The following is a 57,671-nucleotide window of genomic DNA, read 5'->3' as shown; positions in this document are numbered from 1 at the left end:
GCTCGGGCGTGATCCGCTCGGCATCGCCGATCTCGTCGCGGCCGAACTCGAAGAACTGCGCCTCGGTGGCGTACTGGAACGGGATGTCGAGGCCGTCGATCCAGGCCATCGGGCGATCGGTCGCGTTGTGGTGCGCGTGCCAGTTCCAGCCGGCCTGGGGCAGGAAGTCGCCGCGGTTCATGGGCACCGCGTCGCCGCCGACGACGGTCCACACCCCGGAGCCCTCGACCACGAAGCGGAAGGCGTGCTGGGTGTGCCGGTGCTCCGGCGCGTCCTCGCCGGGCATGAGGTACTGGATCGCGGCCCACAGGGTCGGTGTGGCGAAGGGCCGCCCGCCGAGCCCCGGGTTGGCCAGCGCGATCGCGCGGCGCTCGCCCCCTCGGCCGACCGGCACCAGCTCGCCGGCCTGCGCCGCGAGCCGGACCAGGTGGTCCCACTCCCAGCGATGCGGCGTCGCCCCCGAGCGGGGGTGCGCCGGCATCAGGTCGCCGATCTCGGTCCAGAGGGGGACCAGGAGCTCCCTCTCGAAGCCGCGGTAGAGCCGGTCGAGGTCAGGGCTGACAGCGGGTTGGTCCGGGGCTGCCACCGCGGTCAGCCGGACGGGATGGTCGGTTCGGGTCATGCGAGGACCGTGCACCCTTGACCGCACAACAGAACACATGATTCTGTGATGCAGAACGGGAGAACGAGGATCGGCGATGGACAAGACGCCCAAGGACCGGCCCGTCTACGCGGTGGCGAGCGTGGATCACGCCCTGCTGCTGGCCACCGTCCTTCAGCTGGAGGGCCGATTGACGGTCGCCGAGGCAGCGGCCCGGCTCGGCGTAGCGCGCTCGACCGCCCATCGCCTGCTCCAGATGCTGGTGTACCGCGACTTCGCCGCGCAGGCCGCCGACAAGTCCTACCGGGCCGGCCCGGTCCTCGAGCTGGCCGCGCACTCACGCTCCGACACCGCCCGCCTGCGCGCCGCGGCGCTACCAGCGCTCGAGCGCCTTGCCGAGGTCGTGCAGGAGTCGGCCAACGTCGCGATCCGGGTCGGGGCCACAGCGCGGTTCATCGCCTCGGTCGAGTCACCGCAGTCCTTGCGGGTCGGCACCCGCGAGGGCATGGTCTTCCCGGCGCACCGCACGACGGCCGGCCTCCTCCTGCTGTCCGAGCTGGACGCCGGCGAGCTCGCGGCGGTCATCGAGACCGCGGGGACAGGGCAGAGCGACGTCCCGGACCTCCCCCGACTCGTCCGCGAGCTCGAGCTGATCCGCCGGCAGGGCTTCGCCGTCAATCGTGAGGAGTCGGAGCGCGGGGTGACCGCGATCGGCGTACCCGTCCGCAACGCCGACCGCAGGACGGTCGCGGGCATCTCCCTCTCCATGCCCTCGGTGCGCTACGACCCGCAGCAACTGCTCCGGCTCGTGGACGTCCTCCAACGAGCCGGCCGGTCGATCGAGGCCGACCTGCGGCAAGCAGTGCCATGACACCGAGTTCCACCACTACTCGCTCACGATCGGGTAGCCGCCGGCCGGGATGGTGCCCAGATCGGCGAACGGGCACGAGATGTGCGTCGGCGGCCGTCGAACTCGACGGGTCGCTCGTCGGGCCGCGGGAGCCGGTTGCGGCGGCCTGTAGAAACTTCTTGGAAGATCTCTCCGTCGAAGGTGTCGAAACTCGCCGAGCGTCCCGACGTCAGGGTGAGATGCAGGTTCCGCACCACCCGATGCCCAGGAGGCTCCGATGAAGTACATGCTGCTGCTCCGCCACGAACCCACCGCCGGTCCCGCAGAGGGTACGCCCGAGTTCGACGCCGAGATGACCAGCTGGGGCGAGGTGATGGGCGAACTCGGCCGATCCGGATCGATGATCGCCGCCCACGGCCTCGACACGGAGGCGACCGCCACGACGGTGCGCATCCGCAACGGCGAGTCCCTGGTCTCCGATGGGCCTTTCGCGGAGACGAAGGAGGCGTTCTTCAGCTACATCATCATCGACGTCGCCGACCTCGACGCCGCCCTGGTCTGGGCGAGGAAGATGCCCAACGTGACGTACGGCTCCGTCGAGGTCCGGCCGCTGTCCAGCCACGAGCAGGACGGGTGACCGAGGCCGTCGAGGCTGCCGAGGCGATCGAGCGGGCGTACCGCGAGGAGTGGACCCCGCTCCTCGCGACGCTCGCCGGCCAGCTCGGCGGCGACGTCGGGCTGGCCGAGGACGCGGCGGCCGAGGCGTTCGCCGCCGCGGTGGCCGAGTGGCCCGGCCGGGGCGTTCCGTCGCGGCCGGGCGCGTGGCTCACCACGGTCGCCCGCCGCCGGGCGATCGACCGGTTGCGACGGGAGGCCACCCGGTCGGCGGCGCTCGACCGCATGGAGACGCTGATGAGGGACGACGACACGACCGAGCCCGAGCCGGCCGACCGCAGCGGGGTGGCCGACGACCGGCTGCGGCTGATGTTCACCTGCTGCCACCCCGCGCTCGCGCTGGAGGCCCGGGTCGCGCTGACCCTCCGGGCCCTCGGCGGGCTCGAGGTCTCCGAGGTCGCCCGCGCGTTCTTGACAACCGAGACCACGATGTACCAACGCCTGGTCCGGGCGAAACGGAAGATCAAGGCTGCCGGGATCCCCTACCGGGTTCCTGACGCCGACGAGCTCCCCGAGCGGGTGCACGGCATCCTGCACGTGATCCACCTCGTCTACACCGAGGGCCACGTCGCCAGCACGGGCGACGACCTCGTACGGGTCGACCTGTGCCAGGAGGCGATCCGCCTCTGCCGGCTGGTCGTCGAGTTGCTGCCGACGGACACCGAGGCGCTCGGACTGCTCGCGTTCCTGCTGCTGACCGACGCCCGGCGTACGGCCCGGACCGATGGCCGCGGCCTGCCGGTCGCGCTGGAGGATCAGGACCGCGGCCACTGGGACCAGGCCCTGATCGCCGAAGGTACGGCGATCCTCGGGCGCGCGCTCGGACTCGGGGCGCCGGGACCGTTCCAGGTGCAGGCGGCGATCGCGGCGCTGCACGCCGAAGCGCCCCATTGGGACGCGACCGACTGGACCCAGATCGCCGCCCTGTACGGCGAGCTGTCCGCCATGGCGCCATCGCCCGTGGTCACCATCAACCGGGCAGCTGCGCTGGCGATGGCCGACGGACCGCATGTCGGCCTCGCCCTGCTCGCCGGCATCGACGTTGACGGCCGGGTCGACCGCTACCAGCCGTGGCATGCCACCCGGGCCGAGCTGCTGGCCCGGGCCGGTGATGCCGAGGGTGCGGAGATCGCCTACCGCAGGGCGGTCGAGCTCACCGCGAGCGCCGCCGAGCGCGAGGCGCTCGAGGCTCGGCGCCGGCGCATCCTCGGCTCCTGACGAGGACACTCGCGACGTCCGCCAGGGCGCGTCAGCGGAACTCGACGAGCGTCAGGCCGTCACGCTCCGCGGTGGCCGCCGCCTCGGCCCGCGCCGCGACGCCCAGCTTGGCGAAGATGCGCTCGACGCAGTGCGCGACCGTCCGCTCGCTGAGGTCCAGGCGGCGGGCGATCGAGAAGTTCGGCAGCCCGGCGCCGAGCAGGGTCAGCACCTCCAGCTCGCGCCAGGTCAGCCGGTGGGGCAGCGGCTCGTCGCGCACGGTGACCACCGTCCCACCGGGCACGACCTCGATCCACACACTGCGGGCGGCACCCTCACGGTCCCGCCATCGCTGCATCCGCCGCAGCGACCGGCCGACCTGCTCAGCCCGGCCGGCGAGCAGCCGGGCCAGCCCGACGATCTCGGAGTCCGGGTCACCGGACAGCGGCTCGATCGAGTCGTCGTACCGGACCAGGACGGAGGGTCCGTCCACGCGCCCCGGAGGAGAGGACGTCGACCGCCGCGCGCACAGGGCGGCGACGATCGACCGCGAGCGGCGCATCAGGTCCATCGCGGCGTCGGTCGGGAACGAGCGCGCCTCCGTGCTCATGTGCAGGTCGCCGGCGTGCTCGCCCGCGTCCGTCTCCAGGCGCACCGACACCCCACCGCGGAAGCCCGCCGGGACCAGCAGGTCGCGCGCGAGCTCGGTGGCCGCGTAGTCGAACTCGAGGTCGCGCCAGCACCGCAGCGGACGCACCGGATCCCGCAGGATCGCCTGGTAGGCCAGGTCCTGGATCGCGAACTCGCTGCTGGCGACCGCGTCGACGAGCTCCGCGGCGTAGCCGGACGAGGCCAGCACCTCGGCGTCCTGACCCGGCCCCGCGGGCCGGGTCAGGACGGCAGCGGACGCGTTGCCGACCTGGAGCAACAGGTCGAGCACCTGCTCGTGCCGCCTCGTCGGGTCCGCGACGGAGATCTCCGCCAGCCGGAACCCGACCTCCTCCGGGAGCAGCATCCGCTCGGTCATGTCCTGCCGCCTTCGCTGTAGGGCGCCTAGTATCGCCGCTCAGCCCCGGCCCGTCACCAGGTCGTCACCGGCTCGCATGGATCTCCGGCAGCCGGTCCGCCCACGGCAGCGCGACCTCCAGCTGGGCGGCCAGGCCGATCAGCGTCGACTCCCGGCACAGGCCCGCGGCGAGCTGGACCCCGATCGGGAGGCCCTCGCGGGTCGTGGCCAGCGGCAGGCTGATCGCCGGCGACCCGGTGAGGTTGTGCAGCGGCGTGAAGGAGGCGACGTCGAAGATCCGCCGGGTCCACTCCTCGTGACCGAGCTCCGGGTCGTCGGCATCCAGGTAGCCCAGCGGCAGCGGCGGGGTGTTGGTGGTCGGCGTGAGCAGCACGTCGTACGAACCGAAGAACTCTCCGGCGGTGCGACTGATCGAGGTCACGATGGCCGACGCCTCGGCCATGTCGAGGACCGTCAGGACCCGGCCGTACTCGTAGCCGGCCAGCACCGAGGCCTCCAGGGTGTCGGGCCCCGGCTTGACGCCGGAGACCTGGCTCACCGCGTGCACGGACTCGGCGACGAAGCCCGCCCAGTAGCGGTAGTGAGCCAGCATGAACTCGTCCCAGCTGAACCGTGGCGCGGCCTGCTCGACCCGGTGGCCCAGGCCCTCGAGCGTCCGCGCGACGTGGTGGACGGCATCCGCCACCTCCGGGTCGACGTGCGTCCCCGCCCAGGACTCCGTGTGCACGGCGATCCGCAGCGGGCGGGACTCGCCGGCCAGCTCCTCCCGGAAGGGGCGCGGCGGGTCGGGCAGGCGGTACTTGTCGCCGGGCGCCCACCCGGCGACCTCGTCCAGCACCAGTGCGGCGTCCCGGACGGAGCGGGTCACGACGAACTCCGCCAGGAAGCCGTAGAGGCCCTCCTGCATGTCCGGAGCCAGCGAGACACGACCGGTGGTCGGCTTGAGGCCGACCAGACCGTTGAACGCCGCCGGGATCCGGATCGACCCGCCGCCGTCGTTGGCATGGGCGATCGGTACCGCACCAGCGGCGACCAGCGCCCCGGAGCCGCCGCTGGAGCCGCCCGCCGACCGACTCGGGTCCCACGGGTTGCGGGTCGACCCGTGAACGACCGGCTCGGTGTTGGCGTTGTAGCCCATCTCGGGGCTCGTCGTCAGTGCGACGGTCGCCAGCCCGGCCTTGCGGAACCTGCTCATCAGCTCGGTGTCGTGTCCGTGCGTCACGCCGCGGTCGCCGGTGATGCGGCTGCCCATCCGGGTCGGCACCCCGGCGGCATGACAGACCAGGTCCTTGAGCCCGAAGGGCACCCCGCCGAACAGGCCGTCGGCGGCGTACGACAGCGGCTCGGCGAAGGGCGGGGCAGCCGTGGCGTTGATCCGCGGGTTCACCCGCTCGATCGCCTCCCCCGCCGCCGCCTGCACCTCGGCAGCGGTGACCTGGCCGGACCTGATCAGCTGCGCGAGCTCGTATCCGTCCAGCACTGCGTACTCGTCGACGTTCATCTGCGCTCCTCGTGGTCGGTGACGTTCCTGGACCGTAGGCGCCGACCCGGGCCCGGCGGCAGAGGGCAGAACTGCCCCCTTGCCGGGCCGATCTCACGTTCGGGTCGCCGCGAGCGTCTACAGCCTGTGAGAAGGAGACAGCGATGACAGGCCGCCGCCGCGGGCAGACTGTTCCGGTGACGAGGGAGGTGTGGTGAAGGAGCCGTTCGAGCGGGTCGTCGCGCGGCACGGGCCGACCGTGCTGCGGGTATGCCGGGTACTGCTCGGCCCTCATGACGTCGACGACGCGTGGTCGGAGACCTTCCTCGCGGCACTGCGGGCCTATCCCGACCTGCCCGCCGACGCGAACGTCGAGGCCTGGCTGGTCACGATCGCCCACCGCAAGGCCGTCGATCACCTCCGCGCCACCCGGCGGCGGCCGCTCCCCGTCGAAGAGCCGCCCCCGGCCGGTGGCGACATCACGCCAGGACCCGAGGCCGGCATCGACGACGCCGAGTTGTGGGACGCCGTGCGCGGGCTGCCGGACAAGCAGCGCCAGGCCGTCGCCTACCACTACGTCGCCGGCCTGCCGTACGCCGAGGTCGCCGCGATCCTCGGCGGCACCACCGACGCCGCGCGCCGGGCCGCGGCCGACGGCATCAAGAACCTCAGAAGGACCTATCCGGGCACGATCACGGAAGGAGCCCGAACATGAACGACACCGAGCACCTCGACACCGAGCACCTCGACCGACTGCTGTCGGCCCCCGCCGACGCCGACCTCCTCGAGCGCCTGCACGACCGGCTCACCGGGCAGGCCGCGGCGCAGGACCTCCTCGACGTCGCCTACACCACCGTCGACTCCCCCGTGGGCCGGCTGCTCCTGGCCGTCACCCCGCGGGGCCTGGCCCGCGTGGCGTACGCCCGCGAGGACCACGACGCCGTCCTCGACATCCTCGCGCACCGGCTGAGCCCACGGATCCTGCACGCTCCCGCCCGCCTGGACCGGGTGGCCCGCGAGCTCGACGAGTACTTCGCCGGGCGGCGCCGTACCTTCGACCTCGACCTCGACCTGTCCCTGTCCCACGGCTTCCGCCAGGTCGTGCAGCGCCACCTGCCGGAGATCGGCTACGGCCAGACCCGCAGCTATCGCGAGGTCGCCGAGCTCGTCGGCAACGCCAAGGCGGTGCGAGCGGTGGGCACGGCCTGCGCCACCAATCCCCTGCCCGTCGTGGTGCCCTGCCACCGGGTGCTGCGCGCCGACGGCAGCCTGGGCGGCTACGTCGGCGGGGCCGAGGCCAAGTCGGCGCTGCTGCGGCTGGAGGCGGCATGACCGCCACGGCGCAGACCCGGGCACAGCGGGTGGACGGGGCCGACTGGGCCGCGGTCGCCGCCGACCTCGACCGGGACGGCGGCGCCCTGCTGCCGCAGCTCCTCACGCCCGACGAGACCGCGGCGATCCGCGGCCTCTACGACCACGACGAGCTCTTCCGCAGCACCGTCGACATGGGCCGGCACCGGTTCGGCTCCGGCGAGTACCGCTACCTCCACACGCCCTATCCGGCGCCCGTCGAGGAGCTCAAGCAGGCCCTCTACCCCCGTCTGTTGCCGATCGCCCGCGACTGGTGGGCCCGCCTGGGCCGGCCCGCGCCGTGGCCGGACACCCTCGACGCGTGGCTCGACCAGTGTCATGACGCTGGGCAGACCCGGTCGACGTCGATCCTGCTGCGCTACCGCGAGGGCGACTGGAACGCCCTGCACCGCGACCTGTACGGCGACCTGGTGTTCCCGCTGCAGGTCGTGGTCAACCTCAACGAGCCCGGCGCCGACCACACCGGCGGCGAGTTCCTGCTCGTCGAGCAGCGCCCCAGGGCCCAGTCACGGGGGACGGCCACCCTGCTGCCGCACGGCCACGGCTACGTGTTCACCACCCGCGACCGGCCGGTGCGCTCGGCCCGCGGCTGGTCCGCCGCGCCGGTCCGTCACGGTGTGTCCGCGATCCGCAGCGGGGAGCGGCACACGCTGGCCCTGGTCTTCCACGACGCGGCCTGACCCGGCCGGCCTGGGCCGCCACGGATCCGCTGCTGCGCGGACTGCTACGACACCTGGCCAGGCTGAGCCGCCTCTCTTCCCGGCCACGCTGCCCACCTAGAGTGGGCGCATGGACGCCGGGCCGCTCGCAGCGACGGTCGAGACCGACCGCGACGGCCGGATGACCGTGCGGCCGGCCGGCGCCCTCGCCGGGCTCCCCCGCCTGGCCGACCACCTGCGTGCCGCGGCGACGACCCCGGCGATCGGCGAGGTCCGCTTCGTGTGGCTGGAGCCGGGGGCGGCCGGGGCGAGGCGGGGTGCGAGCACCGTGGCGATCGGGCCGAGCCGGGCAGACGGCCGGCGTACCGTGCACATCGACGGCGCCGGCCCCGACACCCTCGCCGGGCTCAACCGCCGCGAGCTCCAGGTCCTGACCCTGATCGCGGCTGGGCTGTCGAACCCCGAGATCGCCGAGCGGCTGGTGGTCGGGCGGCGCACCGTGGCCACCCATGTGGAGCACCTGCTGGCCAAGCTGGAGGTGTCCGGCCGGTCCGCGGCGGCAGCACTCGGCCAGGAGCTCGGGCTGCTCACCCTTCCCATCCCCGGCGGGGACCTGAGCGGGTGCGCTCCTCTCGGCCCCGTCCGGCTGGAGGCCGCGGCGCGCGGCCTCCCACTGCGGTCCGCCACCCCGCCCCACAGGCCGGTACGACGCGTGCGGCCGCTCCGCATCGGCGCCGTCCTCCCGGTCAACGCCGACTGCGCCGACGACGCCCGTCAGATGCGACGGGGAAGCCAGCTGGCCGTCGCGGGCCTCAACGCGGCCGGCGGAGTGCGTGGCCGCCCGGTGGAGGAGGTCGCCGTCCTGGCCGACATCACCTCGACGGCGTCGATGCAGCAGGCGATGGAGCGGCTGATGGGCGAGGACGTCGACGCGGTCTCCTTCCCCTACACCTACCGCCGCTCACCGGCGGACCTCGCCGCCATCTTCGCGGCGGCGGCCGATACCGGCTGTCCGGTGCTGCACCACTCGACCTCGGCCTCCGCGGCGCAGGTGGTGCGGGACGATCCGGGACGGTTCGGCAGCGTCTTCCAGCTGAGCGGGCCGCAGACGATCTACGGCCACGGGTTCCTGCGGACGCTGGACCTGCTGTCCGGCACCGGTCGGTGGCACCCGCGCTCGCGGCGGCTCCTGGTCGTCGACAACGCCGACGCCGACCTGCTGACCTTCCCCGAGAAGGCCGCGGAGGCGGCCCTGCGCGGCGGATGGGACCTCACCGTCGAGGCGATCGACACGATGCGCCCGGACTGGCCCACAGTCGTGGCACGCATCGCCGCCGTCGACCCGGCCGCGGTGATGCTCGCGTGCTTCTCCGGTCCCGAGACCTCGGCCTTCCTGCGGCTGCTGCCCCGACCCCACGACCTCCTGGTCTACGCGCTCTACGCCCCCTCGATCGGCGGTGTGTGCGAGTCCCTCGGCGCGGCCGCCGACGGCGTGGTCTGGGCGACCGTGACCGGCCAGTACGACGACCACCTCGGACGTCGGTTCGCCCACCGCTTCGCCCGCGCGTTCGGCGAGCGGGCCGGTCACTCCAGCGCCGGCGTGCACTTCGACGCGGTCGGCCTGCTGGCCCAGGCGTGGACGCAGAGCGAGTCGCCCGGCAGGTTCTCCGAGGTGGTCGGCCGGCTGCGCACGCTGACCCACCGCGGGGTCAACGGCCCCTACCAGCTCGGCTCCACCGACCAGACCAACCGCGTCTACCCCGACAGCGCGGTCGACCCGTCGCTGGGCGCGGCCCACCTGGTGTTCCAGGTCCAGCACGGGCAGCACCGGATCATCGCGCCGTCGCCGTACGCCACGGCGCGGTTCCAGCCGCCGCCGTCCGGCTGAGCCGCGGCGGCCTCAGTCGGTCCGGGCCTGCCAGGCGCCGACCGCGTCGGTGACCGTGCTGAACACGGCGTCGTGCTCCTTGGCCCGGTGGATCATCCGCTCGAGCACCTTGATCCGGCTGCCGCGCCCGATCGACTGCGGGTGGAAGGTGTGCGTGAACACCCCGTGCGGCACCTCCTCGGCCATGAAGTCGAGGTCCGACAGCCAGCGCCGGGTCAGCCCCTCGACGTCCGTCGACGCGGGCATCACCATCGGCGGCATGAGGGCGAACTCGAGGAACGGGAAGTCGTCGAGCGTCCACGACACCGGGACCTCGACCAGGTCCAGCTCCGGGCCGAAGGTGATGCCGTCGGTACTGATCACGTCACCCGTGCGGCAGCGGTACATCTCGAAGTCCCGGGCCATCATGCTGCTGTCGTACCGGAAGCCGTACTCGGCGAGCAGGCGCGTGGAGTTGGCGGACAGGTCGAAGGCCGGCGAGCGATAGCCGTCGGGACGCACGCCGAGCACCCGGTCGAGGGCGTCGAGCCCACGCTCGAGCACCCGGCGCTCAGCGGTCTCGTCGAGCGTCGTCGGCCCCTCGTGTGCATAGCCGTGGTGGCCGATCTCGTGTCCGGCGTCCCGGATCCGCTTGCAGACGTCGGGATAGGTGTCGACGTCGAGGCCCGGGATGTACCAGGTGCTGGTCACGCCCTCGCGCTCCAGCAGGTCCAGGATCCGGGGCGTCGCGACGTTGGCGGCGAACTCGCCGCGCGAGACGTAGGTGGGCGTGGCCAGGCCCAGGGTCCCCAGCCAGACGGAGATGGCGTCGAAGTCGAAGGTCAGGCAGACGGTCGGTCGCATGGGTGCTCCTCGGGTGTCGAAGGGATCAGGCGTGGAGGTGGGAGGGCCAGGCGCGGTAGCGCTCCACGCGCCGGCGACGGTCCTGGTACGTCGTGGTCGCGCCCGACTCCCGCAGGGTCGCCAGCAGGGCGAGGTCGAGGTCCGCCACGGCGACGCCGTCGACGTCCGCGGGGGTCTCGGCGATGACGCCGTCGTCCGGCAGCGGTGCGTCGCAGGGGCCGAGGATCGCGCTGGTCGCATACGCACCCGGCCACACGCCCCGCGGCGGTCCGGCCACGCCCGAGTGCACCGTGTACACCTGGTTCTCGATCGCACGCGCGGCCAGGGAGTGACGCACCCGCCAGAATCCGGCCCGGGTCAGGGTGAGCGAGGGACAGAGCAGGATCTGGGCTCCCTGCTCGACCAGTGAGCTCGCGCACTCGGGGATCTGCGACTCGTAGCAGATCACGATGCCGACCTTGCCGAACGGGAGGTCGACGACCGCCATCTCGTCCCCCTCGACGACGTCGAGGGTGTGCTCGAGCGGGAACAGATGTGTCTTCGCGTGCTCGTGCACCACCGCCCCGGTGGGGTCGTGGAGGACGGCGACATTGCGGTAGCCGCCCTCGCCGGTGGGGACCAGGTGACTGCCGGCGAGGAGGTACTGCCCACGAGCCGCGGCCTCCTGGGCCATCAGCTCGCGGAAGTCGTCGGCGTACCCGGCCGTCGCCAGCACGGGCGCCAGGTCGGTGGCGCCGGACCACGAGGGCTCCGCCGTCATCAGCTCGAAGGTGACCGCCTCCGGCAGCACGACGAGGTCCGCACCCCGCGCCTCGTCCAGCACCTCGCGGAGGTGGGCGGCGAAGTCGGCGAAGCCGGACACCTCTCGGAACTCGACGTTACAGGTGGCGACGCGGACCATGCGGGGCTCCTTCGGTGGCGGGAAGCCCCGAACCTAGCGAGCCCCACTCGGGCCGGGATCGGTCATCTGACCGATCCCGCGCGGACCGATCCGGCCCGACAGACAACCGATCCGTCCCGGCAGGCAACCGATCCGGCCGCGCGGGCGTCTTCTCCTATGTGCTGTGGATTGCCGGCGGGGTCATGTGGGTCATCGTGCTGCTGCTCGCGGGGGTGGCGATCGCCCGACGCTGAGCGCCCGGCCCGGGCCCGGACGACGCAGGAGCCCGTGCCGGGGACTCCCGGCACGGGCTCCTGCGTTCGGGCGCTCGGCCCCGCGGGCTACGCCAACTGGTTGCGGCGGACGAGGACCAGGCCGGCGCCGGCGAGCACCAGCAGGACGCCGAGCGGCATCAGCCAGCCGTCGGGACCGCCGGTGTTCGGCAGGCCGGTGGCCTGCTCGCTGTCGACCGCGCCGGGCGTGTCGTCGTCGGACTTCTTCGGCGGCGACGTCTCCTCGACTCCACCGACCTCGCACACCACGCCGGAGTCGGCCGGAGCCGTGGCGGGGTAGGTGTAGGTCGGGTGGTCGCCGACGAACATCTTGCCGAGCTTGGCGATCAACTGGATCACGCCGTTGACGACCGAGACCGAGTAGTCGGCGGTCTCCACCGGTGGGATCCAGGCGGCGTTGCCGGGGCCGCACGGGTCACTGGGCGCCAGCGCCGGGGCGACCAGGCACGCCGGGTCGTTGTCGGCCGGGAGGTTGTAGACGTGCAGCGTCACGCCGCCGGGGAACACGTTGTTGCCCGTCGCGGTGAGCGTCAGCGACCCGTCGCCCGGGTCGACGGACGACGTCCACGGCCCCGCCGGCACGGTGCCGAACGCGACGTTGTTCGGACCACAGGGATTGACCGTGGGCACCACCGGCGGCTGCACGACGGTCGGGCAGGCGGCCACGTTGCTCTCCACCGGCGCGCCGTAGACGTAGGTCGGCGACGGTCCGGGGAACGTGAAGCCCGCGTTGGCGGTCAACGTGACCTGACCGGCGGCCGGGGTGTTCATCGCCACCGTGTACGCCGCGGTGTCACCGGGATCGATCCAGGCGGCGTTCCCGGCACCGCAGGGGTCGTCCATCAGGAGGACGGGTGGCGTGATCAGCGTGTCGGTGTTGCCGCAGTTCTGGTTGACCGGGTCCGGGTCCACCGGCGGCGGCGGGCTCGTGTAGCTCGTCAGCCCCGCAGGCGTGTTCGACGGGAAGAGGTAGCCGGGCTGGGCGGTGAAGGTGATCGACCCGTTCGGGTTCCGCACCCACGTGTACGCCGGCGACGCGGCCGGGTCGGCCCAGCTGGTGTTGTTGGCACCGCACGGGTTGAGCAGCGTCAGCGTCGGCGGGTTCACCATCGTCGGGCAGGCGGAGTTCGGTACCTGACCGGGGATCTCGTTGTCGTCGAGATAGCGGATCACGATCGAGTCGTGCGCGTCGGCGAAGGCGAAGGAGGGGAAGCCCATCGCGGGCGTCCAGTCCTTCAGCGAGTTCACCGACGGGACGATGACGTGGTGGGAGTAGCCGCCCGGCGTGCTGACGTACTTGCACACGACGACCTTCTTCGTGTTCACCGCCTGCGGCACGACGGCGGTCGGCGCGTTGCCGGCCTTCGCGGCCGCCTGGACGGCGGTGTACTCCGCGGCCGGGGTGGTCTGCTCGGAGGGCGCGGCGTCGGCCGGCGCCTCGTCGGCCTTCTCCGTGGCGTTCTCGTCGACGGCTGCGCCCGGCTCCTGCTCGGGCGCCTCCTCGGCCTTCGGGTCCGCGTGCTCGTCGGCCTTCTCGTCGGTCCCGTTCCCGGTGTCCGGGGCCTCCGGCTCCGTGGGCGGCTGCTCCGTGTCGGGCTCGGGCTTCGGCTCGGGCTCAGGCGCGGGCTTCGGCTCGGGCTTCGGCTCGGGCTTCGGCTCGGGCGCGGGCTCCGCCTGGGGCTCGGCCGGGGTCTCCGGCGACGAGGCCGTCTGGGTCGGCTCGGCGCCCGGGCCCGGGTCGGCAGCGTCGTCGGCGAGAGCCGGGCCGGCGAAGGCGGCGCTGGCCAGCACGAGGACCGGCAGTGCGAGTGCGATGATGTGCCGCCGCCGGCGGGCCGTGACGGCCTGCTCCGGCTCGGCGTGACGCCGGGAACGGCGCTGAGATCTGGACATGGTCGGGTACCCCCCAATGCGTCGCGCCGAGGGGTGCCGCGACAGCTGCAAAGTGTCGAGTCGGGCGGTCCTGCGACCGAGGGCGTCGGCCCAGCGCTCGCGCCCCACCGCGAACCCCGTCCGACAAGTCCTCCTCCGAGCGCCCACGCCTCCCGAGACGGAGGGGACGAACGAGGCCCACCCCGCAGCGTAGGGAGGACCAAAGTCCCTGGCGCAGGGATTCCGGTTAAATGTCCATCCCGGACGGAAGATTTAACCTTCGGGCCGAGTCTCGCCGCATGATCCGACGATGGATCGCCAGATCTGCGGTCAGCGCAGGACGGCCAGCGCCGCGCCGTACCCCTCCGGGACGACCACGTCGCGCACCGTCCACGACCCCAGGCTGCGGCTCGACGCGTCGTCGGTGCCGAGGTAGTCCAGGTGGGGGTCGCGGCCCAGCCCGATGCCGATGCCCTTGAGGTAGGCCTCGGTCCGCGACCATGCCCGGGTGAACCGGACCGTGGCGCGACCGCCGTCGAGGGTGCCCTGTGCGGCCGCCTCGATCTCCTCGGACTCACGCGGGTGCAGCAGCTTCGCGAGCGCGACCGGGTCGTCGGGATGCCGCTCGACGTCGACGCCGACCGCCACGTCGGCCACCGCCACGAGCACCTGGCCCGGCGTGTGGCTCAGCGAGAACTCCACCCCGGCGCCCTCGGCGCGCGGCCGGCCGTGCGGTTCGCCGCACCCGGGACAGGGGTGCCGGCCCCACACCACCTTCTCCGGCGGGGTGTCGGTCGCCGCACCCACGACCAGCCGGGCCGCGGCGTGGGCGATCTCGTAGGCACGCCGCAGCTCCGCGCGGACGTACGACGACGCCTGCTGCCGCTCGCTCTCATCGAGCCAGTCGCGGGCGACCTCGAGCTCCGCGTCGCCGACGGTGGCCGTCGGGACGCGCCAGATCCCGGGTCCGCCCTCGGGGCGGAGCACCGAGGTGTTGAGGAAGGAGTCGAGGACGGCCGGAGTCACCGGCTCCGCCTCGCGGTCCGGAACCGCCTGCGCCACGTCGCGAGTCATCGCTCCCGAGGCTAACAAGCCGCCCGTCAGGGTGTGTCGCCCCGGTCACGTTCGGCCGCCCGGCGGGCCTTGCCGATCGCGTCCTCGACCACCGAGTTGAGCCGCGACCCGTTCGGCCAGCCGTCGTAGTGGCAGGCCAGGATGACCAGCTCGCGCAGCGCCTCGGCGTCGAGCTCGCCGTTGGCGAGGGCTGCGGGGACCTGGATGCCGAGGACGTCGTTCGCGCGCTGTCCGACGAGCAGGCCGATGAGGAACAGCCGCCGGTCGCGGTCGCTGAGCCCCGGCCGCTGCCAGATGTCGCCGAACAGGTGGTCGGCGGTGTAGCGGAAGAAGTCACCCTCGCCGTCGGCCATGTCGAAGCCGTAGACCTGCTCCATCTTGCGCAGGCCCGTGGCTCGCAACTCCGGCAGGTCGTCGAACTTGTCGGCGGGCGCCGTCACCGCAGGACCTCCCGGAGGTCGACGACGACACCGCCGTGGTCGCCGATGACGATCTCGGCCACCGGCTCGCGATCGTCGAGGTGGGCCTCGGTCTCCCACGCACCGTCGACGTTGAGGAGAGCGTCGATGGTGCGCAGGTCGGGGTCGACGATCCAGTACCGCTCGACACCGCCCTCGGCGTACTCCATCGGCTTGCGGATCGTGTCCTCGGCGCGGGTGCTCGGCGAGAGCACCTCCGCGACGAGCAGCGGCATGACGGTCCGGAAGGTCTCGTCGGTGCGGCTCTCGGCCATCATCACGTCGGGGCCGCGCAGCCGGTTGCGGGGCAGCCAGAGGCCGCCTTCAGTCCCGATGTCCAGGTCCGGGAAGGCGCGGCCGAGCAGCATGATGAGACGCGCGGCCGCCGACGCATGCCGCGCAGCGGTCGGCGGCATCACCAGCACCTCGCCGTCGACCCACTCGGTGCGCGGCCACTCGGGGAGTCGCTCGTACTCCTCCCAGGACATCCGCAGCCGCTGCACGGTGTCGACCGGCACTTCGAGCATGGGCGCTCCTGACAGGCGTGGGGACACATCGACCTTCCTCTCATTGTGACCCCCGTCCAGGGTCGAGGAAAGCGTCACCGATCTCTCCGCTCGCCGCTCGCGTCCTCCACAGGCAGGCCGAGGCCGGGCCCGAGACGCTCGATCGCCAGCTCCGCCAGCGGTACGTCGACCCCGAGCTCGTCCGCGAGGGCGACCGCGAAGCCCAGGTCCTTCTCCCCCAGCGTCCGGACGTGGTCGAAGACTCCGTGCCAGAAGTCGTCCGGTGCGATCGGGTCCGTCGTGGGGCGGTGCATGATCGCGCCCGGGCCGCCGGTGACCGTGTCGGTGTGCCGGACGACGTCGCCGAGCGCGATCAGGTCGAGACCGGCGGCCTCGGCGAGCCGCTGGGCCTCGGTGACGGCGGTGAAGGCGACGAAGTGGATCAGGTTGCGGGCCAGCTTCATCCGGGTGCCGGCTCCGACCGGGCCGGCGTGGACCACCTTGCTGCCCATCGCCTCGAGCGCGGGCCGGGCGGTCGCGAACGCATCCTCGGCACCGCCGACCATGATCGCCAGGCTGCCGTCCGCCGCACCCATCGGTCCTCCGCTGACCGGCGCGTCGAGCACCGGGTGCCCGGCGGCCGCCAGCTCGCCCGGGGTCGTGGGGCCGACCGTCGAGTGGATCACCAGCACCGTCGCCGGCGACAGCTCGGCCGCGACCGAGCGGACCTGGTCGTCGTCGCGCACCATCACACACACGACGTCGGCGTCCAGCTCCCCCACCGAGCCGACGGCACGCGCCCCGGCGGCGGCCAGCTCGGCGACGGGCGCCGGCGCGACGTCGTACACCTGGAGGTCGATCCCCTCCGCCGCCGCCAGCCGGAGTGCCATCGGCTTGCCGATGTTGCCGAGGCCCACGAATCCCACCCTGAGCGCGCGGGTCATAGCCGGAAGGTCTGGCCGCCGTCGACCGCCAGGATCTGGCCGGTCACCCACGACGCGTCGTCGGACAGCAGGTAGAGCAGCGCGCCGACCATGTCGTCGACCGAGCCCATCCGCTTGATGGCGAGGGAGTTGCGCACGATGTCCTTGGCGGCGTCGCCGGCCTGGGTGCGGGTGGCCTCGGTGTCGGTGGGGCCGGGCGCGATGGCATTGACCCGGATCCGCTGGCCGCCGAGCTCGTGGGCGAGCTGCTGGGTGAGGCTGTTGACGCCCGCCTTCGCGAGGCCGTAGAAGCCGGAGTAGAGGTACGCCGCCGTCGAGCTCTGGTTGACGATCGCTCCCCCGCCGCGCTTGGCGATCTCCGGGTAGACCGCGCGCGTCATCACCAGCGCGCCGTCGAGGTTCACCGCCATGAACCTCTTGTAGTAGTCCCACTCGACGCTGATCAGCAGGTTGAACTCCATCGCCCCGTAGATCGCGGCGTTGTTGACGAGGTGGTCGATGCCGCCCAGCTCCTCGACCGTCCTTGCGACGAGCGCGTCGGCCGACTCGGCCGAGGAGACGTCACAGGGCACGAAGATCGCGCGACCGCCGTCGGCCTCGATGGACGCGGCGACCTTCGCACCGGCCTCCTCGTTGAGATCGGCGACGACGACCGCGGCGCCCTCCTTCGCCAGCGCCCGCGCGTAGGCCTCGCCGATGCCCTGCGCCGCGCCGGTCACGACGACGACCTTGTTCTCGAACCGCATCCTCACTCCAGTCACTCTGGTGCGCATGAATCCCCGGCTGACCGGGGATTCATGCACTTGTTGGGGGTTGCAACGGCCGACAAGTACCGGAATCCCCGGTCGACCGGGGATTCATGCAGCGCCCTCACGCCGGCTCCGCGATCGTCTTGGTCTCCAGGTACTCCTCGAACCCGGCGACGCCCATCTCCCGGCCGATGCCGGACTGCTTGTAGCCGCCGAACGGCGCATCCGGGCTGAACCAGACCCCGCCGTTGACGGCGAGGGTGCCGGTCCGGATCCGCGCCGCCACCGCCTTGGCCCGCTCCAGCGAGCCGGAGTCGACGGAACCCGAGAGCCCGTACGCCGAGTCGTTGGCGATCCGCACCGCGTCGTCGTCGCCGTCGTGGGCGATCACCACGAGCACCGGGCCGAAGATCTCCTCCTGCGCCAGCCGCGAGGAGTTGTCCAGGCCGGCCACGACGGTGGGCTGCACCCAGTAGCCGGGCCGGTCGATGACCGAGCCGCCGGTCGCGAAGGTGCCGCCCTCGGCGCGCGCCACGTCGAAGTACGCCGCCACCCGGTCCCGCTGCGTGGCCGAGATGACCGGTCCGCAGATCGCGCCCGGGTCACGCGGATCGCGAGCACCGATCGACTCCATGGTCTGCGCGGCCACGGCGACCGCCTCGTCGTACCGGTCGCGCGGGACGATCAGCCGGGTCGTGATGGCGCAGCCCTGCCCGGCGTGGATGCACGCGGCGAAGGCGGTCGCACCCGCGACGGCGGCGACGTCCGCGTCGTCGAGGGCGATCGCGGCGGACTTGCCGCCGAGCTCGAGGAAGACCTTCTTCAGCGTCGGCGCGGCCGCCGCCATGATCGCCCTGCCGACGGCGGTCGAGCCGGTGAAGGACACCATGTCGACGCGTGGGTCGGTGGACAGCAGGGAGGCGACCTCGTTGGACCGGGGCGTCACGACGTTGAAGACGCCCGGCGGGATGTCGGTGTGCTCGGCGACCAGGCGGCCCAGCTCGGCGGCCACCCACGGGGTGTCGGGCGCGGGCTTGAGGACCACGGTGCAGCCCGCGGCCAGCGCCGGACCGACCTTGGCGAGGTTGATCTGGGTCGGCACGTTCCACGGCGTGATCGCCGCGACCACGCCGACCGGCTCCCGGCGCACGGTACGACGCGAGCGGATCCCCATCGGTGAGGCGATCCCCAGGTCCGTCTCGAACTCGTAGGCCTCGACCAGGTCGGTGACCCAGGCCAGGCCGTCGACGGGGACGTCGAAGCCGGCGGCGCCCATCATGAAGCCGGGCATGCCGACCTCGGCCGTGGTCAGCGCGCGGAAGGCGTCGGCGTTCTCCAGCAGCGCCGCATGCAGCTGGCGCAGGCAGCGGACCCGCAGCTCCCGGTCGGTCGACCAGTCACCCCGGTCGAAGGCGCGCCGGGCGGCGGCGATCGCGGCGTCGACGTCGGCCGGCGTGCCATCCGGAGCGACACCGATCTCCTCGCCGGTCGCGGGATCGAGGATCGGGTACGTCGCCCCGTCGGCCGCGGCGACCAGCTTGCCGTCGATCAGCTGCTGGGCGGCGGGAGGCAGCGCGCTCACGACGTCGGCTCCGGGGCGGATGCCTGGGTGACGTAGCGCCCCGCCTCGACCGGCGGCGGCCACACCGTCGAGGGCAGGTCCTTCAGGCGGTAGTGCCCGGGCACGTCGTGGCCGGTGACGGACATCCGCCTGAGCAGCGTGTCGGGCGCCTTGCCGGCCTCGACGATCGACAGGAAGGTGTGCGCCGTGGACGGCAGGTCGAACCAGTCGCGCTGCCAGGCGATCTTGACCTGGCCGGCGTCGGCGCCGGAGGTCTGCCGCTCGACGCCGAACCACGAGCCGCCGATCCCGAGGATCTCGTACTCCGCGCCGGTGTCGTCGAGGATGCCGGAGCGCTGCTTCCAGAAGCCGACGATCATCGACTTCTGCTCGTCGATCATCGTGCAGACGTAGTCGTAGTGCCAGCCGTCCAGGCCGTCCATCTCGATGCCGATCGCCCAGTCCCGGATCTGGTCGCGGCCGACGGCCATGAAGTGCTCGTCGGGGTGGTACATCCAGCCGTAGGTCGCGTCCTCGGCGAACCACTCGGCCATCACCCGCCAGTCGCCGCTCTCCTCGGCACGGCGGTTGACGTCGAGCCAGGTCTCCCAGAACTCCTCGATCTCGGCCCGGGTCAGCGGTGCGGTCGGGTCAGTCATCAGTCCTCCTCGATGGACAGGGCGAAGGCGGGGCAGTACTTCACGGCGGCGGCGACGTCGGGGCGCCGCTCCTCGGCCGGGTGCTCGTGGAGCACGACGACCACGTCGGCGTCGGCGTCGAACCCGAAGACGTCGGGGGCCTCGCCCTGGCAGAGCTGGTGCCCCTGGCACAGGCCGGTGTCGGCGACGACCCTCATGACGCCTCCCCGGCCCGGCGGCGGTAGCGCACGCGCGCGGGCTGGGCCAGCTGGATGACCATCTTCGTGAAGTCGTCGCGGTACGAGTCAAGCGGCTGCACCGGCTCGAAGGTGAAGTCGCGCAGGATCACCGAGAAGATCGCCTTCAGCTGCATCATGGCGAAGGCGTTGCCGACGCACCGGTGCTTGCCGGCACCGAACGGGATCCAGGTCCAGCGGTTCTGCAGGTCCTCCTGGCGCGGGTCGACATACCGGCCGGGGTCGAACTCGTCGGCCTTCGGGAAGTCCTCCTCGATCCGGTTGGACACCCGCGGCGAGGCGGCGAGCACGGTGCCGGCCGGGATGGTGCGGCCGAGCAGGTCGAAGTCCTCCTGCACGAGCCGCATCAGGATGACCAGCGGCGGGTGCAGCCGGAGGGTCTCCTTGAGCGCCGCCTCCAGCACGGGGATCGACCGCAGCGCCTGGAAGGACACCTCCGGCGCTGCGCCGTGGGAGTCCGGGGCATAGAGCCCGTCGAGCTCGGCGACGACCGACTCCATCACGTCGGGGTGACGGAGCAGCTCGATCATCGCCCAGGAGGCCGTGCCCGACGACGTGTGGTGACCGGCGAACATCATCGAGATGAAGATGCCGGTGACCATCTCGGCGTCGTACCCGACGGCGACGAGGACGTCGAGCAGATCCCTGTCCTGCTTGGGGATCCCACCCTCGATCGACTCGGCCCGGGCGACTCGGGCGGCGATGATCGCCTGCACCTTCGCGACCAGCTCCTCGCGGGCCTGGTCGCGGATCCGGAAGCTCTCGATGTCGGCGTAGGGGTCGACGTACGCGATGGCGTCGGTGCCGTGCTCGAGGCGGTGGTAGATCTCGGCGAACGACCCGTCGAGCTGGTCGCGGAACGGCTTGCCGATCAGGCAGGACGAGGTCGTGTAGATGGTGAGCTCGGCGAAGAAGTCGAGCAGGTCGATCTCGCCCTCGTCGCCCCAGTCGGCCACCATCCGCCGGATCTCGGCCTCGATCGTCCGCGCGTGCCCGCGCATCATCTCGCCCCGCAGCGCCTGGTTCTTCAGCATCTGCTGGCGTTCCTCGGGCGAGGCGTCGAAGACCACGCCCCTGCCGAAGATCGGCGTCATGAACGGGTACGCCGCCGCCTGGTCGAGCACGTCCTCGGGCGCCCGGAAGAACGCCTCGTTGGCCTCGGCGCCGGTGACGAGCACGACCTGTTTGTCGGCGAGGCGGAACCGGCCGACGTCGCCGCACTCCTCGCGGACCCGGTGGAAGAGGGCGATCGGGTCGACCCGCATCTCGGGCAGGTGGCCGGTGCCCTTGATGATCGCGGGCACCTCGGCGCCCTGGTCGTCGATGGCGGTCGAGACCTCGGGGACGTCGGCGAGCGTCACGGCCGGCCCTCCTTCGCGATAGGGGCTTCGGGGTTCACGTCGACCGGGCTGAGGTGCACGCCACGGGGCGCGCTGACGACCGTCGTGATGGCGTCGGCGATGGCAGTCGCCTTGAGGAAGTGGGGGTGCCGGGCGTGGCCCCACTTGACCCACTCGGTGAGGACCTTCGCACCGGCATCGGCGTCCCAGTCGGAGCCCATCTCCGACCAGGTCGGGCCGGGTCGCACGACCGAAGCCCGCACGCCGGAGCCCTCGAGTTCCATCTGCAGCGCCTCGACCAGCCCCTCCAGGCCGGACTTCGTGGCGCTGTAGCCGCGCATGAAAGGGCGTGCCCGCAGGGCGGTGTCGGAGGAGACGAAGACGAGATCGCCGCGCTGCCGCTCCGCCATGCCGGTCCCGAAGGCGCGCACGAGCCGGTGCGCGCCGAGCACGTTGACGTCGAACTCCGCGGCGAGCTGCTCCGTGGTCGCGTCGAGGATCGCGCCGGGCGCGAGCAGGCCGGCGTTGCTGACCACGACCTCGATGTCGCCGAGCGCCGCGGCCGCGGCCGCGGCGAACTTCTCGACCGAATCGGTGGAGGCCACGTCGAGCGGGTGCACGAAGGCCTCACCCCCGGCGTGGCGGATCCCGTCGGCCAGCTCCTCGAGGCGATCGACGCGACGAGCGCCCAGCGCGACCGGGAAGCCCGCTGCGGCAAGGGACTTCGCCGTCTCGGCGCCGATCCCCGACGAGGCTCCGGCGACGACGGCGGGCCGGCGGTCGGGGTGGACGGGCTTGCGCGACGCGGCCATCAGGCCCCCCTCGTCGTGAACGTGACCGGCAGTGACGCGAAGCCCCGCACGCTGGTGGAGTGCACCCGGACCGCGCGGTCGGCGTGGACCTCGAAGCCGGCGACCCGGCGGACCAGCTCCTCGAGCACCACCCGCGCCTCGAGCCGGGCCAGGTTGGCGCCCAGGCAGAAGTGCCGTCCGGTGCCGAAGCTGAGGATCCGCGAGAGCTCGGCCCGGTCTCGGTGGACGTCGAAGACCGTCGGGTCCGTGAACACGCGCTCGTCGCGGTTGGCGCTGCCCAGCAGCACCAGCGCCTTCGCGCCCGCGGGGATGCGGACGCCACCGACCTCGACCTCCTCGACGACATAGCGCGCGAGCATCTGGCTCGACGTGTCGTGGCGCAGCGTCTCCTCGATCCACGCCGGCACCAGGGCGGGATCGGCGAGCACCTGCGCCCGCTGCTCGGGGTGGGCCGAGAGGTGGAAGAGCGCGTTGCCCAGGAGCTTGGTGGTGGTCTCGTTGCCCGCCACGACCATGAGGAACAGGAAGGCCATGATCTCGCCGTCGGTGAGCCGATCGCCGTCCACCTCGGTCGCGACCAGCGCCGAGGTGAGGTCGTCGGTCGACGTCCGTCGGCGCTGCCTCACCATCGCGCCGTAGTAGTCGAAGAGCGCGAAGGACGCCTCCATGCCGGCCTGCGGGACGTCGCGGACGCCGTCCTCGCGGTGCACGACGAGGTCCGCGAGGCGGCGTACCTCGTCGCGGTCGGACTCCGGCACGCCCATCATCTCGGAGATGACGTCCATCGGGAGCAGGCCGGCGAAGTCGGCGATCCAGTCGGCCTCGCCGTGCTCGGCGTTCGCGTGGAAGGTGCGCTCCAGGTAGCGCTCGGTGAGCGCCTGCACCTCGGGCGTCAGCTCGCGGACCCGGCGCGGGGTGAACGCCGCCGACACCAGCTTGCGGATCCGCGACTGCTCCGCACCGTCGAGGCCGAGGAAGCTCATCACCCGGTGGGCCTCGGGGTTCCACGCCGACGCGTCGAGCGAGACACCCATCCGGTTGGAGAAGACGGCGTCGTCGCGCAGCACGTCGAAGACGTCCTGGTGGCGGGAGACGACCCAGATGTCGTCGGCGGGCGCGTGGAAGACCGGCGCCTCGTCGCGCAGCCGCCGGTACGTCGGGTAGGGGTCCTCGTGGAAGGCGTAGTCGTAGGGGTCGAAGACCAGCTCCCCGCCGGTGGTCGAGTCCGTCGAGACCGTCATCAGTTGCCTCGCAGGATCACGTCGACGGCGGCGACCAGCCGCTCGGCGATCTCGTCGTAGGTCATCAGGCCCATGCCGGCCTGGAGCAGGGCACCGGAGAAGGTGAGCACCAGGACCTCCAGCACGCCGGGGTCCGCGGGCCGCCCGGGCTCGGCGAGGGCGGTCTCGAAGCGGGCCAGGAACGCCGCCCCGATCTTGAGCCGCAGCCGGGCGACATCAGGGTCGGTGCCGAGCAGTGCGGGGGTCACCGCCGCGGCCAGCTCGGGCTCCTCGACGATCCGCGCCGTGAGGGCCCGCATGGTCGCCTGCAGCCGCTCGACCGGCGTACCCGCGGCGGTCTGGACGGCCTCGGCCGCGGTGAGGTGGCGCCAGAACAGCTCGGCGAAGAGGTGGTTCTTGGAGGCGAGATAGGTGTACGCCGTCGCCGGCGAGACTCCCGCCCGCTGCGCGACCGTGCGGACCGTCAGCGACTCGTGGCCGACCGCCCGCAGCTCCTCGAGACCCGCGACGAGCAGCCTCTCCACCGTCTCGGCCTGCCGGGGGTTCAACCCCTGGCGCGGCGTCTCGAACACCTGACTGGACACCTGTCCAACATAGGAGACGTTCCTGGTCCGCGCAAGACATTTCTTAGAACTCGTTCTAGTTTTGGCGTATGCGCAACGGGATCGTCCTCTTCACCTCCGACCGCGGCATCACGCCGGCCCGCCTGGCCCAGGCGGCCGAGGAGCGGGGCTTCGACACCATCTACGTGCCGGAGCACACCCACATCCCGGTCCGCCGGGACGCCCTCCACCCCACCGGCGGCGAGGAGCTGCCCGACGACCGCTACCTGCGCACGCTCGACCCCTGGGTCTCGCTCGCCACCTGCGCCGCCGTCACCACCCGGATCGGCCTGTCCACCGCGGTCGCGCTGCCGGTGGAGTCCGACCCGATCACGCTCGCCAAGACCCTGGCCACCCTCGACCACCTCTCCGGCGGGCGGGTCACCGTCGGCGCGGGATTCGGCTGGAACACCGACGAGCTCACCGACCACCACGTCCCGGCCGCGAAGCGCCGCACCGTGCTGGCGGAGTACCTCGGCGCGATGCGGGCGCTGTGGACGCAGGAGGAGGCGTCGTACGACGGCGAGTTCGTCTCGTTCGGCCCGAGCTGGGCCTACCCGAAGCCCCCACAGGGCCGGATCCCCGTGATCATCGGTGCCGGAGCCGGCCCGAAGACGATGAAGTGGATCGCCACCCACGCCGACGGCTGGATGACCACGCCGACCTCGACCGGCGTCGCCGCGAGTGCCGAGCTGCTGCGCAAGGAGTGGGCCGAGGCCGGACGCGAGGGCGAGCCGGACGTGCGGGTGCTGGTCGCGAAGCGCCCCGCCGAGGAGGACTTCGCCGACTGGATGGCCGCCGGCGCCTCCGAGCTGATCTGGGGCGTCCCTGACTCCGACGAGGACAAGGTGCTGGCCTACCTCGACAAGATGGCGGCCCGGCTGGGGCTCTCGTGAACGTCGTACCGGACATTCCTGCTCCGAATTCGGATGAATCGCGACAGAATCGTCCGGTACGACGCAGCCGGTACGCCGACCTGAGCCGCGCCGAGCTCGCGGTGCTGGTCCCCGAGCTGCTGCTCGTGGGCCAGCTGATCGACCGCTCCGGGATGGCCTGGTGCATCTCCGCCTTCGGACGCGAGGAGATGCTGCGGATCGCGATCGAGGAGTGGGCCGCAGCCAGCCCGATCTACACGCGCCGGATGCAGCAGGCGCTGGGCTACGCGCCCGACGTACCCGGCCGGGGCGACGTCGTCACGATCTTCAAGGGGCTGCAGCTCGACATCGGCGCTCCCCCGCAGTTCATGGACTTCCGCTACACCGTGCACGATCCGTGGCACGGCGAGTTCCGGCTCGACCACTGCGGCGCGCTGATGGACGTCGAGCCGATGGGCGAGGACTACGTACGCGGCATGTGCCACGACATCGAGGACCCGACCTTCGACGCGACCGCGCTCGCGACGAACCCGCACGCCCAGGTGCGCCCGATCCACCGGCCGCCGCGGCTCCCCGACCACCAGGGTCCGCACTGCGCCTGGACGGTGCGGATCGACGACTCCCACCCGGCGCCGGAGCCCGTCCCGGCGCTCGCGGTCAACCAGCGGTCCCGGGCCGCGACCCTCGAGCTCGCCCCGGTCGACCCCACCGACGAGGGCCTCGCCGACTACGCCGGGCCGCTCCTGTCCGACCTCGACTTCACCGCCTTCTCCCACTCCGCCCTGGTCCGCATCGCCGACGAGGTCTGCCTCCAGATGCACCTGCTCGACCGCGCGTTCGCGCTCGCCGTCGCCGAGCGCACCGAGACCGACGGCGAGCTGGAGCGGATCCGGCGCAAGCAGCTCGTCGGCGTGGCCGGCATCGGCGCCGAGCGCCTCGCCCGCGCCCTGGGCCTGGATCGCGAGCCCGACCCGGTGGCGGCGGCCACGCGGCTGCTCGCCGTGCACCCGCTGCTCAACCCCGCGGCGTACGTCGACGCGTCGGTCGCCGACGGCACGCTGGTCGTGCACCTCTCCCCCGCCCACGAGGACCGGGCCTGGATCGCCCTGTGCGGGCCCGCCTGGACCGCGGCCCTGCAGGCCGTGGTCCGCGCCCTCGACCCCCACCTCGACGTCGAGGTCGCCCCGCTCCCGGACGAGGACGGGTGGCGGGCGCGCGTCGTACGCAACGACCAGCCGGCCCCCGAGGCCGACGAGGTCGCCGTCACCCGGTTCAGCACCGGCGCGTCCTTCGCCTTCCAACCGCGGCGCTCGATCCCGATCACTCCGATAACCAGCGCCGAGCGCTGAGGGAAGTCTCGGTTCATTCTCGGTGAACGGCCGGTGACGCCCCGCCTGAGCGCGCCAAAAGGGTCACCAAGAGTTAGCTCGGCGCTGCTAGCTTCCGGCCGTCTCGCAGTTCCCCGGACACCCCTGTGCGCCGGGGACTGCGTGCTGTCTCGGGAGTCGTACCGCAGCCCCATGCCCGCACGCCGTCGCCCCGCGACGGCTTCGAGAGGACCTCCATGACCTCCTCAGACCGACAGCCCCGCTCCCGCTGGCGCGCGCCCAAGCGGCCCGCCATCGTGGTCGGCGGCCTCGCCCTCGCGATCGCCGCCGGCGCCGGCATCGTGTACGCCGCCGGGGGACTCGCCCCGCCGGCGGTCGACCCGAAGACCGTGCACGCACCGCTCGTCGTACCCGACCGGATCGTGCTGACCCCCACCCAGGAGCCGAGCACGTCGCAGAGCGTCTCGTGGCGCACCTCCGCCGCGGTCACCGCCCCGCAGGTCGAACTCACCCTCGCCGGTACGGGAGTCGCGAAGAAGACCAGCACCGTCGCCGCCACCTCGACGACCTTCACCGCCGACCTCGGCTACGACGTGGGCCACCACTCGGCGACGCTGACCGGCCTCACTCCCGACACGACCTACCTCTACCGGGTCGGCGACGGCACGACGTGGAGCGAGTGGCTGGAGTTCGAGACCGCCGCCGCCGAGGACGAGCCGTTCTCGTTCATCATGCAGGGCGACGCGCAGAACGACATCAAGTCCTATGTGTCGCGGACCTTCCGCGCGGCCTACGAGGCCCGGCCGTACGCGAAGGCGGTCCTGCACGCGGGCGACCTGATCGACACCGACGACTCAGATGCCGAGTGGGGCGAGTGGTTCGGCGCCGCGGGCTGGTCCAACGGCTCGATGAACGTGATCGCGGCCGCCGGCAACCACGAGTACTACCCGGGTCCCGAGCTCGCCGAGCACTGGGGCGCGCAGTTCGAGTACCCGCGCAACGGGCCGACGGCCACCGACCGGATCACCCAGCTGTACGCCGAGAACGTCTACTACACCGACTACCAGGGCGTGCGCTTCATCGCGCTCAACAGCAACTTCCCCGGGGACCCGGAGGCCTTCGCGGCGCAGACCGCCTGGCTGGAGTCGGTGCTGGCTGACAACCCCAACGAGTGGACGGTCGTGACCTTCCATCACCCCGTGTTCGCGGTCAGCTCGGGTCGCAACAACGCCGCGATCCGGGACGCCTGGCTGCCGCTCTTCGAGCAGTACGACGTCGACCTGGTCGCCCAGGGCCACGACCACGCCTACGGCCGGGGCAACCTGGTCGCCAACGAGTCGGGGCTGCCGGCCGGCGCGAGCGCCGCCGACAGCCACACCGGCCCGGTCTACCTGATCTCCGTCGCCGGCCCGAAGTACTACGTGCTCGACCCGACCGACGACAACAACTGGACCCAGAACGGCGCGCACCTACGCACCTCCCTGGCCAACACCCAGCTCTACCAGCTCGTCGACGTGAGCGACGGCGAGATGCACGTCGAGAGCTGGAACGTCTCCGGCGAGATGGTGGACGCCTTCACCATCGCCAAGGACACGGACGGCACCAAGCTCGTCACGACCGAGGACACCCCGCGCGCCTCCGGTCCCGGCTCGAAGCGCGACGGCATCGGACGCCCGGACCTGCCCGAGGCCGCCGTACCCAGCGCCGACCCGACCGAGAACCCCACCGAGAACCCCACCACGCCGAACCCGTCGCCGCAGCCGGGCACACCTGCCGCGCCCGCGCCGGCCGTCGCGACGGTGAAGCTCAAGAAGCTGCCCAAGCAGGTCCGGCCCGGCGTCCGGGCCAAGGTGCGGGTCGTCGTCGACGTCCCCGGCGTCGCCACCCCCGGCGCCCCCGTCACGCTGGTGATCGACGGTCGCACGGTCAAGGTCAAGCAGCTGCGCGACGCCGCCGACGGGCGGCTCACGTTCCGCCTGCCCCGACTCGCTGCCGGCAGGCACAAGGTCCGGGTGGTCTATGCCGGAACCACCGCGGTGACCTCCGCGAAGGTCACCAAGACGGTGGTGAGCAAGCGATGAGCGTGCCCACCCCCTCCTCCACCGACAGCACCCTCGTTCCGAGAGGACGACGCATGTTCGAGTCCCTGCGCCGGCGTAGCCGCCGGCCGATCGGCGCCCTGGTGGCGTCGGCCGTGCTGGCCGGCGCCGCCCCGACGCTGGCCGCGGTCGCCGTACCCGGCCTGGCGCCGACCGCCGCGGCCGCCGCGGCGGACCCCGCCGTCACCTATCAGCCCAGCGTGGTCCCGGACCGGATCACGCTCACGCCCACCGACGACCCGAAGACCAGCCAGAACGTCGTGTGGCGTACGTCGACCGCCGTCCGGGAGGCGAAGGCCGAGCTCCGGGTGGCCTCCAGCCTGACCTACCAGAACGACCAGCGGGTCTTCGTCTCCGAGCGAGACACCGAGGTGACGACCGACCTCGGCTACACGGAGACCTTCCACAGCGCTCGGATGACCGGCCTGGAGCCAGGTACGACGTACCAGTACCGGGTCGGCGACGGCACGAACTGGAGTGAGTGGCAGCACTTCACGACCGAGTCGGCCACCGACGACCCGTTCGAGTTCATCTACTTCGGCGACATCCAGAACGGCATCAAGTCGCAGGCCTCGCGGGTCGTCCGCAACGCCTTCCGCGACGCGCCGCAGGCGCGGATGGTGCTGCAGGCCGGCGATCTCGTCGACGACCACGACAGCGACGAGCAGTGGGGCGAGGTCTACGAGGCCACCAGCTACGGCCTGGGCACCAAGCAGTTCATGATGGCCCCGGGCAACCACGAGTACGAGGGCGCCGAGCTGTCGGAGCAGTTCTCGGCCCAGTTCACCTACCCCGACAACGGGCCGTCCGGCACCGGCGCGGCGTACGACATGCTCGACGGCACCGTCTACGCGACCGACTACCAGGGCGTGCGCTTCATCGCGCTCAACAGCAACGCCAGCGCGGCCGAGCCGCTGGCCATCCAGACGGCCTGGCTGGAGGAGCAGCTGAAGGACAACCCCAACCAGTGGACGGTGGTCTTCTTCCACCACCCGGTCTTCTCCCTCGACGAGGGCCGCAACAACCGCGCGGTGCGGGAGGCCTGGCTGCCCGTCTTCGAGGAGTACGGCGTCGACCTGGTCCTGCAGGGCCACGACCACGGCTACGGCCGCGGCAACACCGACGCCGCGGAGCAGCACCTGCCGAAGAGCTGGGACGCCGACCTGTCGTACGACGGCCCGGTCTATGTCGTCTCCAATGTCGGCGAGAAGCAGTACACCCCGGGCCCGCGGGTGTGGGACGCGAACGGCGCGCACCTGCGCCGGATGGGCGGCGGCCTGCAGCTCTACCAGCTCGTGACCGTCGAGGACGGCCGGCTGCGCTACGAGTCGCGCACCGCCGACGGCAAGTACTACGACGGCCTGACCATCGTGAAGAACGAGCACGGCAAGGCGGTCACCGACGACGCCGAGCCGCAGGTGATCGACCCGACCGACCCGGGTCCGTGCCTGGGCTGTGAGAACCCCGAGAACCCCGAGAATCCGGAGAACCCCGGCAACCCGGGCGGGACCTTCGAGTACCGCCACGAGAAGGACCTCCGCTCGGTGGATCCGGCGGCGGTGCGGCTGCCCGCCGGCGTGGCGTTCTCCCAGGAACGCGACACCCTCTTCCTCGGCGACCAGAACGGTCGCAACATCTGGGAGATCGACCCCGCGACCGACGAGGTCGTCAACTCGATGACCCTCCCGGAGAACATCCGCGACCTCGGCATCGACGACACCAACCAACTGCTCTACGTCGGCCAGCAGAACAAGAACTGGGTCGTCGTCTCCCTCGCCGAAGCCACCTACGGCCAGGTCGTCCGCGGCCCCTACGCCATCAGCGAGTCCAACCGCTCCCTCGACATCGACCCCACCCTCGGCTACGTCTACGCAGCCATCCCCTCCCGCGGAGTCGAGGTCTTCGACGCCACCACCGGAGCCTCCATCGGCACCGTCAACGGCACCGTCGGCGCCTACTACGTCGCCGCCGACCCCGAAGGCGGCAAACTCGCCGTCGCCTACTTCGAAGACACCGACACCATCAAGAACGTCGAGATCTTCAACGCCGCAGGCGGCTTCGCCAAGGTCTGGGACACCACCACCCGACCCAACGCCCGCCAGGTCGACATCGACTCCGAACACGGCCTCGTCTACGTCGGCTTCACCGGCACCGACAACGCCTCCGGCGGCTTCGCCGTCTACGACCTCACCGACGGCGACCTCCTCGTCGACAAGATCGGCAAGGACTACGGCAAGGACGGCTACGGCATCGCCATCGACGAGGAGCTCCAACGCGTCTTCGTCGCCAACCGCGACCACCGCCTCAACCCACCCGGCGACGAACTCACCCCCGTCGCCGTCACCGTCAGCCGCCGCGTCGTACCGGACACCCCGGACTACGGTGTGCTCGGCCAGCTGGAGTCGGTCGATGACGTGACCGCGCAGCTGCCCGCCGGCGTGGCGTTCTCCCAGGAACGCGACACCCTCTTCCTCGGCGACCAGAACAGTCGCAACATCTGGGAGATCGACCCCGCCACCGACGAGGTCCTCCACACGATGACCCTCCCGGAGAACATCCGCGACCTCGGCATCGACGACACCAACCAACTGCTCTACGTCGGCCAGCAGAACAAGAACTGGGTCGTCGTCTCCCTCGCCGAAGCCACCTACGGCCAGGTCGTCCGCGGCCCCTACGCCATCAGCGAGTCCAACCGCTCCCTCGACATCGACCCCACCCTCGGCTACGTCTACGCAGCCATCCCCTCCCGCGGAGTCGAGGTCTTCGACGCCACCACCGGAGCCTCCATCGGCACCGTCAACGGCACCGTCGGCGCCTACTACGTCGCCGCCGACCCCAAGAACGGCAAACTCGCCGTCGCCTACTTCGAAGACACCGACACGATCAAGAACGTCGAGATCTTCGACGCGGCCAACGGCTTCGCCAAGGTCTGGGACACCACCACCCGACCCAACGCCCGCCAGGTCGACATCGACTCCGAACACGGCCTCGTCTACGTCGGCTTCACCGGCACCGACAACGCCTCCGGCGGCTTCGCCGTCTACGACCTCGCCGACGGCGACCTCCTCGTCGACAAGATCGGCAAGCAGTACGGCAAGGACGGCTACGGCATCGCCATCGACGAAGAGCTCCAACGCGTCTTCGTCGCCAACCGCGACCACCGCCTCAACCCACCCGGCGACGAACTCACCCCCGTCGCCGTCACCGTCAGCCAGCGCCTCGTCGACGGCGAGCTGCCCGGTCCGGTGCCCGGCGACGGGACGGGAGGGCCGGTCGACCCGGTCGATCCCGAGCCGGGCGACGGTGACTACGTCGCCACCCCGCTGGCCGTGCTGCCCGACGGTGCCGACACGGAGGTCGACGACAGGCCGGTCGGCTCGGTCGTCGACCCGGCGACCGGGCACCTGTTCGTCGGCAACGAGATGCGGCCGGCGCGGGTGCGAGTCGTCGACCCGGCCACCGACACCACGGTGCGGGTGCTCGCGCTGAGCATCCCGGGTCCGGTCGACGGCGTCCCGGGCGACATCGCCCTGGACGAGGGCGTCCGCGACGTGGCGCTCGACAGCGAGGCCGGCGAGCTCTACGTCGCCCTCGGCGCCCGGTGGGTCGTGGTCGACAGCACCACCGGCGCGCTGAAGCGCGGACCGTTCGGCTTCGACGCCAACGTCCGCGGCATGGACGTCGACCTCGAGCGTGGCCGGGTGTTCGGCGCGACCCGCAACGCGGGCTTCGTCGTGATGGACGCGACGACCGGTGCGATGCTGCAGACCGTGCCGATCGCCGACGCCGCCTGGCGCAGCCACGGGGTCGCCTACGACGCCGTGGACGACCGGCTCTACGTGTCCAACAGCGACAGCGCGGCCGCCACGGTCGGGCTGCGGGTGTTCGACGGCGCGACGTACGCCGAGGTGGCCCAGGCCGCCCGGACGGCGCCGATGTGGCGCTCGGTCGCGGTCGACCCGGAGCTCGGGCGGGTCTACCTGGGCGAGCAGAACGAGAACTTCGACGCCAGTGGCGTCACCGTCCTCGACGCCGGCCACCTCAGCGAGGTGGCCCGGCTGTCCGCGCACAAGTTCGGCAACAAGGTCTACGGCGTCTCCGTGGACCCGGTCCGGCACCGGGTCTATGTCTCGGCCCGCGACCGGTACCCGGCCGGGCTGATCATGCTGACGCTCGAGTAGTCGAGCACGCTGGCACGAGGCCCCCGGTCGGACGACCGGGGGCCTCGTGCCGTTCCGTCACAGCGACGTCGCTGAGAGGATTGCCGTGCTCACCGAGGACCATCCGGTCCTTGAGCCTCCGAGGAGGGCCCGATGACCGCTGCCGACCGACGCGAGATCCACGAGACCGTGCTCCGCTACTGCCGGGCGGTCGACCGTCTCGACTTCGACGGGGTCCGAGCCGTGTACGCCGAGGACGGGGTCGACCACCACACGGGGTTCAGCGGCCCGGCCGACGACTACGTCGCCTGGCTGCGCGGGCTCCTTCCCGCGCTCGACGGCACCATGCACCTGGTCGCCAACCACCTCGCCGAGGTCGACGGCGACCACGCGGTCGCGGAGACCTACGGGACCGCGGTGCACTGGGGCACGCCAGGTGGCGACCCGCGGAAGAACTTCACGTCGGGCTTCCGCTATGTCGACCACTTCGTCCGCACCGACGCCGGTTGGCGGATCCGGGAGCGCTTCGCGGTGCGGGAGTGGACCCGCGACGACAGCGGCCGGATGCTCGCCCCGGAGGGCGACGGCCCCCGCGGGCGGCGCGACCAGCAGGACCCGTTCGCGGTCCTGCGGCGCTCAGTGCTCGGTCACTGAGTCACCTCCGCGGCGGCGCGGGCGATCGCGGCGTCCTGCTCGGCGGTGCCGCCGCTGACGCCGACCGCACCGATCACGACCTCGGCGGCCCGGACCGGCTCGCCCCCGCCCAGGGGGGTGAACCCGGGCACGGTGCCGACGGCGGCGGCGAACGAAGGCTCGGCGCGGCCGCGCTCCTCCCACAGCAGAGTGGGCATCCCCAGCGCCGCGGCGGTGAGCGCCTTGCCCCGGGCAGCGGCGGCGACGAGCCCGGGTACGCCGTCCATCCGGGCGCTCGCGACCGGCTCCCCGGCAGCATCGGTGACCACGACGGCGGCCGCGACCTGGAGGTGCTCCGCCTCGGCCAGGGCGCGCCGGAGCACCGCCGTCGCCTCGGCGAGGGTGATCACCGCTTGCTGCCGGGGCACGCCGACCGCCTCAGCGGCCGCGCTCGGCGCGCACGGAGCCGGTCCCGCCGGTCACTCGGAGCTCTCCCCTACGTACGCCCACGCCTCGACCTCGAGCAGCATCCGCGGGTCGAGCAGGGCGGAGACGACGACAGTGGTGCTCGCCGGGGCGCCGTCGACGGGGAACACCTCCCCCTTCGCCTTGCTGTACGACGAGAAGTGCGCCGCGTCCGTGAGATAGCAGACGAGCTTGGTGACCTGCGCCAGCGTCGCGCCCGCCTCGGCGAGGGCGAGCCCGATGTTCTCGAAGCACTGCCGGGCCTGCTCGTAGGGATCGTCGGTGCCGATCCGTGCCGAGGCGTCGAGTGCCACCTGGCCGGAGAGGACGACGAAGTCGCCGCTGCGCACGGCCTGCGACATCCCGTCGAAGCGCAGGTGCGGCGGGTTGTAGCCCCTCACGGCATGCCCGCGGACGCGGCGGTGCTGACGTCGATCGTCGTCCCGCTGACGTAACGGGCATCGTCGGAGACCAGGTAGAGCACGGCCTTCGAGATGTCCTCGGGCGCCACCCAGGGCACCCCCATCGGGCTCATCGCGGCGTACGCCGGCTCGACCTGCTCGCGCGTCGGGGCGTCGAGGTCGGGGCAGAAGAGCCCGTAGAGCGCGTCGTTGTGGACCATCGCGGTGTCGACGGTGGCCGGGCAGACGGCATTGACGGTGATGCCCGACGAGGCCGCCTCCAGGGCGAGCGTCTTGACCAGGCCGATCACGCCCCACTTGGCGGCGACGTAGTGGGCGAGGTTGGGATTGCCCATCCGTCCGCCCATCGACGAGGTGGCCACGATCCGGCCGCGTCCCTGGCGGAGCATCGGGCGGACCGCGGCGCGCATCGTCTTGAAGACCCCGGTCAGGTCGACGCCGATCATCTCGTCCCAGGCGGCGTCGTCGAGGTCCCAGAACTTCGCGAAGCCGCAGACACCGGCGTTGGCGACGGCGATGTCGAGCGTCCCGAACCTGTCGACCGCGTCGGTGACGACCGCCTCGATCGCATCGGTGTCGCGGACGTCGCAGCGCACCGTGTGGCAGGCGACGCCGAGCGCCTCGACCTGCGCCTTGGTCGCGGCGAGGTCCTCGGGGGTGGCGAGGGGGTACGGGATGGTCGCGAGGTCCGCGCACAGGTCGACCGCGACCACGTTCGCCCCCTCCGCGGCGAGGGTCAGGGCGTGCGAGCGCCCCTGCCCGCGCGCGGCACCGGTGATCAGTGCGGTCCTGCCGTCGAGCTTGCCCATGTCGTTCTCCTTCTCTGGTGGTCGGTACGACGAGCGGAGGCGATCAGCCGTCCGCACGCACCGAGAGCTTGCGGAGCTTGGTGAGGACGACGGCGAGGATGAGCGCGCCGCCCTGGAAGGTGGAGATCACCCAGAACGGGATCCCCTGCAGCTGCAGGCCGTTGATGCCGATGGCGAGGATCGCCAGGCCGACCAGCAGGCCCGGGACGTTGAACCGGCCCGGCTTGATCATCGTCGAGCCGAGGAAGGCCGCGGCGTACGACGGCAGGAGGTACTGCGCGCCGACGTCGGGCTGCCCCGTCCCGATCCGGGAGGTGTAGACGAGACCGGCGAGCGAGGCGCAGAAGCCCGACACGACGAACGCCAGCACCAGGATCCGGTGGGTCGGCACGCCCGCCAGCCGGGACTGCTCGCGGCCGAAGCCGGTGGCGTAGATCATCCGGCCCAGCGGGGTCATCTCCAGCACATAGAAGACGATCAGCGCGAGGACGACGACCAGCACGATGGGGTTCGGGATGCCGAACAGCTCGCCGCGACCGAGGTCGGTGAAGGCCGTCGGGATGTCGCGTGAGACCACCTGGCCGTTGGCCACCAGCTGCGAGATGCCCAGAAAGATCGAGCCGGAGCCGAGCGTGACGATGAACGGGTCGATGCTCAGCCGCACCACCAGCAGCGCGTTGACCAGGCCGGCGCTCGCGCCGACCGCCAGCGTGATCAGGATGGCGAGCGGCACCGGCATCGAGCCGGCCGTCTGCTGGAAGGTCCAGGCCGACGTGATCACCGACAGCGTGAGCACGCCGCCGATCGAGATGTCGAAGACACCCGCGGCGAGCGGGAAGAGCAGGCCCAGTGCGACTACCGCGGTGATGGTCTGGTTGTTCACGACCGCCAGCAGGTTGCTGCTGGTCAGGAAGACCCCGGGCGAGGCGATCGTGAACGCCACGATCATCGCCACCAGCAGCAGCGGACCGGCCCAGCGGTCGAGCAGGTCGAGGCCGATCCGGCCCGCCCGGCGCTCGGCGTGACGAGCCGGCGCCACCTCCTCAGCCGGCTGCGTAGCAGAGCTCAACGATTCGCTCACGGGTGATCTCCTTGTCGGTCAGTTCGTCGGCGACGACTCCGTCGCGCAGCACCAGGACGCGGTCGCAGGTGGCGGCGAGGTCGTCGGTGTCGGAGGAGCACAGGAGGACGGCGGTGCCCTCGTTGCGTGCGGCCTCGACGAGGAGGCGCAGGATCTCGGCGGTGCCGCCGACGTCCACGCCGTGGGTGGGCTCCTCCAGGACCAGCACGCGGGGTGCGGTGCGCAGGAGGCGTGCCACATAGGCCTTCTGGGCGTTGCCGCCGCTGAGCAGCTCGATCGGGCGCCGCACGTCGGGCGGCCGGATCCGGTAGCGCTCGACCAGGGCGACCGCCTCCGCGCGCTCCTCGCCGTGCCGGAACCGCCCGCCGCGCCAGTACGGCGACAGGTCGGCGATCGTGATGTTCTCGGCGACCGTCATCCCGGTGATCCGCTTCTGGTCGCGCTCCCCCGGCAGCACCGCGACGCCGAGCCGCCGCAGTGCGCGCACCCCGGGACGGGCCACCGGCGCGCCGGCGACCGCGACGGTTCCGCCGCGCAGCGGCGCCCGGCCCTGGAGCAGCCGGACCACCTCGTGCACACCGGACCCGGCGAGACCGGCCACGCCGAGCACCTCGCCCTCGCGCAGGGTCAGGCTGGCACCGGCGAGCTCGCGCCCGGCGACGACGTCGTCGAGGGTGAGCACCGCGGCACCCGCCGTACGTCCGGCAGCGCGATCGGTCGCGTGCACCGCCGCGACCTCGCTGCCCGCGATCACCCGGGCGAGGTCCTCGCGGGTGAGTGCCGAGACGCTCTCCTGGAGCACCACCTCGCCGTCGCGCAGCACGGTCACCCGGTCCGCGAGGTCGATGACCTCCTCCAGGCGGTGAGTCACGTAGACGACCCCGACGCCGCGGGCGGCGAGCGTGCGGACCAGCCGGAACAGGTGCTGCACCTGCTCCTCCGGCAACGCGGCCGAGGCCTCGTCGAGGACGAGCACCCGGATCGCGTCCGGGTCGTCGATCGCCCGGGCGACCGCGACCTCGGTCCGCTCCACGGCCGAGAGTCCGGCCACCTCCGCGTCGGGGTCGAGGTGCCCGAGACCGAGGTCGTCGAGCCGGGCGCGGGCCGCCGACCGCTCGCCGCGCCAGCGGATGGCGCCGAGCGTGCCGGCGCGATAGGTGCCGACGCCGAGCCGGAGGTTCTCCAGCACCGAGAGCTCGTCGACCAGTCCGATGTCCTGGTGGATGATGCGGACGCCGGCCCGGCTGACCGCCACCCCGTCGCCGAACCGCAGTCGCGATCCGGCGACGGAGCAGCGTCCGTCATCGGGCTGGTGGAAGCCGGAGAGCACCTTGATCAGGGTCGACTTCCCGGAGCCGTTGTGGCCCAGCAGGGCGTGGATCTCGCCGCGTGCGACGGTGAAGTCGACACCGTCGAGGGCGCGCTGCCCGGGGAACGTCTTGACGATCCCGTGCAACTCCAGGGCTGCCGCGTCGTCCGTGGTCATCGTGGTCTCCGCTCTCGTCACCCCGGAATCAGCTGACGCCCCAGAGCGCCTGGAACTGGTCGCGGAAGCCGTCCGCGCCCTCGTAGGTGCCGCTCTCGGGCGCGCTGTCCTGGGTCATCAGCAGCTGAGTCGGGTTCTCGATGTTGTCCGGGATGGTCTGCCCGGCCTTGAGCCGCAGCGCCGCGTCGACGACGGTCCAACCGTTCTCGTAGACCCCGGAGGCCACGTCGGCCTTGATGATGTCGCCCTGGCGGACCAGCGCGAGCGTGGGCTCGTCACCGTCGAAGGTGCCGACGGAGATGCCGTCCTCCTTGCCCGACTGGCGTACGGCGTCCGCCGCCATCACCCCGGAGAAGCCGGGTGTGCTGACCACCCAGTTGAGCTGCGGGTTCGACTGGATCTTGGCCTGCAGCGCGGGCGGCAGGTCGGTCTGCGCGGTCGCGACGCTGAACCGGTCGACGCTCACCGTGCAGCTCGGGCACTTGTCGAGCGCGGCCTTGACGCCGTCGGCGCGCTGGCCGTTGCACTGGTAGACGGTGTCGGCGAAGATCGCGACGTTCGCCTTGCCGCTCGACTCGGACACGATGTAGCTCCCGAGCAGCTCGCCCTCGATCTGGCAGACGTTGCCGACCTCGACGGTGTTCCCCTTCTCGGGGTCCGGGAGCTGCGCGGTGAACTGGCCGATCACCGGGATCTTCAGCTCGTGCGCCTCGGCGTATGCCTCCGACGCGTCGGCCGAGGGCCGGGCGTTGTTGACGATGACGTCGGGCTTGGCGTTGACCGCCTGGCTCATGCAGTTCTGGAACGACGCGACGTCGCTCTTGGCGTCGCAGACCTCCAGGTCGAAGCCGAGCGCCTCGGTCGCCTGGCGCACGCCCTCGACCTGGGCCACGCAGCCCGGGATCGACTGGTCGCAGCCCACGAAGTAGACGGTCATGGACGCCGGCGGCTCGACCGGGCCGAGCGCCTTGACGGCGATCTCGGTCGGGACCTTCACGGCCGTCTCGGCTGCGGCCTTGGCCTCGTCCAGCCACGGTCCGCTCGCCGCGGCGCCGTCGTCTCCGCCGTCGGTGTCGGAGCTGCTGCCGCAGCCGGCGAGCGCCACGGTGGCGGCGACCACCAGAGCGGCGACCGCGGCGCGCCGGCGGCGCGCGCGGTGGGGGTTGTTGGGAAGCACGGGCATTCCTCTCGTTGGGGTCGGTTGTCGGGGTCGTTCGGGCGCCCGAGCTCCGTCCCCGGCGCGGGTGCCGGGGACTGCAGGTGGTCGGTAGGCCGCCGGGCCTGCCGGTCAGTGGTGTGGCGGGGTCAGCGCGCGTGCGCGACGATCGCCTCGCCGAGGGCCTTGATGCCGCGCTCGAGCTCGTGGTCGGGCGCGTGGCTGTAGGCCAGGCGCAGGTAGCCCTGGCCCGCCTCCTGGCCGAGGAACTTCTCGCCGGGACGGCAGAAGACGCCGTTCATCGCGGCCTCGTGCTGGGCCTTCTCCCAGTCGACGTTGTCGGCGATCCTGAGCCAGAGGTAGTAGCCGCCGTCGGGTACCTCGAAACTGACCAGCCCGCCGCAGTGCTCGCGCACCGCCGCGACGGCGAGGTCGCGCTTGCGCCGGTAGACCGCGTTGGCCCGCTCGATGTGCGGGTCGAGCAGCCCCTCCTGGAGGTACTGGGCGAGCATCCGGCAGATCCACTGGCTGACCCCGAGGTCCTGGCGGACCGACGCGAGCGCGTGGATCAGCGGCTCCGGAGCGGTGATCCAGCCGATCCGCAGCGCGGGGGCGAGCACCTTGGAGAAGCCGTGGCTCTGGATCACCCGGCCGTTGGTGTCCATGCTCAGCAGCGACGGGACCGGGTCGCCGCCGTAGCGCAGGTCGGCATAGATCGAGTCCTCGAGGATGACGAAGTCGTACTCCTCGGCGACCTCCAGCAGCCGGCGGCGGCGGTCCTCGGGCATCACGACGCAGGTCGGCAGCTGGAAGGTCGGGATGACGTAGAGCAGCTTGGGGGTGACGCCGTCGCGGCGCATCTCCTCGAGCCGCTCGACCAGCGACTCGATGACCAGGCCGTGCTCGTCGATCTCGACGGTGCGCAGGTCGGCGCCACGCATCTGCATGAAGCGCATGGCGTACGGGAACGTCGCCTTCTCGACGAGGACGCCGTCGCCGGGGTTGACCAGCGCGTTGACCGCGAGCGCGATGGCCTGCACCGAGCCGGAGGTGAGGATCAGGTTGTCGGCGCCGAGGCCGCGGACGTCCTGGGTCTTGGAGATCCACGCGGCGACCTCCTCGCGCAGCCCGGTGTGGCCCAGCATCAGCTCGATGTACGACGGCAGGTAGACGATCTGGTCGGTCTCCTCCTCGTAGCCGAACGAGATGTACTCCAGCGCGCGGCCGCCGTCGCGGTCGAGGACCTCGCCCATCAGCCGTCGGAAGTCGTCGAGAGGGAAGGTCTCCTCCGCCGCGATGCCCTGGTCGAAGTTGAAGGTGACCTGGGCCGGCGGGTCGGGGAAGAACAGGGCCGGGCCGCCGGCGGCGAGGTCGGAGAGCTTGTCGGTCGGGTCGAAGGTCACGGGGGGCTCCTTGGTGGTCGTCGGGCGAGGTGCGGTGTGGGGCGGCGCGTCAGGCGCTGTGGAAGGCGTTCCAGCCACCGGCGACGTCGAGCGCCGTACCGGTGATGTAGCGGGCCTCGTCGGAGGCGAGGAAGAGGACGGCCTCGGTCGTGTCGCCGACCTCGATCCACGGCACGGCCATCGGGTTGAGGGTGGCGAAGGTGGCGCGCACGTCGTCGGTCGTGGGCGCGGCCAGGTCGGGGCGGAACAGGCCGTAGGTGAGATCGTTGTGGCACATGTCGGTCGACACCGACATCGGCGAGAACGCGTTGACCGTCACGCCGTAGGGGGCCAGCTCGATCGCGACGGACTTCACGAGTCCGATCACACCCCACTTGGACGCCGCGTAGTTGGCATTGTTGGGACCGCCTTCGCGACCGACCGACGAGGCGGTCGCGACGATCCGCCCCGAGCGCTGCTCGGCCATCACCGGCGCGACCGCGCGGATGCTGGCCGCCACTCCCCCGAGGTTGACGTCCACCACGTCGCGCCACACGTCGTCGGCCATCTCCCGGACCGCGCCGAAGGCGGCGATGCCGGCGTTGGCGAGCAGCACGTCGACCCGCCCGAACCGCTCGACGGTGGCCGCGACGACGTCGCGCATCTGCTCGGGGCTGCGGGTGTCGGCCTTGAGCGTCAGGCAGGGCGCGCCGAGCGACTCGACGATGCGTGCGGTCTCGTCGAGCTCCTCGGGCGTGCCCATCCGCGACGCGCACGGGATCTGCGCGGCGATGTCGACCAGCACGACGTTGGCGCCCCGCTGGGCGAGCGCGATCGCGTGGGAGCGGCCCTGCCCCTTGGCGGCGCCGGTGACCAGGGCGGTCCGGCCGTCGAAGTTCCTCATCGTTCTCTCTCCTCGTCCTCGGGGTGCGGGCGGCTCACGCCGTGTTGGTGGCGGCCAGGCCGGCCGAGACGTCGACGACCGCGCCGGTCCGGTCGAGGCCGGGCTCCGCGACGAGCTGCTCGACGGCGCGGACGACCGCGTCGACGTCGACATAGGTCGCGCTGCTGGGGTGGCGCACACGCAGCGCGTGCTCGGCGGCGGCGCGGTCGGGACCGGCCACCGCCTGCGAGCCGTCGCGGCCGGCCTGCAGCACCGCCCAGTACGACGGGTCGTCGCTCATCGCGGTGTCCATCACCCCGGGGCACACCACCCCGACCGCGATGCCGTGCTCGGCGACCTCGTGGGCCAGCGACTTGGCCAGGCCGATCTGCGCCCAGGCGGCGGCCGCGTAGTGGCTCAGCCCGAAGGCACCGCGGCGTCCCTCCTCGGCGGCGATGACGACGATCCGGCCGCGGCCCGACTCCTCGAGGTGGGCCAGGGTCTCCCGCAGCACGTGGTAGGTGCCATGCAGGTTGGTGTCGACCACGGCGTCCCAGGCCGCGTCGCTCATCGTGGCCGCGGTCGCGGCCGTGCGGACCCCGGCCGCGCAGACGACGACGTCGAGCCCGCCGAGCGCGGCGACGGTGGCGGGCAGGGCGGCGCGCACCTGCGCGACCTCGCGGACGTCGACCGCGGCGACGTGCCCGGTCGGGCCGACCACGGTCCGGGCCGCGTCGAGCTCGGCCGCGCCGGACAGGGGGTAGTCGAGCGCCATCGCGCCGGGCGCGTCCCACACCGCGACCCGCGCGCCGGCCGCGGCGAACGACGCGGCGACGGCGGCACCGAGGCCGCGGGCACCGCCGGTGACGAGCACTCGGCGGCCGTCGTACGGCGTTGAATTTCCGTTCATGTGGGTAGTCCTACCGTGTCGTCCGAGAGTGTGTCAAGGGACACAATGGGTCGATCCGAGCATGCGGAATCCCCCCTTTCAGGCGCTACCTGATCCCTCGACGCTCGACGCCACGGCGGGTGACGAGGAATTCAGATACTCTGAATTGCCATTCATTCGTGGCATCGAACTCGCACACTGGCTAGCCTTCGGGCAGTCCGACCGACCATCCACGTCCCCGAGAGGCGGCCCAGTGACCCTCCCTCCGACCCGGCAGGCGCTGGTCGACGCTGCCGTCGACGTCTTCACCGAGAAGGGCCTGCACGGCGCCCGGGTGATCGACGTGACCAAGCGTGCCGGCGTGGCGGCAGGGAGCTTCTACACCTACTTCGACACCAAGGAGGGGCTCTTCCTCGAGGTCGTCGAGCAGTCCCGCCAAGGGCTGGCCGCCCAGGTCCCCCGGGCCCGGTTCTCCGATGCCGAGGGGGCCCGCGCCTGGTTGCGCGAGGTGGTCCGTCTCCAGGTCGCCCGGCTCGCCGAGGGCGCCGCGACGTGGCGGATGATCAACGCCGCCGCGCTCGGCAACGTCCAGGTCGCCACCGCCCTCCGCGACCAGCCCGACCCGCTGACCCGCACGCTCACCGACGAGCTCGGCTTCTGGGCCGAGCAGGGCTGGATCGACCCAGGCGTCGCCGGCGACGTCGTGGTCGACGCGCTGATCGCGCTCACCGAGCAGGCCGTGCAGCAGTGGTGCGCCGGGCCCGAGCGACCCGACCTCGAGGAGGCCACTGCGGTGATCACCGGCGCCTGGACCTCGATCCTGCGGATGACCCCGGACGCCGGCGTCCGATGACCACCGAGCGGACTCCCCAGACCACCCAGGCCCACCGGACCCGCGGCGCCCTGCTCCGCGCCGGACGCCGCGTCCTGGAGCGGAAGGGCCTGCACAAGACCCGGGTCTCGGACATCACCAAGGAGGCCGGGGTCGCCGCCGGCACGTTCTACCTGCACTTCGAGAACAAGGACGACCTCTTCCGGCAGCTGCTGATCACCGTGGAGGACGAGGTCTACGGCGAGCTCGTGCCGAGCCGGTCGGGCGGATCGGTCGACCCGGCCCACCGGATCCGCGAGACCAACCTGCTCTACCTCAGCTCGTTCAAGCGGAACGCGGGCTTCTGGAAGAGCGTCGAGGCGGCCGCCCTCGGCCAGCCCGACCTCCCCGATGTCCTGGCCGAGCGGAACCGCTACTACCGCAGCCGCACCGAGCGCGCGATCGCCCGCTGGCAGGCCGCCGGCGAGGTCTCACCCGACGTCGACCCCGCCACGGCCGCCTTCGTGCTCGGCGCGATGACCGAGCGGCTCGCCTACATCTGGTACGTCTTCGGGCACCGCGAGGACGTCGACACCGCTGCCGACGACCTCACCCGGCTCTGGCTCAACTACCTCGGGATCGAGTGACGGCCCGACACCTTCGCGCGCGGTCGACTCCGCCTCACCCGGGAGCGAGGCCCTTCTCGATCGCCGCGACCACCTTCGGGCGCAGATCGCGGGCGGCGATCACCTCGTCGACCGAGCCGACCTCGACGGCTCGGTGGATGTCGTGGACGCCGTCGAACTCGGCGGCGACCTCGGCGATCTTGTCCGCGCGCAGCTGGGCCCGCAGGTCTGCCAGCTCGACGACCAGCCCGCCGCGCTCACCGTCGACACCGGCGTCGGCGCCGGTCCCGGCCAGGGAGTCGATCCGCTCCTGCAGCGCGGCGACCCGGGGGTCGGCCGCGGCCCGCTTGGCCACCTCGGCGGCGAACACGACGGCCGCGGCGGGAGCGCCCCCGAGGACCGAGGCGTAGGAGCCCTCGATCGCGAGCACGGTCATCTCCGGGTTGAGCCGCTTGGAGAACACCACGAACGCGCCGCCGTGGTAGCGCGAGATCACGCAGAACACGATCGGGCCGCGGAAGTTGACGATCGCGCGACCGATCTCGGCGCCGTACTCCAGCTGCAGGTTGCGCATCGACTCCGGGGAGCCGTCGAAGCCGGACAGGTTGGCCAGCACGACCAGCGGCCGGTTGCCGGAGGCGGCGTTGATCGCGCGGGCCACCTTCTTCGACGACCGCGGGAAGAGGGTGCCCGCGGTGTAGGTGTCCGGGCCGTCGGTGGGCGGGAAACCGGCCCGGGGCACGGGCTTCGACTCGATGCCGACCAGGCTGACCGGGTAGCCGCCGATCCGGGTGTCGACGACCACCGCGGTGTCGGCGTCGGCCATGCCGGCCCACCGCTCGAGCAGGTCGTGGTCGGCATCCGCGAGCGCCCGCATCACGGTGCGGATGTCGAAGGGCCGCTTGCGGTCGGGGTTGTGCTCGGCCGAGAAGATCTCGCCCACGGTGGCGAAGTCGCCGGGATGCGGGTGGGTGGTGATGTCGCGGTCGACCGGGTCGGTCGACGGCGCACGCCGCGGTCCGGCCTCGCCGGGGACGACATAGGTGTGGTCGTAGTGCGCCATCAGGACACCGAACGCACCGGCCAGGTCGGGCACCCAGTACTGCGCCTGGCCGTTCGGTCCCATCACCCGGTCGTAGCCGCCGATGCCGTGGTTGTCCTCGGCCGAGACACCGCCGGAGAAGTCCAGCGACTGCTTGCCGGTCAGCACCATCGCGCTGTCCGGCGTCATGACCAGGATGCCCTTGGTGTGCATCAGCATGGTGGCCTCGGCGTTCCAGTACGGCTGGGCGCCGACGTTGATCCCCGCGACGACGATGTTGATCTCGCCGCCGTCCTGGGTGAACTGCACGATCCGGCGCAGCGCCGCGGCCACCCAGTCCATGTTCTCGGTGCCGCTCTCCATGGAGATCCGGGCACCGGCCGAGACCGCGAACCACTCGACCGGGACACCCATGGTCTCCGCGAGGTCGATGGCCGCGATCACCCGGGCGCACTCGGGCTCCGAGAGGGCGCCGAGGGACTTCAGCGGGTCGCCGCACAGCACCACGCGGGTGACGCCCTCGGGGTGCAGGGGGGTCGGGGTGGTGACGACCGCGACGATCATGCCGGCGGTGTTCTGGCCCGGCGCGCGGTCGACGGGGACCAGGGCCCCGGACGGGTCCAGGTCGTGCTCGACGACGGTGCCGCCGCCGGCGAGCACCGGCTGCAGCTCGTAGGGGTAGACCAGACCCCGGCGACGGGCGCGCAGCACCTTGCCGGCGTACTCGTCCAGCGGGGCGAGCGGCTCGGTCGGCGGCTCGATGACGTCGGCGACGACGCCTGCCCCGGGCTTGGCGTGGAAGCGGATCGCCACCGGCGTCGGGGTGCCGTCGGGTCCGGCCACCCGGCCCTCGGCGAGCACCTCCTCGATCCCGGCGCCCTCACTGAGCGGCGTGATCTTGCCCTGCAGTGCCGTGAGCTGGTCGAGGTCGGCCTCGACCAGCGGCCACACCGTCACCCACACGTGGTTGACGTCGAGCTTGGTGCCCTCGCGGCCACGGGCGGTGCGTACCCGGCGGATCGCCTCCAGGCAGTTCTCGACGGCACGCTCGGCGTGCGGAAGCCCGATCACCCGCCCCTCGTCGTCGCGTACGACGGCGAGCTGGCGCACCTGCGCAGCGGCCACCAGGCGCCGGTCGGCGGGGTTGGCCCGGGCGACGCACTCGTAGAGGAGGACGTCGTCGGGCGCGGCGAGCCGGGTCACGTCGAACTCGCGCAGCCGCCACAGGTTGAGCCGGCGACCGACCATCGGGTGCATGCCGCGGATCAGCGTGTCCTCGGCGAGAGCGCCCTGGCCCTTCTCGTCGGGGCGGAACGTGAAGTAGTCGACCGGCTGCGGCGCGGCCGGGCAGACCGCCACCGACACCCGGCGGGCGCGGCGGGCGAACTCCTGGCCGGCGAGCATCCGGGCCACCTCGGCCGAGGCCGCGTCGGGATCGGCCGGGGCGTCGGGCCAGCGCAGGTAGATCTCCACCACCGAGTGACCGGGGTCGTGGTCGGTGGTCAGCGCCGAGGCGATGGCGACGCCGAGGGGGCCGTCGGGGTCGGCGAGCTCGGTCACGTCGGCGAGTGTGGAGACGACGCGGGTCGCGCCCTTCTGGTCGGTGGCGTACTCGGCGAACACGACCGGGCGCCCGCCGTGCTGGTCCGGGTCGGTGACCGTCAGGTCGTGCAGGTGGTACTCCAGGTAGTGCCGGCGGATCAGCACCTCGAGCAGCGGTTCCCGGGCGGGAAGGCCGTCGACGAGCCGGTCGCGGAGGAAGCCGACCAGCTGCTCCGGGATCGCGGTGAGCGCGGCGATCCGGGCGTCCCGGTCGGCGGCGTCCCCGTCGGCGGCCCCCGGGTCGGCCAGGGCGGCGACCTCGGCGGCCACGCCCTCGAGGACCACGCGTCGCTCGTCGTCGACCAGCGGCTGGTCGAACCAGCCGAACCGGATCGAGCGGGCCAGGTCGCCCACGACGGCGAACCGGAGCTGGGTGGCGCGCACCATCCGCTCCAGCAGGGCGCGGGCGGCCGGGCGGTCCTCGGCCGCCGGCGGCGGGGCGCTCAGCCACCGCTGCAGGACGCCGACCGCGACCTCGACGTCGGAGGCGTGCTGCTGGGCCAGGAAGATCCGGAAGACGGCCCGCTCCAGCTCCGGCGTGCGCTCCAGGTCGGTGACGCCGTAGTGCGCGAGCACCCGCAGCAGCTTGTCGCGGAAGTGGTCCGGGAGGGCCCCCCGATCAGGGTCCAGGCTGCGCAGATAGGTGTGGAAGTGCTCCCGTGAGCTGTGCACGCGCAGCTCGGCCGGCGGCTCGTCGCCCGCCGGACGGTTGCGACTCAGCTCGGCGACGTCGGTGAACAGCGACAGCAGCGCCATCTCGGCCCGCAGCGTCTGCGCCGACCCGCCCTGGTCGCGGCTCGCCAGGTAGTCGGCCAGCAGCGCGGGGCGCCGGTCGGCGTCGATGTCGTACCCGAGCAGCTGGCTGCCCAGGTCGGCCAGCTGCTCGGCGTTGCGCCCGGCGGCCGCGACCGGCTCGGGCACCGGCAGGTCCAGGTCGACCTGCCCGGGGGCCGTGCCCTGCTGCTCGTCGCCGGCGTCGCCGGTCGGGTCGAGACGCACCAGCGGGGCGCCGGTCTCGACCTGGCTGCCGACCCGGACCAGGAGCTCCTTGACCCGGCCGGTGAACGGCGCGTGCAGCGCCGTCTCCATCTTCATCGACTCCAGCACCAGCACCGGGTGCCCGGCGGCGACCTCGTCGCCGACGGCGACCGGGGTGGAGACGACGAGCGCGGGCGCGGGCGAGCGCACCATGCCGCCCTCGTCGCGGCTGATCCGGTGCATGACGTCGTCGACCTCGACCAGCTGGACCGGGCCGTGGCTGGCGGTCACCAGCCGGAACCGGTGACCGTCGACCGTGAGCCGGCCGTGCACCTCGTCGATGCGGTCCAGTGTCGCCGTGAGCGTGCGGACCTCCCCGGCAGCACCGCCGCCGGCGACGGTGACCTGGTAGCGGGCGGGGCCGGTCTGCCGCACCGTCAGGGCGTACGTCGCCCCGCGCAGCTTGAGCTCGATGGTGCGGGAGGGGTCGTGCTGCACCTGCGGCCGGCCACCCTGGGAGGTCTGCAGCAGACGCGCGATCTCGGAGCGCTCCTCCTCGTCGTACGCCTCGATCGCGGCGGCGACGAGTGCCACCCCGGCGTGCCGGGCGGCCTGCAGGCGGCCCTCTCCCCGGACCCGGTCGATCCAGCCGGTGTCGGCCCAGACGGGGGCGCCGGTGGTGACCTCGGGCTGGTCGAGGAGATCGAGGATGAAGCTCTTGTTGGTCGCTCCGCCGTCGATGACCACGGTGGTCTCGCCCATCGCGCGGCGCAGGCGGGCCAGCGCCTGCTCGCGGTCGGCGCCCCAGGCGATCACCTTCGCGATCATCGAGTCGAAGTCGGCCGGGATGGTGTCGCCCTCGGCGACCCCGGTGTCGACCCGGATGCCCGGGCCCGCGGGGAACTCGAGCCGGCTGATCCGGCCCGGGGCCGGGGCGAAGTCGCGGTCGGGGTCCTCGGCGTTGAGCCGGGCCTCCACGGCGTGGCCGCGCTCGGCGGGCCGCTCGCCGGTCAGCGGGAGCCCGCGCGCCACCTGGATCTGCAGGGCGACCAGGTCGGTGCCGGTCACCTCCTCGGTGATCGGGTGCTCGACCTGGAGGCGGGTGTTGACCTCGAGGAAGGCGAAGGTCCGCTCGCCCGGGTGGTAGAGGAACTCGACGGTGCCGGCGCCGGCGTACCCGACCGCGTTGGCGAGCCGCTCGGCGGCGGCCTTGAGGTCGGCCGTCTGGGCATCGCCCAGGAGCGGTGAGGCGGACTCCTCGATGACCTTCTGGTTGCGGCGCTGCACCGAGCAGTCGCGGACACCGATCGCCCAGGCGGTGCCCTGACCGTCGGCGATCACCTGGACCTCGACGTGACGGGCGTCGGTGACCAGCTTCTCCAGGAAGACCACGCCGCTGCCGAACGCCCGCTGCGCCTCGTCGCGGGTCCGCTGGTAGGCGTCGGTCAGGTCGGCGTCGGAGCTGACCTTGCGGATGCCGCGCCCGCCGCCGCCGGCGGTGGCCTTGAGCATCAGCGGGTAGCCGACCTTCTCGGCGCTGGCCAGCGCCTCCTCCAGGCTGTCGACGCTGCCGCCGCTCCAGGGCGCGACCGGCACGCCCACCTCCTCGGCGATCAGCTTGGAGCCGATCTTGTCGCCGAGCTTGCGCATCGCATCGGCGCTGGGGCCGATGAAGGTGACGCCCAGCCGCTCGCACAGCTCCGCGAAGGCCGGGTCCTCGGCCACGAAGCCCCAGCCGACCCAGGCCGCGTCGGCCCCGGTCTCGGTCAGCGCCCGCTCCAGCGCGGCGTGGTCGAGGTACGGGCGGTCGGCCGCCGCCCCGAGGAGGTGGGCCTCGTCCGCCTCCCGGACGAACGCCGACCCGGCGTCGACGTCGGTGTGGAGCGCGATGGTGCGGATCTGCCCGATCTCGCTCGTGTGGCGGGCATTGAGGTCGCGTACGGCGTGGATCAGCCGCATGGCCGCTTCCCCGCGGTTGACGATGGCGATTCGAGAGACCACTGGCACGGTTTCGACCCTTCCATCTCGCGCCGGGCCGGTGACAGTGGAGAACCCACAGGCTTGACGGCAAAACGTTGTGGGCACCGTCCAGCGTCGCCGAAAAAGCGCAAGGTTGGGAACGGTAGGCACTCACATCTCTGTGTCCCTACGATCACGCCATGACAGCCTCGGGCCCGCCCGCCGACGACGCGACCCTCGTCGCGGGCGTCCTCGCCGGCGACCGTCAGGCGTTCGCGGGGGTCTACGAGCGGTACGCCGACCGCCTGCACGACTTCGCGTACTCGATGCTCCGCAACCGGGAGGAGGCGGCGGACTGCGTCGCGGACGCCTTCGTGGTGATGGCGGAGAAGGTCGGCCAGCTGCGGGACCCGGCGCGACTGCGGCCCTGGCTGTACGCGGTCGTGCGCAACGAGTGCCTGCGGACGCTGCGCGGGCGGGCACGCGAGGCACACGACGACGAATGGCTCGAGGCGATGCCTGACCAGGGCAGCGGCCCCGAGCAGCAGGTCGCCGACGCGGCCGGCCGGGACGAGCTGCGCGAGCTGGTCTGGGCGGCGATCGAGGGCCTCAACGACCGCGACCGCGCGCTCCTCGACCTGCACCTGCGCCAGGGTCTCGACGGCGCCGAGCTGGCCGCGGCGATGGACGTGACCACCCAGAACTCCTACGTCATGCTCAGCCGGGCTCGCGACCAGGTCGAGCGGTCGCTCGGCGCCCTCCTCGTCGCCCGCCGCGGCAGCGAGCTGTGCGGCGAGCTGTCCGCGATCCTCGGCGACTGGGACGGCCGGTTCTCACCGCTGATCCGCAAGCGGGTCGCACGGCACATCGACGGCTGCGAGACCTGCGAGACCCGGCGCCGGCTCATGGTCAGCCCGCTCGCCCTGCTCGCCGGCGTACCCGCCTTCGCCGCTCCTGCCGCGCTCCGCGACCGGGTGCTCGACGACGAGAGGCTGGTGGCCTACTACGCCGACGACCCGGCGCTGCCGCCTCCCGCCCCCGGCGGCGGTACGTCGAAGCGCCCGCTGCTCCTCGTCGGCCTGGTCGTGCTGCTGCTGGCTCTCGGCGGCGCCGCCGTCCTCACCTGGTGGCCCGAGGACACCGCGCCCGCGGTGGCCACCGACCCGGTGACCGACAGCCCGGCACCCACGGCAACGGCCCCGGCCGCCACCGCCCCGGCTCCCGCGACGACGCCCACCGAGCCGGCGCCCCCCACGCCGAGTGCGCCGGCCTCCCCGACGTCGACGCCCACGACCGAGACGACCGTCACCGCGCCGGGCGACCTGCGCGTCTCGACCCGCACCCTCCGGCTCGGCACGAAGTCCGCCGGCACCGTGCGACTGAGCAACGCCGGCGGCAGCGCCCTGGACTACACCGTCAAACCGCGGGTGGCCTGGCTGTCGGTCTCCCGGGGAGCCGGGTCGCTGGCTGCCGGCGCCGACGCGGGCCTGACCATCACCGCCGACCGGTCGAGCCTCGGCGAGGGCAGCAGCACCGGCACGGTCGCCGTCTCCTGGTCCGGCGGCACCGTCGTCCTGCAGGTCCAGGTCGTCGTCGACCGGCCGCCCGTCATCGGCGGGATCTCCGTCGGCGGCCCCACCGACTGCTCCGGACGGAGCCTGACCACGACCGTCGCCGACGCCTCCGGCGTGCAGTCGGTGCGGGTCGCCTGGTCGGGCCCCAGCGGCACCGGGCAGGAGCCGATGACGGCCTCCGGCGGTTCCTGGACCGCCACCATCGGGCCCTTCCCCGTCGGCGGCACCGTGACGGCCACGGTCACCGCCGTCGACAAGGCCGGGCAGACCGCGACCCGCTCCACGAGCTTCGACGTCGACCCCTGCCCCGGCTGAGCGCTCCGCTGTAACACGCCGTCCACCCGACTACCCGTCGGCTGTCAGCAGATTCAGGCCGCTCAGCGGCCACTTTCTGCTGAGATGTGACGCCCAGTCAGGTGGACAACGTGTTACAGCGCCGCCGCCGACCAGCCCGATCAACCCGGCCAACCGACCCGGTCAGCCCGTCAGACGCGGCATGCCGCAGTCCACCGGCTCCACCGCGCTCACCGTGCCGCCGGCGAGATCGGCGCCGAGCGCGTCGAGCAGCGGGGCGAGCAGCCACCTGTCGAGATTGTTCTTGAGCGGGTTGACCACCCCCTGGAGCACCAGGTCGACGACCCACTGCAGCAGGCTCGGGATGCCGAGGAACGCCAGCAGGTCGGACAGCGGGCCGAGGCCGCCGAGCAGCTTCAGGCTGTTGACGGACAGGAACAGGTCCGGGAGGCCGAGACCGCCCTGCCGGATCGGCACGCTGACGTCGTAGTCCTCGTCGACGATGTCGAGGCGCTCCTCGCGGGTGGGCCGGTTCGGGTTCGCCCCGCTCGCCAGGACCACGGTGCCGCTGACGACCTCGACGCCGTCCCACCCCGGGATGCCCATGCCCAGCAGGGAGACGCTCAGCTTCGGCGAGGTGGGGTCGTCGGCGCGCTGGCCGAGGCGTACGTCGACTCCGAGCAGGCCGCTGTCGACCAGCATCCCGACCCGCTTGCCCGCGGGCAGGCACTCGACCGCGGTGACGGTCGCGCTGGCGTCGGCGAGGGTGAGCCGGATCGAGAGCGGGACCCGTACGGCGACGAGGCCGAGGTCGAGCGCGAGCGCGTCGCCGCTGAGGTCGATCTCGATCTGCGAGCTCTCCGCCCTCACACAGTCGACGACGGGCTTCTGCCCGACCTTCACCGAGGCCTTCAGGTCGACCAGGCTGGTGCCGTCGGGCCCCAGGGGCAGCGGCAGCCGCACGGACCACGGGAGCTTGATGACATTGGTGCCGTTGGCGATCGCCAGCGATCCGGCGACCAGGTCGAACAGGTTGAGATCGAGGTTCGCCGCGGCGTCGTCCGCGGTCGCGAGCCGGACCAGGTCGCTCAGCTGGATCCCGACAGCCGGGAGGTTCGCCTGGATGCCGTTGTGGACGTTGCGCAGCAGGTCGATCTCCGCCAGCCGGCCGCTCTGCCGCTCCAAGGTGTGGATCGCGGCGAGCATCAGCTCGGAGAGACCCACCGCGACGCCGGCCACCTCGGTGAAGGACGCCGCCGAGATGTCCGCGCTGACCAGCGGGTCGAGCTCCTCGATCAGGTCGAGCAGGTTGAGCTCGACGCCGGCGAGCCCTGCCTCCGGGTCGAGCACGGCGAGCGCCAGGTCGGAGCCGAGCAGGTTCCCGAGGAGCGGGGCCAGCAGCCAGGAGCGCTGGGTGTCCAGCTGGGCGGCGTACGAGCCGACCCTCAGGCAGGCACCGGCTCGCGCGGAGGCCACGGCCGTCCGGGTCGAGCGGCCCTGGTCGACCCCGGTGAACGCACCGAACGCGAAGGCGACCTCCGAGCGGGCGATCACCCGCACCCCGCCGGGGATCTCGGCGGCCGCCGCGGGTCGCCAGGCGCCGTCGTGGAGGGATACCAGCTCCCAGGTCACAGAGGACGCCCGCACCTCCCCGCCGACCAGCTGGTCGTTGCGGCGCAGGCTGGCCTCCTTGGCGGCGTCGATCACCGCGCGATCGGCGGCGGCATACTCCCCTGCCCGCTTGCCGGTCAGCTCGCGGGCCAGGTCGAGCGCGACGACGTCGACGACCGCCTGCAGGTCACGGCGCAGCACCCGCTGGAGGCCGAGGTCGACGGCGAACGCCGTGCAGACCATCGCCACCGACAGGAACAGTGCGACGAGCAGGGCGCTGGCTCCCCGTTCGGACATACGTGTGCTCCCGCGCCCCATCGGCGGGCCCCCTCTCCCCGGACCCGCGCGGTCGTCGCCCCCGCCGGCGCCGCGCAGCCATCTCCCCATGGCGCGCCCCCGAACGCCGCGAGCAGCGTACCGAAGCAGATGCTTGGTCGACCAACCCCGGGGGCCGGACAGCGGGATCGGTCAGCGCCGCTCGAACACGATCCCGGCCCGCTGCAGCCGGGCCAGCAGGGCCTCCCCCATCGCCGTGGCCGTGGTGACCTGCCCGGCCACGTTGGGGTTGTCGTCGAGGGCCAGGCAGAGCGCCGACTCGGCCAGCATCTTGGCGGTCTCGGTGTAGCCGGGATCACCGCCGGAGACGCGGGTGCGGACCTTCGTCCCCGCGGTCTCGGCGACGAAGTCGACGGTGAACCAGGACTTCTCGCGGCGGCTCGGCGACGGGCCCTCGCCCTGGGGCACCCGCTTGAGCAGTGCGTTGCGCAGCGGCGGGACCTGGGCGGCCAGGGTCAGACCGGTGACACCGACGGCGCCGCCGGCGGCGTACCGCAGGGTCTTGGTGCCGGCGTAGTGGGAGTAGCTGAACGCCGGCCCGTACGACGCCAGGTGGGCGCCGCTGCGGGCGACGACGAACGGGTCGATGGTGGGCAGCGGGAGCAGCCAGTAGCCGAGGTCGTGGTCGCGGCGGGGCCGTCCCGCCGTGGCCCGGGAGCGGCGGCCCTCCGGCCGGGGCTCGAGCCGACGGCGCGCGGTCGAGGCCTCCTTCATCTGCCGGGCGCGCGAGAAGGCGGTGAGCGCGGAGTGGAAGGTGCCGCCGGAGAACCCGGCCCTGCTGCGCACCACGCCCCGCATCGTGACCGGCGTGGTGATCTCCCCACCGACCTCCTTCGCCAGCTCCTGGATGGTGAAGTACGCGCCCAGGTCGTGCGGGATCGAGTCGAAGCCGCAGGAGTGCACCAGCCGCGCGCCGGAGCCCTCGGCGGCGGCGTTGTGCTCGACATAGGTCCGGTCGACGAACTCCGGCTCGCCGGTGAGGTCGACGTAGTCGGTGCCCGCCGCGGCGCAGGCGGCCACCAGCGGGCCGCCGTGCTCGACGTAGGGCCCGACCGTGGTCGCGACCACCTGCGTCGTCGCGACCACCTCGGCCAGCGCCTCGGCGTCGGTCGCGTCGGCGACCAGCAGCGGCAGGTCGGCGAGGTGCTCACGGGACGCGGCGAGATGGTCGCGGACCGCCGCCAGCCGCTGCTCGCTGCGGCCGGCCAGCGCCCAGCGCAGCCCGGGCGGCGCGTGCTCGGCGAGGTAGTCGGCGGTCAGTCCCCCGGTGAAGCCGGTGGCTCCGAACAGGACGACGTCGTAGGGGCGCGCGCTGTCTGCCATGCCCCCACTCTTCCACCGGCCCCGAACCCGATGGAACCCTTCGGGCCCCGGGCTCCGTCATAGGTTCAGCACAGCGAGGAGACCTTGTGGAACCCGACACCGAGGCCGATCACCAGTCGGCGTACGCCGACTACGTCCAGCAGAGCTGGCCGAGCCTGGTCCGTGCCGCCGTCTTCCTCGGCGCCCGGCCGCACGAGGCGGAGGACCTGGCGCAGACGACACTGGTTCGCTGCTACACCGGCTGGAGCCGGGTCAGCAGCGCGGAGAACCGCGACGCGTACGTCTACCGGATGCTGGTCAACTGCCTGCGCGACAGCCGCCGCACCCGGTGGTGGAAGGACCGGCAGTACGACGCCCCGGTCGACGGGCCGCGGACGGCGGAGCCCGACACGGCGGACCGGGTGGCACTGGCCGACGCCGTCCACCGCGCGCTGGGCGCTCTGACCAAGCCCAACCGGGAGGTCGTGGTGCTGCGGTACTTCGTGCAGCTCACCGAACGCCAGACCGCCGAGGCCCTCGGCATCCCGGCCGGGACGGTGAAGAGCCGGCTCTCCCGCGCGCTGGCCCACCTCGCCGCCGACGACCACCTGCTCGACCTCACCGGACGGAGACCGTCATGACCGACCTCGAGAACCTCTGGGACGACTACCCCACCGACCCGGCACCGGTCGGCGCGATCCTCGCCGCGACCGCGAAGGAGCGCCGCCGGCGTCGCCGGCTCGTCCTCCGGCCCGTGCTGACCGCGGGCGCCGCGACCGCCCTGGCCGGCGCGTTCGTCGCCGGCAGCCTGGCCGGCGGCCCCGGCGCCGGACCAGGCGCCGGCCCGGCCGGGCCCGACCGGCTGCCGCGCCACGTCGCCTTCCAGGCCGACCTGGAGGCGGCGGCGTCGTGCGACGACCTGCTGGCGTCGTACGTCCGGCGTGGGCTGGACGTCGTCGGGCCGTGGGGCTGGGGCGGCGGCATGGGGCTCTATGCGGAGGGCCTGAGCTCAGGCGTGATGAGCGACCGGTTGGAGCGGAACGACCTGATCCCGGCGGACGGGGCGACCGGCACGGCCGCCTCCGCCCCGCAGGCCGAGCGGCAGACGAACAGCGAGACCGGCACCAACGTGCAGGAGGCCGGCGTCGACGAGCCGGACACCGTCAAGACCGACGGCAGCCTGATGGTCGTCGAGCGGGATGACCGGATCGACGTGTACGACGTGACCGGCTCCTCGACCGTCAAGCTCTCCTCGCTCGACCTCCCCGGCATCGACGCTCCCGAGCTCCTGCTGGCCGGCGACACGGTGGTCGCGATCGGCGACGTGAAGGGACCCACCGGCAAGGCCGGGATCCGCGGCACCCGGGTGCTGACCGTGTCACTCGCCGACCCGGCCGCGCCCGAGGTCGTCGACGACGTCCGGTACGACGCCGCGCGGTTCTCGGCGCGCCAGCACGGCGACACCGTCCGCCTGGTCCTCGCCAACGGCCTGCCCGACCTCGACTTCGTGCAGCCCACCGGCAAGCGCAGCCCCGATGAGGCGCTGACGCACAACCGGCAGGTCGTCGAGGACAGCACTCTCGCGGACTGGCTCCCGACGGTCGCCGTGGATGACGGCAAGGCGGGGCAGCTGCTCGACTGCCGCGACGTCGCGCTCCCCTCCGACGACCTCGCCCTCGGCACCACCAGCGTCATCGGCTTCGACACCGGCGACGCCGGCACCCTCGACGCGATCGGGCTGGCCGGGCTGACCGACATCGCCTACGAGTCCGCCGACCACCTCTACCTGGCCGCCGCGGGCGGCGGCTGGGGCTGCCTCGAGTGGTGCGGCGCCCCGGCGACCGGCACGCCGCGGTTCGTGCCGGGGCGCGGGGATGGCGGGTCGTCGTACCTCTTCGACTTCGCTCTGGACGGCCCTCGGGCCACCCATGTCGCCTCGGGCGAGGTGGAGGGCGCGATCCGCGACCGCTGGTCGCTGGACGAGGCGGGCGGCGTGCTCCGGGTCGCCGTGGGCCCCACCAGCGAGACCGGCAACTTCAGCTCGGTGCTGACCCTCGATCGGCAGGGCCAGGACCTGGTCGAGCGCGGCCGTCTCGACGGGCTCGGGCGCAACGAGGAGATCCAGTCGGTGCGCTGGTTCGACGACCTCGCGATCGTGGTGACCTTCCGCCGGGTCGACCCGCTCTACGCCGTCGACCTCACCGACACCGCCGCCCCCCGCCTGCTCAGCGAGCTCAAGATCCCCGGCTTCTCCTCCTATCTCCACCCGCTCGGCCGGGCCCGCCTGATCGGCGTCGGCGAGGGGCCGCAGGGCCCCGGCGGACGCGGCGGCTGGGGCGCCCAGATCGGGCTCTTCGACGTCCGCGACACCACGAAGGTGACCCGCCTCGACGTCGTCGGCTACGGCCGGCGGACCGAGGCCCTCGCCGGCGCCGACCCCCGCGCGTTCACCTGGCTCCCCGAGCAGCGCACGGTGCTGACCGTCGTCCAGAAGCAGGGCAGCCGCCGGGTCGGCTACCTCTCGGTCGTCAAGCTCGCCGGCGGCGAGCTACACGAGCGCCGGGTCCAGGTGGAGTACGGCGTCGACGTCGACCGGGTCCGGACCGTCCCCCTGCCCGACGGGCGGGTGGTGCTGGTGACCGGGGAGGACGCGCAGTTCTTCGAGCTGTGATCGGTCTGGGCCGCGATCGGCGCTCCGGCGTACGGTTGGAGTCATGTGCCGCAACATCCGTCCGCTCAACAACTTCGAGCCCCCGGCGACGCGGGACGAGGTGACCGCGGCGGCGCTCCAGTTCGTCCGCAAGGTCAGCGGAACCGCGAAGCCCAGCCAGGCCAACCAAGAGGTCTTCGACCGGGCCGTGGCGGAGATCGCCCACATCACCCAGCACCTGCTCGACGACCTGGTGACGACGGCTCCGCCGAAGAGCCGGGAGGCCGAGGCCGAGAAGGCGCGCGCGCGTGCGCGGCTCCGCTACGGCTGATCGCCGGATCGCCGCCGCCTTCGACGCCGTCGCGCGTGAGGGCTTCCTGCCACCTGACCAGCGGGCGTACGCCGCCGTGGACCGCGCCCTGCCCCTGGGGTACGGCGTCACGAACTCCCAGCCCTCGACGGTGCGGGCCATGCTGACCCTGCTCGGCGTCGAGCCCGGCCACCGGGTGCTCGACGTGGGCTGCGGGTCCGGGTGGTCGACCGCCCTGCTCGCCCGCCTGACCGGGCGGAGCGGGCTCGTCGTGGGGGTCGAGCTGGTGCCCGAGGTGCTCGCGATGGCCCGGGCCCGGCTCGCCCGGAGCCCCGGGGTCGAGCTGCATCGCGCCGATCCGGCCGTGCTCGGCTGGCCGGCCGCGGCGCCGTACGACCGGGTGCTGGTGTCGGCCGACGCCGATGCCCTGCCCAACGCCCTGGTCCGGCAGCTGCGGCCCGGCGGCGTGCTGGTCGGGCCGGTGGCCGGGGAGATGCTGCGGGTCGAGCGGCACGGCCGCTACGTGTTCGTCCCGTTGCGTACCCTGGACCGGTGACCCTCGTCGGCCAGCGGCCCGGGCAGCGCCCACGCGAGCGCTCCGACCAGCGGGCCGCGCTCGACCTGTGTGCGTCCCGACCACTCGTGCTGCTGACCGGAGCCGGACTCTCCACCGACTCGGGCATCCCGGACTATCGCGGGCCCGGGGCGCCCGCACGGATGCCGATGACCTATCAGGAGTTCGTGTCGGGTCCCGCCGCCCAGCAGCGGTACTGGGCACGCAGCCACCTCGGCTGGTCCCGGATGCGGCGCGCCGAGCCCAACTCCGGGCACCGTGCCGTCGCGGCACTCGGCGCCGAGTTGGTCATCACCCAGAACGTCGACGGCCTGCACGAGGCCGCGGGGACTCCCGCCCTGGTCGCGCTGCACGGCCGGATCGCCGACGTGGTCTGCCTCGCCTGCCGCCGGACGACGCCGCGGAGCGTGCTGCAGCGGCGACTCGAGGACGCCAATCCCGGCTGGGCTGCACGCCACGTCGCCGTCGCGGCCCGCCCCGACGGCGACGTCGACCTCGACGAGACCCACGACTTCG

At 72.6% G+C, this 57,671-nt stretch carries 50 protein-coding genes (2 of these 50 cut by a window edge); 20 read left to right on the top strand and 30 right to left on the bottom strand.

The genetic code is table 11. The features are described 5' to 3' along the window. A protein-coding gene (locus RB608_RS19770) for a cupin domain-containing protein (protein ID WP_308089766.1) crosses the window boundary here: on the bottom strand, positions 1-622 show its 5' portion. 518 nt of this gene lie to the left of the window's left edge; the window shows 622 of its 1,140 coding nt (coding positions 1-622); the start codon lies at positions 620-622; its stop codon lies beyond the left edge, outside the window. 76 nt (positions 623-698) lie between these two features. On the opposite strand from RB608_RS19770, the gene RB608_RS19765 reads away from it, so the two are divergent. From RB608_RS19765 to RB608_RS19755, 3 genes are all read left to right on the top strand, one after another. Next, positions 699-1,472 carry an IclR family transcriptional regulator gene (locus RB608_RS19765; protein ID WP_308089765.1) on the top strand — a complete coding sequence of 258 codons (774 nt, stop codon included), beginning with the start codon at positions 699-701 and terminating at the stop codon, positions 1,470-1,472. A gap of 256 nt (positions 1,473-1,728) precedes the next feature. Further along, on the top strand, positions 1,729-2,088 hold the full coding sequence (locus RB608_RS19760; RefSeq protein WP_308089764.1) for a YciI family protein: 360 nt from the start codon (positions 1,729-1,731) through the stop codon (positions 2,086-2,088). Continuing rightward, positions 2,085-3,344: a DUF6596 domain-containing protein gene (locus tag RB608_RS19755; RefSeq protein WP_308089763.1), complete on the top strand. Its 1,260-nt coding sequence runs from the start codon at positions 2,085-2,087 to the stop codon at positions 3,342-3,344. The genes RB608_RS19760 and RB608_RS19755 overlap by 4 nt, the downstream gene beginning before the upstream one ends. A 31-nt stretch (positions 3,345-3,375) precedes the next feature. Here RB608_RS19755 and RB608_RS19750 read toward each other — a convergent pair whose 3' ends face one another. Then, positions 3,376-4,350 carry a helix-turn-helix transcriptional regulator gene (locus RB608_RS19750; protein WP_308089762.1) on the bottom strand — a complete coding sequence of 325 codons (975 nt, stop codon included), beginning with the start codon at positions 4,348-4,350 and terminating at the stop codon, positions 3,376-3,378. Between the two features lie 64 nt (positions 4,351-4,414). After that, a complete protein-coding gene (locus RB608_RS19745; protein ID WP_308089761.1) occupies positions 4,415-5,851 on the bottom strand; it encodes an amidase family protein in 1,437 nt (478 codons plus the stop codon). Positions 5,852-6,044: 193 nt separating this feature from the next. Here RB608_RS19745 and RB608_RS19740 point away from each other — a divergent pair, with 193 nt between their 5' ends. From RB608_RS19740 to RB608_RS19725, 4 genes are all read left to right on the top strand, one after another. Then, entirely contained in the window at positions 6,045-6,545 is a 501-nt protein-coding gene (locus tag RB608_RS19740; RefSeq protein ID WP_308089760.1) for a sigma-70 family RNA polymerase sigma factor, read from the top strand. Continuing rightward, positions 6,542-7,162, top strand: coding sequence for a methylated-DNA--[protein]-cysteine S-methyltransferase (locus RB608_RS19735; RefSeq protein WP_308089759.1), 621 nt, complete (start codon positions 6,542-6,544; stop codon positions 7,160-7,162). Before RB608_RS19740 ends, RB608_RS19735 begins: the two co-directional genes overlap by 4 nt. Next, positions 7,159-7,881 carry a 2OG-Fe(II) oxygenase gene (locus RB608_RS19730; protein WP_308089758.1) on the top strand — a complete coding sequence of 241 codons (723 nt, stop codon included), beginning with the start codon at positions 7,159-7,161 and terminating at the stop codon, positions 7,879-7,881. Before RB608_RS19735 ends, RB608_RS19730 begins: the two co-directional genes overlap by 4 nt. A gap of 109 nt (positions 7,882-7,990) precedes the next feature. Next, a complete protein-coding gene (locus tag RB608_RS19725) occupies positions 7,991-9,748 on the top strand; it encodes an ABC transporter substrate-binding protein (RefSeq protein WP_308089757.1) in 1,758 nt (585 codons plus the stop codon). A 12-nt stretch (positions 9,749-9,760) separates the two neighbouring features. Here RB608_RS19725 and RB608_RS19720 read toward each other — a convergent pair whose 3' ends face one another. From RB608_RS19720 to RB608_RS19650, 15 genes are all read right to left on the bottom strand, one after another. Next, positions 9,761-10,591: a polysaccharide deacetylase gene (locus RB608_RS19720; protein ID WP_282401151.1), complete on the bottom strand. Its 831-nt coding sequence runs from the start codon at positions 10,589-10,591 to the stop codon at positions 9,761-9,763. Positions 10,592-10,616: 25 nt separating this feature from the next. Continuing rightward, positions 10,617-11,492, bottom strand: coding sequence for a nitrilase-related carbon-nitrogen hydrolase (locus RB608_RS19715; RefSeq protein ID WP_308089756.1), 876 nt, complete (start codon positions 11,490-11,492; stop codon positions 10,617-10,619). Between the two features lie 320 nt (positions 11,493-11,812). Continuing rightward, positions 11,813-13,657, bottom strand: coding sequence for an LPXTG cell wall anchor domain-containing protein (locus tag RB608_RS19710; protein WP_308089755.1), 1,845 nt, complete (start codon positions 13,655-13,657; stop codon positions 11,813-11,815). Between the two features lie 309 nt (positions 13,658-13,966). Then, entirely contained in the window at positions 13,967-14,710 is a 744-nt protein-coding gene (locus RB608_RS19705) for a 4'-phosphopantetheinyl transferase superfamily protein (protein WP_308089754.1), read from the bottom strand. A gap of 26 nt (positions 14,711-14,736) precedes the next feature. Next, on the bottom strand, positions 14,737-15,150 hold the full coding sequence (locus RB608_RS19700) for a carboxymuconolactone decarboxylase family protein (protein ID WP_308089753.1): 414 nt from the start codon (positions 15,148-15,150) through the stop codon (positions 14,737-14,739). After that, positions 15,147-15,695: a Uma2 family endonuclease gene (locus RB608_RS19695; protein ID WP_308089752.1), complete on the bottom strand. Its 549-nt coding sequence runs from the start codon at positions 15,693-15,695 to the stop codon at positions 15,147-15,149. Before RB608_RS19695 ends, RB608_RS19700 begins: the two co-directional genes overlap by 4 nt. A gap of 74 nt (positions 15,696-15,769) precedes the next feature. Further along, positions 15,770-16,618, bottom strand: coding sequence for an NAD(P)-dependent oxidoreductase (locus RB608_RS19690; RefSeq protein ID WP_308089751.1), 849 nt, complete (start codon positions 16,616-16,618; stop codon positions 15,770-15,772). Beyond that, the gene (locus tag RB608_RS19685) at positions 16,615-17,364 is read right to left on the bottom strand and encodes an SDR family oxidoreductase (protein ID WP_308089803.1); all 750 of its coding nucleotides are present in this window, start codon (positions 17,362-17,364) and stop codon (positions 16,615-16,617) included. Before RB608_RS19685 ends, RB608_RS19690 begins: the two co-directional genes overlap by 4 nt. A 124-nt stretch (positions 17,365-17,488) precedes the next feature. After that, a complete protein-coding gene (locus RB608_RS19680; RefSeq protein WP_308089750.1) occupies positions 17,489-18,949 on the bottom strand; it encodes an aldehyde dehydrogenase in 1,461 nt (486 codons plus the stop codon). Continuing rightward, complete coding sequence (locus RB608_RS19675; RefSeq protein WP_308089749.1) at positions 18,946-19,587, bottom strand: hypothetical protein; 642 nt, start codon at positions 19,585-19,587, stop codon at positions 18,946-18,948. The genes RB608_RS19680 and RB608_RS19675 overlap by 4 nt, the downstream gene beginning before the upstream one ends. Continuing rightward, positions 19,587-19,784, bottom strand: coding sequence for a ferredoxin (locus RB608_RS19670; protein WP_308089748.1), 198 nt, complete (start codon positions 19,782-19,784; stop codon positions 19,587-19,589). Before RB608_RS19670 ends, RB608_RS19675 begins: the two co-directional genes overlap by 1 nt. Further along, positions 19,781-21,184, bottom strand: coding sequence for a cytochrome P450 (locus RB608_RS19665; protein WP_308089747.1), 1,404 nt, complete (start codon positions 21,182-21,184; stop codon positions 19,781-19,783). The genes RB608_RS19670 and RB608_RS19665 overlap by 4 nt, the downstream gene beginning before the upstream one ends. Then, positions 21,181-21,975, bottom strand: a complete 795-nt coding sequence (locus tag RB608_RS19660) for an SDR family oxidoreductase (protein WP_308089746.1) — start codon at positions 21,973-21,975, stop codon at positions 21,181-21,183. The genes RB608_RS19665 and RB608_RS19660 overlap by 4 nt, the downstream gene beginning before the upstream one ends. Continuing rightward, positions 21,975-23,216 (bottom strand): cytochrome P450, encoded by a 1,242-nt coding sequence (locus tag RB608_RS19655; protein ID WP_308089745.1) that lies wholly within the window; start codon positions 23,214-23,216, stop codon positions 21,975-21,977. Before RB608_RS19655 ends, RB608_RS19660 begins: the two co-directional genes overlap by 1 nt. Beyond that, a complete protein-coding gene (locus RB608_RS19650; RefSeq protein ID WP_308089744.1) occupies positions 23,216-23,800 on the bottom strand; it encodes a TetR/AcrR family transcriptional regulator in 585 nt (194 codons plus the stop codon). Before RB608_RS19650 ends, RB608_RS19655 begins: the two co-directional genes overlap by 1 nt. Before the next feature lie 68 nt (positions 23,801-23,868). Here RB608_RS19650 and RB608_RS19645 point away from each other — a divergent pair, with 68 nt between their 5' ends. The 5 genes from RB608_RS19645 (at position 23,869) to RB608_RS19625 (ending at position 32,934) form a co-directional block, all read left to right on the top strand. Then, a complete protein-coding gene (locus RB608_RS19645; protein WP_308089743.1) occupies positions 23,869-24,714 on the top strand; it encodes an LLM class F420-dependent oxidoreductase in 846 nt (281 codons plus the stop codon). A gap of 101 nt (positions 24,715-24,815) precedes the next feature. Next, positions 24,816-26,042 carry a hypothetical protein gene (locus RB608_RS19640; RefSeq protein WP_308089742.1) on the top strand — a complete coding sequence of 409 codons (1,227 nt, stop codon included), beginning with the start codon at positions 24,816-24,818 and terminating at the stop codon, positions 26,040-26,042. A gap of 215 nt (positions 26,043-26,257) precedes the next feature. Further along, on the top strand, positions 26,258-28,102 hold the full coding sequence (locus tag RB608_RS19635; RefSeq protein ID WP_308089741.1) for a metallophosphoesterase family protein: 1,845 nt from the start codon (positions 26,258-26,260) through the stop codon (positions 28,100-28,102). 53 nt (positions 28,103-28,155) lie between these two features. Continuing rightward, a complete protein-coding gene (locus tag RB608_RS19630; RefSeq protein WP_308089740.1) occupies positions 28,156-32,301 on the top strand; it encodes a fibronectin type III domain-containing protein in 4,146 nt (1,381 codons plus the stop codon). A 132-nt stretch (positions 32,302-32,433) separates the two neighbouring features. After that, positions 32,434-32,934 carry a nuclear transport factor 2 family protein gene (locus RB608_RS19625; RefSeq protein WP_308089739.1) on the top strand — a complete coding sequence of 167 codons (501 nt, stop codon included), beginning with the start codon at positions 32,434-32,436 and terminating at the stop codon, positions 32,932-32,934. On the opposite strand, the gene RB608_RS19620 is transcribed toward RB608_RS19625, so the two are convergent. From RB608_RS19620 to RB608_RS19580, 9 genes are all read right to left on the bottom strand, one after another. After that, positions 32,928-33,341, bottom strand: coding sequence for a heme-binding protein (locus RB608_RS19620; protein WP_308089738.1), 414 nt, complete (start codon positions 33,339-33,341; stop codon positions 32,928-32,930). The genes RB608_RS19625 and RB608_RS19620 overlap by 7 nt on opposite strands. Before the next feature lie 51 nt (positions 33,342-33,392). Further along, positions 33,393-33,779: a RidA family protein gene (locus RB608_RS19615; RefSeq protein ID WP_308089737.1), complete on the bottom strand. Its 387-nt coding sequence runs from the start codon at positions 33,777-33,779 to the stop codon at positions 33,393-33,395. Beyond that, the gene (locus RB608_RS19610) at positions 33,776-34,609 is read right to left on the bottom strand and encodes a mycofactocin-coupled SDR family oxidoreductase (RefSeq protein ID WP_308089736.1); all 834 of its coding nucleotides are present in this window, start codon (positions 34,607-34,609) and stop codon (positions 33,776-33,778) included. The genes RB608_RS19615 and RB608_RS19610 overlap by 4 nt, the downstream gene beginning before the upstream one ends. Positions 34,610-34,652: 43 nt before the next feature. Next, positions 34,653-35,690: an ABC transporter permease gene (locus tag RB608_RS19605; RefSeq protein WP_308089735.1), complete on the bottom strand. Its 1,038-nt coding sequence runs from the start codon at positions 35,688-35,690 to the stop codon at positions 34,653-34,655. Beyond that, on the bottom strand, positions 35,653-37,176 hold the full coding sequence (locus tag RB608_RS19600) for a sugar ABC transporter ATP-binding protein (protein ID WP_308089734.1): 1,524 nt from the start codon (positions 37,174-37,176) through the stop codon (positions 35,653-35,655). Before RB608_RS19600 ends, RB608_RS19605 begins: the two co-directional genes overlap by 38 nt. Positions 37,177-37,204: 28 nt before the next feature. Further along, entirely contained in the window at positions 37,205-38,353 is a 1,149-nt protein-coding gene (locus RB608_RS19595) for a sugar ABC transporter substrate-binding protein (RefSeq protein ID WP_308089733.1), read from the bottom strand. A gap of 128 nt (positions 38,354-38,481) precedes the next feature. Then, positions 38,482-39,735: a PLP-dependent aminotransferase family protein gene (locus tag RB608_RS19590; RefSeq protein ID WP_308089732.1), complete on the bottom strand. Its 1,254-nt coding sequence runs from the start codon at positions 39,733-39,735 to the stop codon at positions 38,482-38,484. 49 nt (positions 39,736-39,784) lie between these two features. Next, entirely contained in the window at positions 39,785-40,618 is an 834-nt protein-coding gene (locus RB608_RS19585) for a mycofactocin-coupled SDR family oxidoreductase (RefSeq protein WP_308089731.1), read from the bottom strand. A 34-nt stretch (positions 40,619-40,652) separates the two neighbouring features. Continuing rightward, positions 40,653-41,507: an SDR family NAD(P)-dependent oxidoreductase gene (locus RB608_RS19580; RefSeq protein WP_308089730.1), complete on the bottom strand. Its 855-nt coding sequence runs from the start codon at positions 41,505-41,507 to the stop codon at positions 40,653-40,655. Between the two features lie 232 nt (positions 41,508-41,739). On the opposite strand from RB608_RS19580, the gene RB608_RS19575 reads away from it, so the two are divergent. Together RB608_RS19575 and RB608_RS19570 are read left to right on the top strand one after the other, a co-directional pair. Beyond that, complete coding sequence (locus RB608_RS19575; RefSeq protein WP_308089729.1) at positions 41,740-42,339, top strand: TetR/AcrR family transcriptional regulator; 600 nt, start codon at positions 41,740-41,742, stop codon at positions 42,337-42,339. Then, entirely contained in the window at positions 42,336-42,944 is a 609-nt protein-coding gene (locus RB608_RS19570) for a TetR/AcrR family transcriptional regulator (RefSeq protein WP_308089728.1), read from the top strand. The genes RB608_RS19575 and RB608_RS19570 overlap by 4 nt, the downstream gene beginning before the upstream one ends. 34 nt (positions 42,945-42,978) lie before the next feature. Here RB608_RS19570 and RB608_RS19565 read toward each other — a convergent pair whose 3' ends face one another. Continuing rightward, positions 42,979-48,546, bottom strand: a complete 5,568-nt coding sequence (locus tag RB608_RS19565; protein ID WP_308089802.1) for a carboxyl transferase domain-containing protein — start codon at positions 48,544-48,546, stop codon at positions 42,979-42,981. A gap of 158 nt (positions 48,547-48,704) precedes the next feature. Here RB608_RS19565 and RB608_RS19560 point away from each other — a divergent pair, with 158 nt between their 5' ends. Further along, the gene (locus RB608_RS19560) at positions 48,705-50,393 is read left to right on the top strand and encodes a sigma-70 family RNA polymerase sigma factor (protein ID WP_308089727.1); all 1,689 of its coding nucleotides are present in this window, start codon (positions 48,705-48,707) and stop codon (positions 50,391-50,393) included. Positions 50,394-50,555: 162 nt separating this feature from the next. On the opposite strand, the gene RB608_RS19555 is transcribed toward RB608_RS19560, so the two are convergent. Both RB608_RS19555 and RB608_RS19550 read right to left on the bottom strand, forming a co-directional pair. Further along, complete coding sequence (locus tag RB608_RS19555) at positions 50,556-52,280, bottom strand: hypothetical protein (protein WP_308089726.1); 1,725 nt, start codon at positions 52,278-52,280, stop codon at positions 50,556-50,558. Between the two features lie 171 nt (positions 52,281-52,451). Further along, the gene (locus tag RB608_RS19550; RefSeq protein ID WP_308089725.1) at positions 52,452-53,642 is read right to left on the bottom strand and encodes a saccharopine dehydrogenase NADP-binding domain-containing protein; all 1,191 of its coding nucleotides are present in this window, start codon (positions 53,640-53,642) and stop codon (positions 52,452-52,454) included. An 86-nt stretch (positions 53,643-53,728) separates the two neighbouring features. Between RB608_RS19550 and RB608_RS19545 the strand changes: the two genes are divergently transcribed. The 5 genes in view from RB608_RS19545 to RB608_RS19525 are tightly spaced (at most 43 nt apart) and all read left to right on the top strand, a layout consistent with a single transcriptional unit that may run on beyond the window. Then, positions 53,729-54,262 carry a SigE family RNA polymerase sigma factor gene (locus RB608_RS19545; RefSeq protein ID WP_308089724.1) on the top strand — a complete coding sequence of 178 codons (534 nt, stop codon included), beginning with the start codon at positions 53,729-53,731 and terminating at the stop codon, positions 54,260-54,262. Then, on the top strand, positions 54,259-56,292 hold the full coding sequence (locus RB608_RS19540; RefSeq protein ID WP_308089723.1) for a beta-propeller domain-containing protein: 2,034 nt from the start codon (positions 54,259-54,261) through the stop codon (positions 56,290-56,292). Before RB608_RS19545 ends, RB608_RS19540 begins: the two co-directional genes overlap by 4 nt. 43 nt (positions 56,293-56,335) lie before the next feature. Continuing rightward, positions 56,336-56,602 carry a DUF2277 domain-containing protein gene (locus RB608_RS19535; protein ID WP_308089722.1) on the top strand — a complete coding sequence of 89 codons (267 nt, stop codon included), beginning with the start codon at positions 56,336-56,338 and terminating at the stop codon, positions 56,600-56,602. Next, positions 56,580-57,137, top strand: coding sequence for a protein-L-isoaspartate O-methyltransferase (locus tag RB608_RS19530; RefSeq protein WP_308089721.1), 558 nt, complete (start codon positions 56,580-56,582; stop codon positions 57,135-57,137). Before RB608_RS19535 ends, RB608_RS19530 begins: the two co-directional genes overlap by 23 nt. After that, on the top strand, positions 57,134-57,671 hold the 5' portion of the coding sequence (locus tag RB608_RS19525; RefSeq protein WP_308089720.1) for a Sir2 family NAD-dependent protein deacetylase. 347 nt of this gene lie beyond the right edge of the window; the window shows 538 of its 885 coding nt (coding positions 1-538); it begins with the start codon at positions 57,134-57,136; its stop codon lies off the right edge, out of view. The genes RB608_RS19530 and RB608_RS19525 overlap by 4 nt, the downstream gene beginning before the upstream one ends.

The organism is Nocardioides sp. LHD-245 (assembly GCF_030929495.1).
GTDB lineage: Bacteria > Actinomycetota > Actinomycetes > Propionibacteriales > Nocardioidaceae > Nocardioides.
The sequence above is the reverse complement of the archived record's forward strand: the minus strand, read 5'-3'. Positions and strand labels throughout refer to the sequence as shown.

Coding starts and splice junctions, on each gene's coding strand:
- RB608_RS19765 (WP_308089765.1), top strand. CDS start 699: ATGGACAAGACGCCCAAGGACCGGCCCGTCTACGCGGTGGCGAGCGTG.
- RB608_RS19760 (WP_308089764.1), top strand. CDS start 1,729: ATGAAGTACATGCTGCTGCTCCGCCACGAACCCACCGCCGGTCCCGCA.
- RB608_RS19750 (WP_308089762.1), bottom strand. CDS start 4,350: ATGACCGAGCGGATGCTGCTCCCGGAGGAGGTCGGGTTCCGGCTGGCG.
- RB608_RS19745 (WP_308089761.1), bottom strand. CDS start 5,851: ATGAACGTCGACGAGTACGCAGTGCTGGACGGATACGAGCTCGCGCAG.
- RB608_RS19735 (WP_308089759.1), top strand. CDS start 6,542: ATGAACGACACCGAGCACCTCGACACCGAGCACCTCGACCGACTGCTG.
- RB608_RS19730 (WP_308089758.1), top strand. CDS start 7,159: ATGACCGCCACGGCGCAGACCCGGGCACAGCGGGTGGACGGGGCCGAC.
- RB608_RS19725 (WP_308089757.1), top strand. CDS start 7,991: ATGGACGCCGGGCCGCTCGCAGCGACGGTCGAGACCGACCGCGACGGC.
- RB608_RS19720 (WP_282401151.1), bottom strand. CDS start 10,591: ATGCGACCGACCGTCTGCCTGACCTTCGACTTCGACGCCATCTCCGTC.
- RB608_RS19715 (WP_308089756.1), bottom strand. CDS start 11,492: ATGGTCCGCGTCGCCACCTGTAACGTCGAGTTCCGAGAGGTGTCCGGC.
- RB608_RS19710 (WP_308089755.1), bottom strand. CDS start 13,657: ATGTCCAGATCTCAGCGCCGTTCCCGGCGTCACGCCGAGCCGGAGCAG.
- RB608_RS19705 (WP_308089754.1), bottom strand. CDS start 14,710: ATGACTCGCGACGTGGCGCAGGCGGTTCCGGACCGCGAGGCGGAGCCG.
- RB608_RS19695 (WP_308089752.1), bottom strand. CDS start 15,695: ATGCTCGAAGTGCCGGTCGACACCGTGCAGCGGCTGCGGATGTCCTGG.
- RB608_RS19690 (WP_308089751.1), bottom strand. CDS start 16,618: ATGACCCGCGCGCTCAGGGTGGGATTCGTGGGCCTCGGCAACATCGGC.
- RB608_RS19685 (WP_308089803.1), bottom strand. CDS start 17,364: ATGCGGTTCGAGAACAAGGTCGTCGTCGTGACCGGCGCGGCGCAGGGC.
- RB608_RS19675 (WP_308089749.1), bottom strand. CDS start 19,587: ATGACTGACCCGACCGCACCGCTGACCCGGGCCGAGATCGAGGAGTTC.
- RB608_RS19670 (WP_308089748.1), bottom strand. CDS start 19,784: ATGAGGGTCGTCGCCGACACCGGCCTGTGCCAGGGGCACCAGCTCTGC.
- RB608_RS19660 (WP_308089746.1), bottom strand. CDS start 21,975: ATGGCCGCGTCGCGCAAGCCCGTCCACCCCGACCGCCGGCCCGCCGTC.
- RB608_RS19655 (WP_308089745.1), bottom strand. CDS start 23,216: ATGACGGTCTCGACGGACTCGACCACCGGCGGGGAGCTGGTCTTCGAC.
- RB608_RS19645 (WP_308089743.1), top strand. CDS start 23,869: ATGCGCAACGGGATCGTCCTCTTCACCTCCGACCGCGGCATCACGCCG.
- RB608_RS19635 (WP_308089741.1), top strand. CDS start 26,258: ATGACCTCCTCAGACCGACAGCCCCGCTCCCGCTGGCGCGCGCCCAAG.
- RB608_RS19630 (WP_308089740.1), top strand. CDS start 28,156: ATGTTCGAGTCCCTGCGCCGGCGTAGCCGCCGGCCGATCGGCGCCCTG.
- RB608_RS19625 (WP_308089739.1), top strand. CDS start 32,434: ATGACCGCTGCCGACCGACGCGAGATCCACGAGACCGTGCTCCGCTAC.
- RB608_RS19610 (WP_308089736.1), bottom strand. CDS start 34,609: ATGGGCAAGCTCGACGGCAGGACCGCACTGATCACCGGTGCCGCGCGC.
- RB608_RS19600 (WP_308089734.1), bottom strand. CDS start 37,176: ATGACCACGGACGACGCGGCAGCCCTGGAGTTGCACGGGATCGTCAAG.
- RB608_RS19585 (WP_308089731.1), bottom strand. CDS start 40,618: ATGAGGAACTTCGACGGCCGGACCGCCCTGGTCACCGGCGCCGCCAAG.
- RB608_RS19580 (WP_308089730.1), bottom strand. CDS start 41,507: ATGAACGGAAATTCAACGCCGTACGACGGCCGCCGAGTGCTCGTCACC.
- RB608_RS19570 (WP_308089728.1), top strand. CDS start 42,336: ATGACCACCGAGCGGACTCCCCAGACCACCCAGGCCCACCGGACCCGC.
- RB608_RS19560 (WP_308089727.1), top strand. CDS start 48,705: ATGACAGCCTCGGGCCCGCCCGCCGACGACGCGACCCTCGTCGCGGGC.
- RB608_RS19555 (WP_308089726.1), bottom strand. CDS start 52,280: ATGTCCGAACGGGGAGCCAGCGCCCTGCTCGTCGCACTGTTCCTGTCG.
- RB608_RS19550 (WP_308089725.1), bottom strand. CDS start 53,642: ATGGCAGACAGCGCGCGCCCCTACGACGTCGTCCTGTTCGGAGCCACC.
- RB608_RS19540 (WP_308089723.1), top strand. CDS start 54,259: ATGACCGACCTCGAGAACCTCTGGGACGACTACCCCACCGACCCGGCA.
- RB608_RS19535 (WP_308089722.1), top strand. CDS start 56,336: ATGTGCCGCAACATCCGTCCGCTCAACAACTTCGAGCCCCCGGCGACG.